Source organism: Polaribacter sp. SA4-12, assembly GCF_002163675.1.
Classification (GTDB): Bacteria; Bacteroidota; Bacteroidia; order Flavobacteriales; family Flavobacteriaceae; genus Polaribacter.
Genome location: NZ_CP019334.1, coordinates 2,027,501 through 2,085,171, shown reverse-complemented (window position 1 = coordinate 2,085,171; position 57,671 = coordinate 2,027,501). Strand labels below are relative to the sequence as shown.

The following is a 57,671-nucleotide window of genomic DNA, read 5'->3' as shown; positions in this document are numbered from 1 at the left end:
ATAAAAAACTAGCGGAACTTAAAGAGAATAATCAACAAATAATAGCCGTTACTTTTGATTATAAGATTGAAGAGCAGTTTATAAATAGATTACCGAATGTAGTTTCTTATAAAAATAATTACGACAATACTTGGTATATCACTTTTGAAAGTGAAGAAGATATGCGTTCTACAATATTTGATTTTGCACAAGAAAATGGTTTGAAAATTCTTGAATTGAATACACAAAACAAGAATTTAGAAACACTTTTTAGAGAAGTTACTAGTTAGTCCTTTTTGTAATTCCTGCGTAGACAGAAATTTATATCAATTAAACTTAAAGAAAATAACTAGTTCTTATAAGTTTTTAAATATTGATAAGCTTCTAAAACAGTAGGAAAGGTAAGTACGCTTCCTACTTCTTTTAGCTCTTCTGTAGAGTAATTAGTTGTAATTCCTATAGGCATCATGCCAGCTAATCTTGCTGCATTTGTCCCTGTTAAACTATCTTCAAAAACCCAAATATTATCAAAATCTTCTTCTTTAAAATTTAAAGCATTTGCTAAAGAAATATAAGCTTCTGGTGCAGGTTTTGGTTTTACATAATCTTGTAATCCAAAAACAATAGAAAAGTTTAAATTTAAATGATGAATACTATTTTTTAAAAACTGTTTTGTAGCGTTACTTGCAATTCCATAAGGTATTTTTTCTTCGGATAAAAAGTTCGTAATTTCATGAATTCCAGGTAATAATATAGGAACTTTAAAATGAGAATCTAAATGCTGGTCTTTTAAAAAATATAAATCTTCAGTTTGATTTTTTTTGCCAATCAAACTGCAAAAATATTCTGAAATTAACATAGGAGATTTTCCTGAAAGACTTTTAGGAAAAGGCGCAATTTCAGTATCAAACAATTCTTTAAAAGCAGAAGACCAAGCCGAATTATGGCTTTCTTTACTATCGACTACAACTCCATCAAAATCAAATAAAAATCCTTTAGGTAATAACATTAATTGTTTGTTTTTTCGTTGAATAATTCTGTTAAATATGGGTTTAAAAATTTATTAGTTGGATCTAATTTTCTCCTTAAAATTTTAAAATCTTCCCACTTTTCATATATTTTGGACAGTTCTGTGTTTTTAGCTGCAAAACGTTTAGCCCAATGAGGTTTTCCTCCGTGTTTTAAAAATATTTTCTCAATAGTTTTAAAAGCTTCATACGTATCTGCAGTAGCTGCATTTCTAGAAACGCATCCCATTGTAACAGTATCTTTTTTGTAAGCATAGCTTAACCAAGAAGTGTCTTTGTATACAAAACGAATATCCATAGGAATATGAATAAACGATTTATTATTCCATTTATTTATCTCTGTTTTCAATTCTTCAAAGACAGTTGGAAATTTATCTAAACCAATGGTCCATTCTGCCAATTCTAAGGTAGAACCTCTAGATTTAGTAACGGTTGCTTGGTATAAAGAACCTTTGTGTTCTTTTTTAGAGCTAAAAAAACCTATGTATAAAAGTTTATTTGCAATCGCTGTAAACCAAGGAAAAATATGTGTGTATTTATATAATATTTTAGAAGCTGTTCTTCTATGTTTTAAGAAAGCAGGACCTAAATCTTCTTTAATTTCTGTATTTGGGTCAATTTTATCACCTGTAATTACATACCCTTTATTAGTATGAGGAAGCCATAAAATTCTTAAGAAATCATGTTTTTTAAGTCGCTCATTAATTTTAGGTAACCAAACTTTATCGTCTTCAGGACCTTCTTTTACATGTAACGTATATATTGGTTCACATTGAAAAGTAATTTCAGATAACACACCTAAAACACCTAATGAAACTCTGACTGCATAAATTAATTCATCTTTATCAGTTATTATTTTTACAGAACCATCAGCAAGAACAATGCTACATTTGGTTATGTATTCAGATAATAGTTTTCCACTTGTACCATGTGTTCCTGTTGCTAATGCGCCACCAATTGTAACTGTGTTGATGTCTGGTAAACAAGGAATACACCAACCTTTTGCTTCTATTTCTTCGAGTAAATCACCTAAAATTAAACCAGATTGCACAGTAATTGTACAAGCTGAATCATCAACAGTTAAAATTTTATTATACGAAGTAATGTCAATTAAAGTTTCAACTCCAGATGCAATATCTGCAGATGATTGTTTACTCCCAAAAACACGTATTTTTTCTGATTTTTTAACAACTTCTTGTAATTCCTCTTCAGAGGTAACTTTGTATAGTGATTTGTATTTGTATGTAAGGTTTTCGTTCCAACTTACCCAAGTACCGTTTTCGTTTTGTTTCATTTATTTTTTAAAAGATTAAACAAAAGTAAGCATTATTCTTTTTTTAAACTGCTTATTTTGATTTATTCTACTATTATGAATTAATTCAACTTAAAATCAATATCCTGACTCTTTAACGTTGCTAATAATTCATTAGAAATGTGAACTTTGGTATTTCTACTAGGTAAACTCACCTCTATTTTTTCTTTGGCATCCCAAATAGTAAAGTGTAAATTCTGTTTACCTGGGCTATTTTTAAGAATCGTTTCTAAATTTAAAATGCTATCCTCTTTAATATCTTGTAAAGGAATTTTTATGGTTACTTTTTTACACAATTCATCCATTATATCGTGCAACAATTTAAAATCTGTAAACTTTAAACGAGGTTCACCTTTAACACCTTCTTTGTTTGTCCAACCTGGTTGAATTGTACATCGAACAAATAAGAAAGAATTCGGCGTTAAAAAGTGTTTCATTCTTAAATAATCTTCACCGAAAATTCTGAATTCATTACTGTCTCCATAATCTTCCATTGTAAACATTGCCCAACCTTTACCAGCTTTAGAAACGCGATGTTGAACATCTGTAATAATTGCTGCAAACGTTAAGTTTACGCCTTCATATTTACTAAGGTCGTCCTTAAAATGTCTTAAAGATGCATTACAGAAAATCATTTCGTTTTTAAAATCATCTAAAGGATGCGCCGAAATATAAATTCCAATTACTTCTTTTTCTTGTGATAAAAGCTCCATTGTTCCCCAAGTTTCACATTCAGGAATATCTGGTTCTGGAAATTGAACTGTAGAAGCTTCACCAAACATAGAAACTTGAGCAGAATTTTCGTTTTCTTGAAACTTACTTCCAAATTTCATGGCGCGTTCTAAAAAGGTCAATCCTTTTTCATCTGTTTCAAAATATTGAGCTCTATGTGTATCAGTAAAAGAATCAAAAGCACCAGCTTTTATTAAACTATCAAAAGATTTTTTATTAGCAGATCGTAAATTTACACGTTTTGCTAAATCGAAAATAGAAGAATAGTTTCCGTTTTCTTCTCTTTCTTCAATAATTGCTCTTACTGCTCCAGCACCAACACCTTTTACTGCAGCCATTCCAAAACGAACAGCTCCTTCTTGATTTACAGAAAACTTTAAGTAAGATTCATTTAAATCTGGACCAAAAACGGGTAATTCCATTCGTTTACATTCTTCCATAAAGAAGGAAACAGCTTTAATATCTTTCATATTATTAGAAAGTACAGAAGCCATATATTCTGCAGGATAATGTGCTTTTAAATATGCGGTTTGATATGCAATCCAAGCATAACAAGTAGAGTGAGATTTGTTAAAGGCATAACTGGCGAAGGCTTCCCAATCTTTCCATATTTTTTCTAATTTTTCTGGATCATGACCTTTTGCAGCAGCTTGTTCTACAAATTTTGGTTTCATTTTATCCAGCACCGCAATTTGCTTTTTACCCATTGCTTTACGTAAAACATCGGCTTCACCTTTAGTGAAATCTGCTAGTTTTTGTGATAAAAGCATTACTTGCTCTTGGTAAACTGTAATTCCGTATGTTTCTGCCAAATATTCTTCCATGGCAGGTAAATCGTACTCAATATCTTCTGTTCCGTGTTTTCTATTAATAAAAGACGGAATATATTCCATCGGACCAGGTCTGTACAAGGCATTCATTGCAATTAAATCGGCGAAAACAGTTGGTTTTAGAGACCTCATGTGTTTTTGCATTCCTGGAGATTCATATTGAAAAATACCTACAGTTTCTCCTTTCTGGAAAAGTTCATATGTTTTTACATCATCTAAAGGAAACGTCTCTGGATCTAAAATAACATTATGTCTTGCTTTTACAATTTTAACGGTGTCTTTAATTAAAGTCAGCGTTTTTAATCCCAAGAAATCCATTTTTAATAAACCTGCATCTTCTACAACAGAGTTATCAAATTGGGTAACGTACATGTCAGAATCTTTTGCCAAAGCAACGGGTACATAATTGGTAATATCTCCAGGTGTAATAATTACACCACAGGCATGAATACCAGTATTTCTAACAGAACCTTCTAAAATTGTTGCCTTATTTATAGTTTCGGAAACTAAATCATTTCCGTAAGACATTTGTTTTAGTTCTTCAACTAATTGTTTTTCTTCTGCACGTAAAGCATCAACTTTACCTTTACTCTTTGCATCATCACCGAAGATGTTTTTTAATTTAATTCCAGGAATTAACTTCGCAATTCTATCGGCTTCAAACAGCGGTAAATCTAAAACTCTGGCGGTATCTCTAATAGAAGATTTAGCAGCCATTGTTCCGTATGTGATAATTTGTGCAACTTGATTTGCACCATATTTATTAATTACATAATCCATTACACGACCACGACCTTCATCATCAAAATCAATATCGATATCGGGCATGGAAACACGTTCTGGATTTAAGAAACGCTCAAAAAGTAAATCGTATTTAATAGGATCAATATTTGTAATCCAAAGACAAAAGGCAACTACAGAACCTGCAGCAGAACCACGACCAGGACCAACAGCAACATCCATTTTTCTTGCTTCGCGAATAAAATCTTCTACAATTAAGAAATAACCAGGATATCCAGTTTTTTCAATAACAGATAATTCAAAGTCTAAACGCTCTTTAATTGATTCTGTAATTTCTCCATAACGTTTTTTTGCACCAACAAAAGTTAAGTGTTTTAAGAAATTATTTTCTCCACGTTTTCCTTCATTTTCTTCGTCTCTTACATCTTTAAATTCCTCAGGAATATCAAAAGCGGGTAATAAAACGTTTCTTGCAAGCGTAAAAATTTCAACCTTATCTACAATTTCTTGAATGTTGGTAATTGCTTCTGGAATGTCTAAGAAGAGTGTTTTCATTTCATCCGAAGATTTGAAATAATACTCATCGTTTGGCAAACCATATCTATAACCACGACCTTTACCAATAGGTGTAGCTTGTTTTTCTCCGTCTTTTACACATAATAAAATATCATGTGCATTTGCATCTTTTCTATCTAAATAAAAAGTGTTGTTTGTAGCTACGATTTTAACATCATGCTTTTTAGAAAACTTTAATAAAGTTTCATTAACAATTTTTTCATCTTGTTGATCATGACGCATCAACTCAATATAAAGGTCATCTTTAAATTGTTCTTTCCACCAGATTAAAGCATCTTCTGCCTGTTTTTCTCCAAGATTCAAAATTTTACTAGGCACCTCTCCGTATAAGTTACCTGTTAAAACAATAATATCTTCTTTGTATCTTTCTACAAGTTCTCTATCAATTCTAGGAACGTAGTAAAAACCATCCACAAAAGCTGCCGAAGACATTTTTGCTAAATTGTGATATCCATTTTTATTTTTTGCTAATAAAACAACTTGATAACCATTGTCTTTTTGCGATTTGTTTTTATGATCTTCACAAATATTAAACTCACAACCAATAATTGGTTTCATTGGAGTTTCTGCACTTTTATTATGATTTAAAACCGCATTCACAAAGTGAAAAGATCCCATCATATTTGCAGTATCTGTCATAGCAACTGCAGGCATATTATATTTTGCTGCAGCTTTTACAATATTACCAAGTTGCATGGTAGATTGTAAAACAGAATATTGTGTGTGATTGTGCAAGTGAGAAAATTGTACGTCTTTTAGTTCATCTAAACCAACAGCAGTAGATTTTGTAGTTGCGTTACCTTTTAATTTTTCTAAACGTTGGCGAATTCTATCGCTTTCTTGCTTAAGGTTGATGTGTTTTAAACCAATTACTTGAATCGGTTTCGGATTTGCTTCAGAGAAATTTTTGAAATAATCCGCATCAACATCTAATTGTTCTTTGGTAAATTCTCTTAAACGAATTAACTCTAAAAAACAACGAGTTGTTGCCTCAACATCGGCAGTTGCATTATGGGCATCCCCAAAACCAACGGCAAATAAATGATTGTGTAATTCTGTTAAAGTTGGTAGTTTAAATTTTCCTCCTCGACCACCAGGAATCTGACACATTAATGCCGTTTTTTCTGTACATGTATCTAAAACAGGTAGCGAAAGCATTTTATTTTCTACACCTAATCTATGGAATTCACATCCCATAATATTAAGGTCGAACTGTAAATTCTGACCAACAATAAACTTCGTTTTACCTAAAACTTCATTAAACTTAGTTAAACATTCATCTAAAGAAATACCTTGTTCTGCTGCTAATTCAGTAGAAATTCCGTGAATTCTTTCTGCATCGTAAGGAATATTAAAGTTGTCTGGTCTTATTAGAAAATCGTCGTGTTCTACAACGTTTCCCATTTCGTCATGCAATTGCCATGCAATTTGAATACACCTAGGCCAATTGTCTGTATCTGTAATTGGAGCATTCCAACTTTTAGGTAAACCTGTAGTTTCTGTATCAAAAATTAAGTACATAAATGGCTTTTTTACGGGTGTATTAGGTAGTTTAAATGAACGTGTAAAAATAGTTTTTTTTGATGGATTTTTAAGATGAAGTTATTAACGATTTCTTATTAGTTATGATTAAGCGCGTTAGGGATTGAGCGGTTTGTTTGAGCTCTTTTGCTTTTTAGCAAAAAGCGAGTAGTGAAAGCCCGCTCGAACGCCATAAAAAATATTGATAATTAGGGTTTTAGTTTAAAAAGGTTTTGTATTTTTGCGCCCACTTACTACGAGATAGTAAGATTTTTAATAATAAAGGTCGAGAACCTTAACAAATTAACAAATTATGCCAGTAAAGATTAGATTACAAAGACACGGTAAAAAAGGTAAACCATTTTATTGGGTTGTTGCCGCTGATGCACGTGCAAAAAGAGATGGTAAATACTTAGAAAAAATAGGTACTTACAATCCAAACGTTAACCCTGCAATTATCGATTTAGATATTGATAAAGCTGTAGAATGGTTACAAAATGGTGCTCAACCAACTGATACTGCAAAAAACATTTTATCTTACAAAGGTGCAATGTTAAAGAATCATTTAGTTGGAGGTATTAGAAAAGGAGCTTTAACTCAAGAACAAGCAGATGCAAAGTTTGCAGCTTGGTTAGAGGCAAAAGCTACTAAGATTTCTGATAAAGAAGCTGGATTATCTCAAGCTCAATCTGATGCAAAAGCAGCAGCTTTAGCAGCAGAAAAAGCAGTAAACGAAGCAAGAATTGAAGCAGCTAAACCAGTTGTTGAAGAGGTTGCTGAGGTAGTTGCAGATGTTGAAGAAGCAGCGGAAGCAGCTCCTGAAACAATTGATGAAGCAGCAGCAAAAGCAGCAGAATAAATTATAAATTTATACGAAGATGCGTAAAGAAGATTGTTTTTATTTAGGCAAAATCGTTACAAAATATAGTTTTAAAGGGGAAGTTGTTATCAAATTAGATACCGATGAACCTGAGTTGTACACAGAAATGGAATCAGTTTACGTCGAATTCGGCAGTAACTTGGTTCCATTTTTTATTGATAAAAGTTCACTTCATAAGGGGAATCAATTACGTGTTCAATTTGAAGACATATATTCTGACGAAGAAGCAGATACTATATTAAAATGTGGTGTTTATTTACCTAATACAATGTTGCCTAAATTAACTGGGGATAAATTTTACTATCATGAAGTAATTGGGTTTACTGTTGTTGATGCTAACTTTGGTGAGGTAGGGCAGATTGTTCATATAAATGACAAAGCTGCACAACCACTTTTTGAAATTGACAGAGATGGAACAGAAATATTTATTCCTATGGTTGACGATTTCATTAAAAAAGTAGATAGAGAAAATAAAATAATACAAGTTGAGACTCCAGATGGTCTTATTGCTTTGTATATTTAGAAAGGTGTCTGAGTGGTCGAAAGAGCTACCTTGGAAAGGTAGTGTACTGGCAACGGTACCGAGGGTTCGAATCCCTTCCTTTCTGCTAGAAAGTATTAAAAGTAAAAAGTTTAAAAGTTCTGTGTCTAGCAGAACTTTTTTTAATTAACAACATCTCGATACAAGTTTGATGAAGAATCAAATTCACTCGATGTTACAGAAGGGAAATATAATGTCTAAACCATTCAAATTTAAAGAGTTTACAATTCATCAAGATAAAACAGCAATGAAAGTTGGTACTGATGGTGTTTTATTAGGTGCTTGGTGTTCTGTTGATGGTTATCCTGACTCAATTTTAGACATTGGTTCTGGTACAGGTGTTATTTCTTTAATGATTGCGCAACGTTCTGATGCGATGACAATTGATGCGGTTGAGCTTGATGAAAATGCCTACGAACAAAGTGTAGCTAATTTTGAAGAATCAGACTGGGGAGACAGATTGTATTGTTACAATGCTACTTTTCAAGAATTTTCTGATGAATTAGAAGAGGAGGAGGAGACTTATGATTTAATAGTTTCTAATCCACCATTTTATACAGATGCCTTTGAATCTGAAGATGCGTCTAGAAATAAAGCTCGTTTTACATCGTCTCTATCTTTTGAAGATTTGATTATTGGTGTTTCTAAAATTTTATCAGAAAACGGAATTTTCTCTGTTGTAATTCCTTTTAAAGAGGAGGAGAGTTTTATCGCTTTAGCGAAAGAAAATAATTTGTTTTTGAATAGAGTTTGTAGAGTTCAAGGAAATGAAAAGTCCGAAGTAAAAAGAAGTTTAATGGAGTTTTCTTCTAATGAAGTTGAATTGAAAGAAGAACGTTTAATTATAGAAATTGAGCGTCATCAATACACAGAAGCGTATATTGATTTAACAAAAGACTTTTATTTAAAAATGTAATTATCCAGTTACATGATTAGGATTGTATCCTAAATAAGGAACTTCTCTTTCTGTGAATTTTATTCCGTATTCTTCTAATTCTTTTAAAATTGGTTCATACACTTCTTTAGTAATTGGTCTTTGTACACCTGGAGTTTTAATTTCTCCTTTTAATATTTTTAAAGCTGCAATTCCAACAGGTAAACCAACTGTTTTTGCCATTGCGGTATACGTTTGGTTTTCTCCGTAAACAACTAAACTACTTTCAATTTGTCGTTTTTTACCATTTATTTCATAGCCAAACAAGTGTTGCATCACAATCATATCTTTATCATCTTCTTGTAAAGTCCAAGAATCTTCTAATATTTTTTGAAGCATTTTTGCAGGAGTTGCATTTTTCAATTCAATTTTTTTCTTTGGATTAAAAATATCAAGTTCAATTAATTTTTCCCACATTACATCATCTTGATCTATTTTTAAATAAGAGCGTAATTTTAATTCTACAGAATCTGATGGAGAATACGCTAAAAATAAGTTTACAAAATCCCTGTAACTCATGTTTTCAGAATCTTCAATTGTATAAGAGTCATCTGTCATACCTAATTGAATAAAAATATTCCAAGCTCTAGAAAAACCTACTTTTCTTATGGTTCCTCTATACATTGTTGAAATTTCATCTAATCCATAAATACTTCTGTATTTTAGTGAATCTCTATTTGCATAAGCTTCAAATTTTCCGCTTCCATTAATGTTTAAAAATTCTGTTCTTCTAAATAATTTGTGATATGGTATGTATTTGTAAGTTCCTTCTTGAATAAACATTGCAGCGCCTCCTTGTCCTGCTAAAACTACATTTCTAGGGTTCCATGTAAATTTATAATTCCATAAGTTATTATCACTTTCTGGAGCCACTAAACCACCTGTAAAAGATTCAAATAATAACATTTTTGCATCATTTTCTCTTATTCTATCAATCACTTGCATGGCGCTCATATGATCAATTCCTGGATCTACACCAATTTCGTTCATAAAAACCAAACCTTTCTTCTTTGCAGCTTCATCTAGTTCTTTCATTTCCTTAGAAATATAAGAAGCAGTAACCATGTGTTTGTTATAAGTGATGCAATCTTTGGCAACTTCTATATGAAACCTTGCTGGTAACATAGAAATAACCATGTCAGCCTTTTTGATGAATTGATGGCGTTGTTCAGCATTAAAAACATCTAAAACTACACTTTCAGCATTTTTATGATTATTGATAAGTTTGTTTGCATTACTTGTAGAAATGTCTCCAATAATAAGATGTAATTTTTCTTCATTAGATTTCTCAAGTAAATATTTAATTAAATATGAACTTGATTTTCCTGCGCCAATAATTAGAATGTTTTTCATCAATAATAACCTATTTTTGTATTGATACGAATATACCATTTTTGTTTAAAATTTAACAAAAACCATTAAAAATGTTTAAAAATTTAATTATTGCTTGTTTTTTAGGATTGATTGCTATTGTTTTAGGAGCTTTTGGAGCTCATGCTTTAAAGGATATTTTATCATCTTCTGAGTTGTCTAGTTTTGAAACCGGAGTTAGATATCAAATGTATCATGTAATTGCGTTGCTTTTTGTCAATATTTATGATGGATTTACAGCTTCACAAAAAAATAGCATTACGTATATTTTCTTATTAGGAATTCTACTCTTTTCTGGTTCTATTTATGTGATTCATTTAACATCAATTACAGCGAAATCTATTTGGTTTGTTACACCGTTAGGAGGACTAACTTTAATTATAGGTTGGTTTACTATGATTATCATATTCTTAAAGAAATTACGTAATAGTAAATAATTTACTAATTTTAATGTAAATATTAAAGCTATATGAAATTATTGTGTAGTTTTGCTGGCAACTAATTTATATAATTAAATAATATTGATATGGTAGATACAAATACGAAATCGATTTCGTTAAATAGTCTAGGAATCAAAAATGCAACAGTTCGTTATCAATTAACTTCAGATGAGTTACATAACGAAACCGTTGAAAAAGGGCAGGGAGTTGAGTCTTCTTTAGGTGCAATTGCTGTAAATACAGGTGAGTTTACAGGGCGTTCTCCAAAAGATCGTTTTATTGTAAAAGATGATATAACCAAAGATGAGGTTTGGTGGAGTGATATTAACATTCCTTTTGAATCTGATAAGTTTGATTTATTATATTCTAAAGTTGTTGACTATTTATCAGAAAAAGAAATTTTTGTAAGAGATAGTTATGCTTGTGCTGATGAAAATTACAAACTTAATATTAGGGTTGTAAATGAATATCCTTGGAGCAATATGTTTGCTTACAATATGTTTTTACGCCCAACAGAAGAAGAACTAAAAGGTTTTTCTCCTGAATGGACTGTAATTAATGCACCAGGTTTTATGGCAGATCCTAAAGTAGATGGAACTCGCCAACATAATTTTGCTATTTTAAATTTTAGCAAAAAGATTGCATTAATAGGAGGGACAGGTTATACAGGTGAAATTAAAAAAGGAATCTTTTCTGCTTTAAATTTTATTTTACCAGTTTATAAAGATACGTTGCCAATGCATTGTTCTGCAAACGTTGGTAAAGATGGTGATACTGCTATTTTCTTCGGATTATCAGGTACAGGAAAAACAACACTTTCTACAGATCCTAACAGAAGTTTAATTGGTGATGATGAACATGGTTGGACAGCTGAAAACACTGTTTTTAATTTTGAAGGTGGTTGTTATGCGAAGGTGATTAATTTATCACAAGAACAAGAGCCAGAAATTTATGCAGCTATAAAAAAAGGAGCTATTCTAGAAAACGTTGTACTGGATGAAAATGGAGCTGTAGATTTTGCAGATACATCAATCACACAGAACACAAGAGTAAGTTATCCTATTTTTCATATTGATAATATAAAAGAACCATCAATAGGAAAAAACCCAAAAAATATTTTCTTTTTAACTGCGGATGCATTTGGAGTTTTGCCTCCAATATCCAAGTTAACACCAAATCAGGCAGCTTATCATTTTATTTCTGGTTATACAGCTAAAGTTGCTGGTACAGAAGCAGGAGTAAAAGAACCAACACCAAGTTTTTCAGCTTGTTTTGGAGCGCCTTTTATGCCTTTACATCCTACAAGATATGCAGAAATGCTAAGTAAAAAGATGAAAGATGCTGGTGTAAATGTTTGGTTGATAAATACAGGTTGGTCTGGTGGACAATATGGTGTTGGTAGAAGAATGCCTTTAAAATATACAAGAGCAATGATCTCTGCTGTTTTAAATGGAGATTTAGGTAGTTATAGATATGAAGATTATCACATTCATTCAGTATTTGGAGTAGCACAACCTAGGTCATGTCCTGGAGTTCCAACAGAATTATTAAGTCCAAGAGCAACTTGGAATAATGATGAAGAATATTATAAAACAGCATTTAAATTATCGAATGCTTTTAGACATAATTTTACGCAATTTGAAGAAGTTGCAAGTGAAGACATTCGTAGAGGTGGTCCTCAACGATATGCATTTTAGTAGTAATTTTTTATAGTTTAGATCAAAAAAAAAAGCACCCATATTGGGTGCTTTTTAATTTTATATTAAACGTTTAGTTTCTTACTTTAAAGCAACAACTTCAACATTTTCTTTAACGATTTTTACTTCTTCAATTTTAACAACTTTTCCTTCAGTTTTTTCAGTTTCTTTAATATCTACTGTTTTAGTAGTTGCATTAGTACTTGTTGCTGTTTGAGTAACTTCAATTTTCACATCTTGTTTTGCGTTATTGTAATCTGCAACTGCATCACTATTTAAAGCAATACTTGGCGCAATTACCAATGCTACAACAGACATTAATTTTAAAAGAATATTTAAAGAAGGTCCAGAAGTATCTTTAAAAGGATCTCCAACTGTATCACCTACAACAGCAGCTTTGTGAGCCTCTGATCCTTTTCTTCCTTGTTCTTCAATTGTTTTCTTAGCGTTATCCCAAGCACCACCTGCGTTAGATTGGAAAATTGCCATTAAAACACCACAAGTTGTAACACCTGCTAATACACCACCTAACATTTCAGCACCACCAATAAAACCAACAGCTACAGGTACAGCAATTGCTAATAAACCTGGTAATACCATTTCTCTAATGGATGCTTTTGTAGAAATATCAATACATTTTCCATAATCTGCTACACCATCAGCAGCATCAAAAATTGCTCTATCTTCTTTAGAAGCTTTTGTCATATCAGAATCATACTTACGCATAACCTCTAAAGCAGCTTTTAATTTTGGAATATCTCTAAATTGACGTCTAACTTCTTCAATCATTGCCATAGCAGCTCTACCGACAGCATTCATAGATAATGCAGAAAATACAAATGGTAACATACCACCAATTAATAATCCTGCCATAATTTGAGGATGAGATACATCAATAGCAACTACATTTGCTGTCTTCATAAATGCAGCAAATAAAGCTAAAGCAGTTAATGCTGCAGAAGCAATTGCAAATCCTTTACCAACAGCTGCAGTTGTATTACCAACAGCATCTAATTTATCTGTACGTTCACGAACTTCTTTTGGTAATTCAGCCATTTCAGCAATACCACCAGCATTGTCACAAATAGGACCATATGCATCAACAGCTAATTGAATACCTGTATTTGCTAACATACCTACTGCAGCAATTGCAATACCATATAAACCTGCAAAATGATGAGAAACCATAATTGCAGCAGCAATTAAAAGAGTTGGAATCATTGTAGACATCATACCAACACCTAAACCTGCAATAATAGTTGTAGCAGCTCCGGTTTCAGATTGTTTTACAATTGACATTACAGGTTTTTTACCTGTAGCTGTATAATATTCAGTTATTTTACCAACACCTAAACCAGCAACTAAACCAGCAATTGTTGCCCAAAATACACCCATGGCTCCGAAAGGTAATTCAGAATGAGATTCAGGAATTAAAGCATTTATAATAAAGTAAGATGCAACAACCATTAATCCAGCAGAACCAAATTCTCCAATGTTTAATGCTGTTTGTGGGTTTCCACCATCTTTTACTTTTACGAAGAATGTACCTAAGATAGACATTAAAATACCTACAGCTCCAAGAACTAAAGGTAAATAAACAGCTCCTAAACCATCAAATTCAGGTGTTAAGATAAAAGCACCTAATACCATAGTACCAATAATAGAACCTACATAAGATTCAAATAAATCAGCACCCATACCAGCAACATCACCTACGTTATCACCAACATTATCTGCAATAGTTGCAGGATTTAATGGATGGTCCTCAGGAATACCAGCTTCAACTTTACCAACTAAATCGGCACCAACATCTGCAGCTTTTGTATAAATACCACCACCAACACGTGCAAATAATGCAATTGAAGAAGCTCCTAATGAGAAACCAGAAAGTACATTTAGTACTAATGTTAAGTTTTCAGCACCTGGCCACATGCTTTGATATATCATAAATAAGCTACTTAAGCCTAAAATACCTAAACCTACAACACCTAAGCCCATTACAGCTCCACCTGCAAAAGCAACTTCTAATGCTCTTCCTAATGATGTTTTTGCTGCTTGTGTAGTTCTTACATTCGCTTTAGTTGCTACTTTCATTCCAATAAAGCCTGCTAAAGCAGAACAAATTGCTCCAATTACAAAAGAGACTGCAACCATACCGCTAGATCCTACTTCAGAAGAACCTTTAAAAAACAATAAGATAGCTACTGCTACCACAAAAATTGCTAAAACTTTATATTCAGCTTTTAAGAATGCCATTGCTCCATCAGCAATATTCTTTGCAATACGTGACATTTTTTCATCACCTACTTCTTGTTTTGAAACCCAACCGCTTTTTAGAAAAACGAAGATTAATGCTACCACACCAAAGAGGGGGAGAAATTTTACTATTACTTCCATACTTACTTATTTATTTAGTTACTTATTTATTTCGAAATTTGATTATTTTTTTTTGACAAGCTAAAGTAAGAAAATAAATGTCACAAAAAAAACCCATGTAAATTAAAGATACCGTATTTTAGGTTGCTTAAAATTATATTATCCATACTATGACTTATGTCAGGTTTGTTTGTGGAAGTAATTAAATTTTAATATGGTAAAAAAATAATTGATAACTATAATCAATATTAAAAGAGTAAAATAAATTTTTTAAGCAAAAAAAAACATCTTAAAATTAAGATGTTTTTATATTTGGTTTGTTAGCGTTTAATTATATTGTAAACGTTCTTTTCTTCTTGTGTTCACTATTATCATAACGATTCACACATTCGTGATAGATTTTTATAGCAGCTGCTGCGTCTCCCCAACCTCCTGTATCTACTTTTTTCTTTTCTAAGTCTTTATAAACTTGAAAAAAGTGTTCAATTTCTTTTAATCTATGAGGATTTAAATCTGCAATATCTGCTTTGTTACTCCATATTGGATCAGAAACTGGTACACAAATAATTTTTTCATCTGGCCCTTTTTCGTCTGTCATATAGAATACACCAATAGGTCTAACTTCCATAACAACCATTGGGTAGGTTGGTTGATGACCTAAAACTAAAACATCTAAAGGATCTGAATCTAATGCTAAAGTTTCTGGAATAAATCCATAATCACCTGGGTACATCATAGAAGAGAATAACATTCTATCGAATCTAATTTTATGTAATGTAAAATCATATTCGTATTTATTTCTACTTCCTTTAGGTATCTCTATTAAAACGTCAAAAGTTAACTTGCTTTTAGGTTCTTTACTCATAATTGGTTCTTTACTCATAAGTTTAATTTTCTTTCAATATTTGAATTATTTACAAAAATAGTCATAAAATAAGGTTATTTTAAATTATATGAAATAATTTACGCAATGGTTTTCATTAACATATGTGAAAAAGCTTAAAAAACAAAAGTCCTATTCAATTTTGAATAGGACTTTTGTTTACTGCTTTAAAGTGTAATTAAAGGTACATAACCTCTTTTACAGCATCAATTACATTTTGATGATTTGGTATCCATTTCTCAAATAAAACAGGAGAATATGGTGCAGGAGTATCTGCAGTTGTAATTCTTTTAATAGGAGCGTCTAAATGGTCAAATGCTTCTTCTTGAACTCTATAAGTAATTTCAGTAGAGATACTTGCAAATGGCCAAGACTCTTCTAAAATAATTAATCTATTTGTCTTTTTTACAGATGTTATAATAGCAGCATGATCCATTGGACGAACTGTTCTTAAATCAATAATTTCAACAGAAATATTTTCTTTTGCTAACTCATCAGCAGCTTTGTAAGCTTCTTTTATGATTTTCCCGAAAGAAACAATTGTTACATCCGTTCCTGCTCTTTTAATGTCTGCAACTCCAATAGGAATAATATATTCTCCTTCAGGAACTTCCATCTTATCACCATACATTTGTTCAGATTCCATAAAAATAACTGGATCATCATCTCTAATTGCAGCTTTTAATAAACCTTTTGCATCATAAGGATTAGATGGTACAATAACCTTTAAACCAGGTGTGTTTGCAAACCAGTTTTCAAATGCTTGTGAGTGTGTTGCTCCTAATTGACCAGCAGAACCAGTTGGTCCTCTAAAAACAATAGGGCAATTAAACTGTCCACCAGACATTTGTCTAATTTTTGCAGCGTTGTTTATAATTTGATCAATTCCTACTAGAGAGAAGTTAAAAGTCATGTATTCTACAATTGGTCTAAGACCATTCATTGCCGAACCAACAGCTACTCCTGCAAAACCAAGTTCAGCAATAGGAGTGTCTATAACTCGTTTAGCACCAAACTCATCTAGCATACCTTTAGATGCTTTGTAGGCACCATTATATTCTGCAACTTCTTCACCCATTAAATAAATGCTTTCATCTCTGCGCATTTCTTCACTCATAGCTTCACAAATAGCTTGTCTGAATTGAATTGTTTTCATCTAGTATAATTGTAATTAGTGTTTTCAGTTGCAAAAGTAAGGAATTATTGGCATTTTTTTTAATTACATTAGTGTAAACTGTAAGATTATTTTTAAATTATTTCGCAATCGTTTTCGTAAAATGTTAAATAAATAAAAAATACTATGCATGCATAGTATTTTTTTAAAAAAAAGATGTAATTTCGCAAAGAACAAAAAGAATAAAAATAGAAGTTTATGAAAATATTGGTTTGTATTAGTCACGTTCCTGATACCACATCTAAGATTAATTTTACTGAAAACGACTCTAAGTTTGATACAAATGGAGTTCAGTTTGTAATTAACCCTTATGATGAATTTTGCTTAACAAGAGCAATGTGGTTTAAAGAAAAACAAGGAGCTTCTGTAACAATAGTAAATGTTGGTGGACCAGAAACAGAACCTACATTGCGTAAAGCTTTAGCAATTGGAGCAGATAATGCAATTCGTGTAAATGTTAGTCCAACAGACGGATTTCAAGTAGCAAAAGAATTAGCAGTTGTTGTTAAAAATGGCGAATATGATTTAGTTTTAGCAGGAAAAGAATCTGCAGATTATAACGGTCAAATGGTTCCTGGAATGTTAGCAACTTTAACTGATTTTAATTTTATAAATGGTTGTGTTGGTATCGAAGTAGATGGAACATCTGTTTCTGCAACAAGAGAAATTGATGGTGGAAACGAAACTTTAGCTACAAGTTTACCTTTAATTATAGGAGGTCAAAAAGGAATTGTAGAAGAAAAAGATTTACGTATTCCAAATATGCGTGGTATTATGATGGCTCGTAAAAAACCATTACAAGTTGTAGAAGCTGTAGGAGGTGATGTATCAACAAATATTCAATCTTTTGAAAAACCAGCACCAAAAGGAGCTGTAAAATTAGTAGATGCAGACAATGTAGATGAGCTAATTAGCTTATTACATAACGAAGCAAAAGTGATTTAAAAATTGTGTAACTGTTTATACGTTTAATTGTTTAAGCGTTCTCAGTTTAACAATTACACAGTTTAACAATTCAACAATTACACGTTTAAAAAAAATAAAAAATATGTCTGTTTTAGTTTTTGCCGATTCATCGGAAGGAAAATTTAAGAAAACTGCTTTTGAAGTAGTTTCATATGGAAAAAAAGTTGCAGAACAATTAGGTACTAATGTTGTTGCATTAACAATAAATGCAAGTGATTCATCAGAATTATATACGTATGGAGCAGAAAAAGTTGTTTCAGTATCTAACGATTCTTTAAACACTTTTAATGCAAAACAATACGCAGCTGTAGTTACAGAAGTAGCAAAAGCAGAAAGCGCTAATGTTGTAATCTTAGATTCAACGATAGATGGTTTGTATTTAGCACCAATAGTAGCTGTAAGTTTAGAAGCAGGTTGTGTTTCTAACACAGTAGATTTACCTTCAAGTACAAGCCCTTTTACTGTAAAAAGAAAAACATTCTCTAATAAAGCATTTTCAAATACAGTAATTTCTACAGAAAATAAAGTTATTGGGTTAGCTAAAAACTCTTATGGAATTCACGAAAACGCAGTTTCAGGAACCACTGAATCTTTTAATGCTACAATTATTGACTCTGGAGTAAAATCAGAAAAAATAGAAAGAGTAACTGGTAAAGTAACAATAGACGATGCAGATATTGTTGTTTCTGCAGGTAGAGGTTTAAAAGGACCAGAAAATTGGGGAATGGTAGAAGAATTAGCAGAAGTTTTAGGAGCTGCAACTGCATGTTCTAAACCAGTTTCAGATTTAGGTTGGCGTCCACATTCAGAACACGTTGGTCAAACAGGTAAGCCAGTAGCGTCTAATTTATATATCGCAATCGGTATTTCTGGAGCAATTCAGCATTTAGCAGGTATTAACGCATCAAAAGTAAAAGTAGTTATTAACACAGATCCAGAAGCACCTTTCTTTAAAGCTGCAGATTACGGTATTGTTGGTGATGCTTTTGAAGTTGTACCAAAATTAATAGAAAAATTAAAAGCTTTTAAAGCTTCATAATTAAAAAATGTTCTCCGATGTTTTTACTTTGGAGATTCCGTTAAAATGTCATTCCCGTGAAAACGGGAAACTAAATAAAGAATTTTAAGAAATTAATTATTTTTTTGGGCGTGCCCAAATTATTTTAAATTTCGTATTATAAAATCTATCAGAAGTAAAAATTTTGGTAGATTTTTTTTATGAACTTCTATCTAGTTTTAAATAATTTCGTCAGGCTTTCCGCACTCGCTTTTTTATTTTGAAAAAAAATAAAAAGAGCTCAAACAGATGCTTCAATCCTTCACGCAAGAACATTCGTCATTTTTTAAAGAAATATCAGTTTTTAAGCTATTATTTTTATTAAATTGTGCCCTCTAAAAAGTTTGTAAAGAAGCAACCTCAACATTTCTGAATTACTTTTTAGTTTTATGTAAATAAATTTATGAGTTTAATAAAATTAAGTATAAAAGGTATTTCTTATAGTCAAACCCAAAGCGGAGCATATGCTTTAGTTTTGAGTGAAGAAGAAGGAACAAGAACTTTACCTATTATTATTGGAGCCTTTGAAGCACAATCTATAGCAATTGCTTTAGAAACTGAAATTAGACCTCCAAGACCACTTACACACGATTTATTCAAAACCTTTTCAGACCGTTTTTTAATAACTGTAAAAGAAGTTATTATTCATAAATTAGTAGATGGAGTATTCTTTTCTAGCCTAGTTTGTGAAAGAGATGGTATAGAAGAGATAATTGACGCTAGAACTTCAGATGCAATAGCAATTGCAGTTCGTTTTGAAGCACCAATTTACACTTATGAGAATATTTTAGAAAAAGCGGGAGTTTTTCTTAAGTTAGAAGAAGAGTTTGGTATTGAAGATGATTCAGAATCAGAAGAAGACGCTTTAGATTTAGAAGATTTAGTAACTAAAAAAGAATCTACGTTTTCAGACGTCTCTTTAAAAGAACTTCACAACCAATTAAATGACGCAGTAGCTGATGAAAATTATGAGTTAGCTGCAAAAATTAGAGACGAAATAAGCAAACGCTCTTAATATTATACATTTAGATTATGAAAAAAATACTTATTGCAGTTTTTTGTTTATTATCAATTTCAATTTTTTCTCAAAATACAGAAACAGTAAATGCTGTAACAGAAATTTTACCAAGTGAAGGTTTTACTTTTGGTAGTTTTTGGAGAGGAGCTTTAGGAATGTTTTCATTAATTGTTATTGCATTCTTATTTAGCGCAAACAAAAAAGCAATTGATTGGAAAAAAGTTGCTATCGGTATTTCTTTACAATTATTAATAGCAATAGGGGTTTTAAAAGTTGAATTCATTCAAACCATTTTCGAACTTGTTGGAGGAATTTTTATAGAAATATTAGGTTATACAAAAGCAGGTAGTGAGTTCTTGTTTGCAGGTATTGTAGGTGATATGAATAAATTTGGGTACATATTTGCTTTCCAAGTTTTACCAACTATTATTTTCTTTTCTGCACTAACTTCATTGTTATTCTATTTAGGTATTATTCAAAAAGTTGTAAAAATTTTAGCAATCGTTTTATCTAAATTTTTAGGTATTTCTGGTATGGAAAGTCTTTCTGTAGCAGGTAATATCTTTTTAGGACAGACAGAAGCACCTCTTTTAATAAAAGCTTATTTAGAAAAAATGAATAAGTCAGAAATGCTATTAGTAATGATTGGTGGTATGGCAACAGTTGCAGGTGCAGTTTTAGCAGCTTACATTGGCTTTTTAGGAGGTGGAGATAAAGCGTTAGAATTAGTTTTTGCAAAACACCTTTTAGCGGCTTCAGTTATGGCAGCTCCGGGTGCAATTGTAATTTCAAAAATATTATATCCACAAACAGAAAAGGTAAATTCAGATGTTACTGTTTCACAAGAAAAAATAGGATCTAATATTTTAGATGCTATTGCAAATGGAACTACAGAAGGTTTGCGTTTAGCTGTAAATGTAGGAGCAATGCTTCTTGTTTTTGTAGCTATTATTGCAATGTTAAATGGTATTTTAGGTTGGGTTGGAGATATCACAACTTTAAACGGAATAATTGCTGAAAACACAGGTTATACAGCATTATCATTAGAATTTATTTTGGGCTCTATTTTTGCTCCATTAATGTGGTTAATTGGTGTGCCAACTGCAGATATTTCTATGATGGGACAATTATTAGGAATTAAATTAGCTGCAAGTGAATTTGTAGGTTATATACAATTAGCCGAATTAAAAGATGTAGCAAGTGCAACACATTTAACTTTTAATAAATCTATAATTATGGCTACATATATGTTATGTGGTTTTGCAAATTTTGCTTCTATAGGAATACAAATTGGAGGTATTGGCTCTTTAGCTCCAGGACAACGTAAAGTATTATCAGAATTCGGAATGAAAGCTTTAATTGGAGGTACAATTGCTTCTTTAATGTCTGCAACAATTGCAGGTATGATTATAGGTTAGTGGCGAATCGTCACAGATAATCATAAAATGTTATTTTCAATCCGTTAATAACTTTTATACAATATTTAAAAAGCATCAAGTAAAACTATTGATGCTTTTTCTATTTTTACAGAAGTTTATTATTTATGCTTACACAAATAAACCATTAAACGCTTACACATCAGAATGAAACAATATCACGACTTAGTAAAACACGTTTTAGAAAACGGAAACGAAAAAGGAGATAGAACAGGAACAGGAACAAAAAGTGTTTTTGGGCATCAAATGCGTTTTGATTTGAGTGAAGGTTTCCCAATGGTAACCACAAAGAAACTGCATTTAAAATCTATTATATATGAATTACTTTGGTTTATAAAAGGTGATACAAATATTAAATATTTACAAGAAAACGGAGTTAAAATATGGAATTCTTGGGCTGATGAAAGTGGAGATTTAGGTCCTGTTTATGGTCATCAATGGCGTAATTGGAATAGTGATGAAGTAGATCAGTTAAAAGATGTAATTGAGACTATAAAAAACAATCCTAACTCAAGAAGAATGTTGGTTTCTGCTTGGAATCCTTCAGTATTACCAGATAATTCTGTTTCTTTTTCAGAAAATGTAGCAAATGGAAAAGCAGCTTTACCTCCTTGTCATGCCTTTTTTCAGTTTTATGTTGCCGATGGAAAATTATCTTGTCAACTATATCAAAGAAGTGCAGATATATTTTTAGGAGTTCCTTTTAATATTGCTTCTTATGCTTTATTTACAATGATGATAGCACAAGTTTGTGGTTATGAAGCAGGAGAGTTTATACATACTTTTGGAGATGCTCATATTTACAATAATCATAAAGAACAATTAGAGTTACAGTTATCAAGAGATATTAGACCGTTACCCAAAATGAAAATTAATCCTGAAGTAAAAGATATTTTAGATTTTACTTTCGAAGATTTTGAGTTAATAGACTACAATCCTCATCCTCATATAAAAGGACAAGTTGCAGTTTAACTAAAATAAAAAAGAGCTTTCAAATAAATTGAAAGCTCTTTTTTTACCTTTTCATAACCTTATGTTATATGTTTAATACGCTATTTTCTGCACCTGCATAATCACTCCAAGCAAAACCATCTGCTTCTAGTTCATTTACATAAGCACCATCAACTAGGTATCTAAATTCATGAGATTTTCCTGATTCTAAATCTACTGTACCTTTAAAAGAACCATTTTTCAATTTCTTTAAAGGTGTTGCTTTTTCATTCCATTCATTAAAGCTTCCTACAACTGCTACTTTATTAGCTTCTTCAGCTGGTACAGTAAAAGTTACTTTACAAACTGGTTTGCTTTTTAAAAACTGTTTTTTAATTGCCATAATTTTTTAATTCAAGATTTTTGGTAAAAGTATAGAAGTATATACTTATAATAAAAATTGTTGCGAAAGATTTTCAAAGAATTATCAGTTTACTAAAATGACTGTATAAATTATTGATAATATCAAAAAAAAGAGAGCGTAAACTGAAGTTAATATAAAAAAGCGACTGTTTCTTTTAGCTTGATTTTCAGTGTTTTCGAATCGAAAACGTATTCGTAAACATATAAATTTGGCTTAAAATGTATCTAAAACGTCAAATCTTCAGAGAATTACTTTAAATTCGTTTAAAATTTCATGACTTTATGATTACAATTATTGCCGCAATTGCAAAGAACAATGCTTTAGGAAAAGACAATGATTTAATTTGGCATTTACCTTCAGATTTAAAAAGATTTAAGAAAATTACTTCTGGTCACCATATCTTAATGGGTAGAAATACATTTGAATCTATAGGGAAACCTTTACCAAATAGAACAACAATTATTATCACCAGAAATAAAAATTACTTTAAAGATGGTTGTTTAATTGCTCATAGTTTAGAAGAAGCAATTGAATTAGTAGAAAAAGATGATGCTATGTTTATTATTGGTGGAGCACAAATATATAAGGAAGCAATAGAAAAAGATTTAGCAGATCAATTAGATATTACACAAGTTCATCAAGAGTTTGAGGCAGATGTTTTTTTTCCAAAAATTGATTTAAATATTTGGAAAGAAACAAATAGAGAAGATTTTAAAGCTGATGAAAAAAATAAATTTGATTATAGCTTTTTAAGTTTTCAAAAGAAAGCTAATTAATTCTATTGGCTCTAAAGCCACCACCTAAATTCATTTTATATTTTTGCTGAGCAAATAAAAAGTAATTAAATAGTTTGTAATTAACTTCGTATCCATAATCTATGGTAGATTGATAGTCTATAATATTCTCATAAATACTAGAATTAAATTGATTAGGATTTCTAACTCTATTATTCCAAGTAATTACCCAAGCTCTATTTCTAGCTTCTAAATAAGGTTGAGAATAAAACCCTTCTGGTTGAGCAACAGTATTTAAAAAAGCATTAAAGCCAATATCAAAAATGATAACTTCATACTCTAAACTATCGTTAGCAATAACAACAGGTTCTTCTTTTTGTGAAATGTTCTTTTTTATTGGTGATGAGCCACAGGCCCAAAAAAAGACACCAATAGAAAATAGTAAGACTAAGTGTTTAAAAAGTTTCATAATACCTAAAGATAAAGAATTTATATAAGTTTTCCTTGTTTGAAAATGATTATTTTATTCATTTTCAATTACCGTTACTCAAAAGTAGTCTTGTTATTTAATTTAAAAAAGCTAGAATGAGTGTAAGCATGCTTTTAGTGAGTAAACGGGTTTTATCAGTCAAAAATTATTTTAAAATGAGTGATTTTAATTCTTTTAATATTATTTTTCAACTTTAAAATAAAAAGATGAAACAAAGATGCTTTTGGGTAACAGATAGTGAGTTGTATAAAGATTACCACGATAATGAATGGGGAACACCTGTTTATGATGACAAAACGCTATTTGAATTTTTGATTTTAGAAACTTTTCAAGCAGGTTTAAGTTGGATTACAATATTGAATAAAAGAGAAAATTTTAGAAAAGCTTTTGATGATTTCAATTATGAAAAGATTGCAATATATCCTGAAAGTAAATATGAATCACTGCTTCAAGATGCTGGTATTATTAGAAATAAGTTAAAAATAAGAAGTGCCATTACAAATGCAAATTTGTTTATGGAAGTTCAGAGAGAATTTGGTTCTTTTTCTAAGTTTATTTGGAGTTATGTTAACGATAAACCAATTATTAATAAATTCGAAATAAGAGCAGATGTTCCTGCAACAACAACTTTGTCGGATACTATTTCTAAAGATTTAAAAAAACGAGGATTTAAGTTTGTGGGTTCAACGGTAATGTATGCATATATGCAGGCAGTTGGTATGGTGAATGATCATACTACAGATTGTTTTAAATATCCAAATTAATGAAAATATTATCAGTTCCTAAAAAAGATCTAAAACAGATTATTTCTATTTTTAATAGAGAAATTGGTCGTTTCGTCTTCTTTGTATTTGTTTTGTTTTTTGATAGTATTTATTTTTCAGAGAATGTTACGAATTCTCAGCTATTAATTAATATTTTAATGCTAGCTGGCTTCTTTAAAATGTATTTTAGATCTACTCCAAGAGTTAAAGAATTAATGATATATGCAGTGGTCTTAGGTGTTGGAGGAGAGTATTTGTTTTCTAGAGGGTTAAGCATGTATACTTATAGACTAGAAAATGTTCCTTTATATGTACCAATAGGTCATGCAGCGTTATATGGTAGAATTTTTATGTTTAGCAAAAATTCTATTGTAAGAAAGCATCATAAAGATGTGGAGCAATTGTTTTCAATTTTTATAATAATTTTTGCTACTATATACCTGCTTTTTTTTAATGATATTTTTGGTTTTGTAATGACAATAGGTGTTTTTCTGTTACTTTGGAAAAGACCAAAAGATAGATTGTTTTTTTATTCGATGTATATTTTAGTCGCTATTTTAGAAATAGGAGGAACAGCCTTTGGCTGTTGGAAATGGCCAAGCATAGGATTTGAAGTTTTTGAATTTTTACCAAGTAATAATCCGCCAAGTGGAATTAGTTTGTTCTATTTTTTATTAGATGTTAGTTGCTTTTTTATCTATACTCAGCGTCATAAAATAACTTGGAAGCGATTGAAAAATATTAGAAGTATAACCACTTAAAATTATAATATTATCAAAAGAACGTCACAAATATCATACTTAGATTTTAAAGAAATTATTAAAACCTTTACTCGTAAAATAGGGGTTGTATTATTTATTTTTGGAATCATTTATTTAGATAGTGACACCATAACTGAAAACTTTCAAAATAATTTATCCCTTTTAAATGTTTTATCTATAATAGGATTTATCGTTTTGTATTTAAAATCTGTTAAACGAGTTAGAAACTTATTAATATATGCTTTAGTAGTTGCTTTTTTGGGAGAATTTTTCTTTTCAATTATATTGAATATGTATACTTATAGATTAGACTCTATACCAATATATGTTATTTTTGGCCACCCCATAATATATGCAAGAGTTTTTGTGTTTTCGAAATCTTCAATCATAAAAAAGCATCATAAGTTAATAGAAAATATATTATACAGCTTTGTCTCATTGTTTTCATTAGCTTATTTGTGGTTTTTTAATGATGTTTTTGGTTTTGTAATGACAATTGGGGTTTTTGCATTGTTGATTAAAAAAAAGAAAGAAAGAGTGTTTTTTTTAACAATGTATATTGTTGTTGCTATTTTAGAAATTATTGGAACAAAATTTGGTTGTTGGAAATGGCCAGATGTAGCTTTTGGTATTTTCAATTTTTTACCAAGTAATAATCCTCCAAGTGGTATCAGTTTATTTTACTTTATCCTAAGTTTTGGAGCCCACAACATTTATATATTAAGGCATAAAGAATTAGGAGCTAGATTTAAAAATATTAGAAGAATACACATTTAGAATTTGTATATTTATCCTTCAATTATAAATTAAATAGAATGAAAATAAAACAAATCATTTATGCCTTTTCTTTTGCTATATTATTAGCTTCTTGTTCATCAGAAAAGAAGGATGAAAAAGTAAAAGTAGCAACTGAATTTAATCACTTTGTAGAGCAATTTGCAGATATTAAAGTACTACGTTATAAAATACCAGGTTTTGAAGAATTGACTTTAAAAGAAAAAAAACTTGTTTATTATTTAACGCAAGCAGGTTTATCTGGTAGAGATATTATGTGGGATCAAAACTATCGTCACAACTTAAGTGTTAGAAAAGCATTAGAAAATATCAACCAAAATTACAAAGGAGATAGAGATAGTTTAGATTTTAAATCTTTTAAAACGTATTTAAAAAGAGTTTGGTTTTCTAACGGAATTCATCATCATTATTCAAATGATAAAATTAAACCAGAATTTTCAAAAGAATATTTTACAAACGAGTTGTTAAAAAAATCAAACACACAATTATCTGCAGATGTTGTTGAGGTGATGTTTAATGATACTGATAATAAAAAAGTAAATAAGAAATCTGGAGTTGATAATGTATTGTCATCAGCAATTAATTTTTATGCGCCAGATATTACAGATAAAGATGTAGTTAATTTTTATAAAACAGCTTACAAAGGGCCAAAAGGAATGCCAATTGAAGCAGGTTTAAACTCTAAATTAGTTAGAGAAGATGGTAAATTGGTAGAAAAAGTTTGGAAATCTGGAGGAATGTATGGAGCTGCAATAGACAACGTTATTGGTTGGTTAGAAAAAGCACAAGGAGTTGCAGAAAATGAAAAACAAGGAAATGCTTTAGGTTTGTTAATCGAATATTATAAAACGGGTAGTTTAGATACTTGGGATAAATATTGTATTGCTTGGGCAACATCTACTGATGGAAATATAGATTGGATTAACGGTTTTATTGAAGTATATAATGATCCTAAAGGATATAGAGGTTCTTACGAAACAGTTGTTCAAATTAAAGATTTTGACATGTCTCGTAAAATGAAAGTTTTATCTGATAATGCACAATGGTTTGAAGATAATGCACCATTAGACCCAACTCATAAAAAAGAAAATGTTGTAGGAGTTTCTTATAAAACTGTAAATGTTGCAGGTGAAGCAGGAGATTCATCACCAAGTACACCAATTGGAGTGAATTTACCAAATAATAACTGGATTCGTCAACAACATGGTTCTAAATCTGTTTCTCTTGGAAACATCATTGGAGCTTATAATAATGCTGGAGGAACAGGTCGTTTAAAAGAATTTGCAAACGATGAAGAAGAAATTAGATTAGAAGAAAAATACGGTCAGATTGCAGATAAATTACACACAGCTTTACACGAAGTTGTTGGTCATGCATCTGGTAAAATAAATGATGGTATTGGGCAACCTAAAGAAACACTTCAAAATTACGCATCTACGATGGAAGAGGGGCGTGCAGATTTAGTTGGGTTGTATTATTTAATGGATTCTAAAATACAAGAATTAGGATTAACTGATAATTGGAAAGAAACAGGAATGGCTGCTTATGATGGTTATATCAGAAATGGATTAATGGCTCAATTAGTGAGAATTGAATTAGGAAAAGATATTGAAGAAGATCACATGGTAAATCGTCAATGGGTTTCTGCTTGGGCTTTTGAACAAGGAGCAAAAGAAAACGTAATTGAAAAAGTAGTAAAAGACGGAAAAACCTTTTTTAACATAAATGATTATGACAAATTAAGAGAGATTTTTGGAAGATTATTACGTGAAGCACAACGTATAAAATCTGAAGGAGATTTTGAAGCTGCTAAAAATTTAGTTGAAGGTTATGGGGTAAAAGTAGATCAAGAAATACATAAAGAGGTTATAGAAAGAAATAAACAATTTACTTCTGCGCCTTATAGTGGTTTTGTAAACCCTGTTTTAGAGCCAGCTTTAGGTGCCGATAAATCTATTATAGATGTTATCGTAAACCAACCAAAAAGTTTTGAAGAACAAATGTTGTTTTATTCTAAACATTATAATTTTTTGGGTACAAAAAATTAAAATTTGAAAAAAGAGAAAAATTATAATTTTTTAGGAACAAAAAATTAATAATTAAAAAGCATACAATTTTAAAAACCGATTCTGAAAAGAGTCGGTTTTTTGTATTTTTACAATATGGCAAAGAAAGTTAAAGATCCTGGTTTTGGTTATAATTCTAGGCAGAATGCACAAGACATTATCAATGATGATGGTAGTAGTAATGTTTTTCATATCAATAGAAAAAAGAATATGAGCGACTTATATTCTTATTTTATAGATATTTCTTGGTTTCAATTTTTCTTGTTGATTATTCTTGCTTATACAATCTTAAACTTGTTTTTTGGTTTAATTTATGTAAGTATAGGAATCGAACAAATTACAAAACCAAAAGGAAGTTTTTTTGAGGATTTTTTAAACGGATTCTTCTTTAGTGCACAGACTTTAACAACTGTTGGTTATGGAGGTATAGCGCCAAAAGGAATTACTGCGAATTTTATTGCTGCTTTTGAAGCGATGACTGGTTTGTTAAGTTTTTCATTTATTACGGGTTTATTATATGGACGTTTTTCTAAACCAAAAGCAAATATTAAATTCAGTGATAATATAATTTTAAGAGAGTTTAAAAATGAACGAGCTATTATGTTTCGTTTAATGAATAGTAGAAAAACAGTGATGATTGAACCAGAAATAAAGGTAACATTATCTATTACAAAGAAAGATACTAAAGGAGCGTTTAAACGTGATTTTTTTACGCTACGTTTAGAAAGAAATAAGGTGATGTATCTACCTACAATTTGGACAGTCGTTCATCAAATTGATGAAGATAGTCCGTTGTTTAAATACTCTAACAAAGAAATTGAAAAGCTAGATGCGTTTCTGTATATTTTAGTAAATTATCATGAAGAATCTTTTGCTCAAAAAGTATATCAAATCCATTCTTATGATTTTGATAAACTAGAATTAGATGTAAAATATGTGCCTTCTGCAAGTTTTAATGATGAAGGTTTCACTGTTTTAGATCATGATAAATTAAGTGAAGTAGAAAAAATGTAAATCAGATTATTGTCCCCAAAAAAAACGAATAGCAACAAAAATAACGATAACAAGAATTCCGTAAAAGAGCACTTTTTTTCCAGCACCTTTGTAATAACGATCATGGTTTTTAATATCCTTTCTGTAGCTATAAATCATTAAAGCAATAAAAGCAATGATAAATAAAACCATAAAAACGATTCTTCCTGTTGTAAAATGAGCACTTAAAAACATAATTCGTATTCTTTATAAGTTGTGAATCGGTAGTAAAAGAGAAACTTTTATTTTATCAGAAAGTTTCTATATATTGTCTATCTAAAATCAACAAAAGTTGATTTTGTAAAATTACAAATTAAATGAAGAACGCCATCGTTTTTGGAGCAACATCTGGAATAGGAAAATCATTAACTGAAATGTTAGTAAAAGATGGTTATAAAGTTGCTGTTACAGGAAGAAGAATTGAGTTATTAGAAGAACTTAAAAATAAACATCCGAATCAAATTTTGGTAAAACAGAATGATATTCAGAATATAGAAGATGTCGAAAAGGTTTTTAATGAAATTATTGAAGAGTTTAAAACCATAGATTTGGTTATTCAATCTTCAGGAGTTGCTTACATAAACCCTAAACTTACTTGGGGTAAAGAAGAACAGAGTATAAATACCAACGTTTTGGGTGTTACTAGGTTGTATATTTTAGCTTATAATTTGTTTAGAAAGCAACAGTTTGGACATTTAGTAGGTATTTCTTCTATAGCTTCTATTCGTGGAAATCGTTCAGCACCCGTTTATTTTGCATCCAAAGCATATCAAAAAGCATATTTAGAGAGTTTGTATATTAAAACGAAATCGATTAAATCTAAAAAGGTTTTTATCACAGATATAAGACCTGGTTTTATAGATACAGCTATGGCTTTAGGGGAAGATCTATTTTGGTTAGTTCCTCTAGATAAAGCAGTAAAACAAATTTACACAGCAATTAAAAAGAAAAAAAGAGTTGCTTATGTTTCTAAACGTTGGCGATTAGTTGCTTGGAGTTTAAAATTAGCTCCAGCTTGGTTATTAAAAAAAGCTTTGTAGAATTAGCAAGTAATTAATAAAACCAAGAATAAAACAAAATATTAATTTCTAGTACAGAAGAACATTAACGAAAAACACCAATTATAAAACTTAAACCAATTTATGAAAAACAAAATAGCAGGAGTAACGGCATTTCATACTGCATTTAAAATAAATATGAATCAAGAACCAATTGTAAATATTGGTGAAGACAGAAAAAACCTTCGTTTTGATTTAATGAAAGAAGAAAATGAAGAATATTTAGAAGCTGCACAAAATAACGATTTAGTTGAGGTTGCAGATGCTTTAGGTGATATGTTGTATATTTTATGTGGTACTATTATAGAACATGGAATGCAAAATAAGATTGAAGAAGTTTTCAATGAAATTCAGCGCAGTAACATGAGTAAATTAGGTGAAGACGGAAAACCAATTTACAGAGAAGATGGTAAAGTGTTAAAAGGGCCTAATTATTTTAAACCCAATATTGCAGAAATTTTAGAAAAATAAAATATTACAAGTATCTGTTATACCAACTTTCTTCAATAGGGATTTCCCAATTGTTTTCGAAATCAAGTTTAGTGGTAATTAAATTGTCAAAAATGATGGTTTTTGCAGTAACAGCTTTGTTTTTTAGAAGCTTTTTAAAGTCTTTTAAATCTTTGTATTGTACATATTCACCTTGTTTAAAACAAGCATTCATTTTGTCTAATAATTCAATTTCGTATTCTTGTTGTAGACCTAAAATGAAAGAAACAGAAGTATCTATATCAGCATTTGTTAGTGGTGAGTTTTCATCATCAGCAACAAGAATAATAAATCTGTTGTATAGAAACTTGTAGGAAGCTTTAAAGTTTTCGTCATCAGATTTCCAGATTTCAACAAAAGTTTTTATTTTGTTTTCTATTCCTTCAAGTTCATTTGGATAAAATTTTCTACTAGAAGGGTAAATCCAAACTTTTGCTTCTTCGGTAATTAAGGAATAATCTGTAAACATTTTATATATTTTTCGCTGCAAATATACAGAAAAGAAAAACCGCAAATCAATTTATTAATTTGCGGTTTTAAAATTTTATCTTTTAAAGAATTAAGCTTCTTTTGCTTGTAAGTTTTTAACTAGTTTAACAAAATCGTCTTGTACACTTAGTCCTTTGTCTTTGTTGTACCAAACTTGTAAATCTTGCTTAAATTTAGCATCTATAACACCATGTTCAGCCTTATAGTCTGCAACCATTTTACTAGCAACAGTTGGTCTTGGTCCCCAAGTATCAATTACATTATTGTCTTTATCTAAAGCGATTAATTTAGGAATTGCTTTACCACCGTTAGTTAAAAATAGGTTCATTAAATCTTCATTATCGTCTCTTAAAACTACTTTAAAATCAATAAGATTGCTCGTTTCTGCAATTTTATTAATAACAGGTAAATTTTGAGCAGCATCTCCACACCAACCTTCAGCAATTACCAACCAAGTTTGTGGTTCGCTAATTGTATTCATTTCTGCAATTGTTTCTTCAGAAACTTTAATGGTTTTGTCTAGACGTTTCATTCTTCTGTCATTTAACAAACTAAATCCTGTTATTGCTTCAGACTGTGTGTGTCCAGTAGATTTATCTTCAGTTAATAAATGACTAACTAAATCTCTAAATTCTTGATATGTATATGAGTTTTCTAAACTTTTTTCAATGATATTCTTCATCTCTTAATATTTTGTGTAAAGATATTTTTATTGATTAAAATTGACTGTAACTTTTGTTACAAATAACAATTGTTTTTTAATCATTAAAGTAGACGTAAAAAATCGAATATCTTACAACCATATTTTAAAGGAATTATTTTTTTAGATTTTTAAGGATATCTTCTGTCATAGTCGATAAATCAAATTTATGTTGCCAATTCCAATCTTTTCTAGCTTCAGAATCATCAATAGATTCTGGCCAACTATTTGCAATTTCTTGTCTAAAGTCTGGTTGATAAGAAATAGTAAATTCAGGGATATATTTTTTAATTTCTGATGCAATTTCTTCAGGAGTAAAACTAATGGCCGCTAAATTATAACCAGTTCTATTTTTTACATTTTTAGAATCAGTTTGCATTAATTGAATAGTTGCGTTAACAGCATCATCCATATACATCATTGGTAAACGTGTTTTTTCTGATAAAAAACATTCATAAGTACCTTTTTCTATGGCATTAAAAAAAATATCTACAGCATAATCTGTTGTTCCTCCACCTGGTTTAGATTTCCAAGAAATAACACCAGGATAACGTATACTTCTAACATCTACACCATATTTTTCATGATAATAATTACACCAAAATTCACCAGCAACTTTACTAATTCCATAAACTGTAGATGGTTGCATAACCGTGTTTTGAGGTGTGTTTTGTTTTGGGGTTTTAGGTCCGAAAACAGCAATAGAACTTGGCCAATATACTTGTTTTATATGCTTTTCTTTCGCAATATCTAAAACGGCTGACAAAGAATTCATATTTAAATCCCATGCTTTTTGTGGATATTTTTCAGCAGTAGCAGATAACATTGCTGCTAAAAGATAAATCTGAGTTACCTTGTATTTTTTTACTATTTTTAGAATAGTTTCTTTATCAGTTGCATCAACAATTTCAAAAGGTCCAGAAACCATCATGTTTTTATTGCCTTCTCTAATATCCGAAGCAATAACATTGTTGTTACCGTATAAATCACGGAGTTTTTGGGTAAGTTCAACACCTATTTGACCACTTGCTCCTAAAACCAAAATAACTTCACTCATATCCTTAAATTACGATTTTAATAAAAACAAATGTACTTAATTTTGGTATTCGTAAAAAATATTCTTTAAAATAATTATTCAATAATATTTGTTTAGAAAAGTAGTTGTTTGTTACAATTTTCTTAAATAAATAAACGCTGCCGTTAAAATGTGTATTTTTACCAGATATAACAATAGATCTATCGTGAAACATATATTATATTTATTTCTATCATTAATTTTATTTTCTTGTGGAAATAAAAAAAAAGATGCTCTTAAAGCTACACAAGAAAAACCTAAACGAAGTATTGCAAAAAAACATATCCGTTTAGAAAACGTTAGTTCAGATTTTAAAAATAAAATAGAAAATTGGCCAGAATTACAAAATGTAAACTCATTTATAAAGAAGTTCGAAAACGTATCTCCTAATGAAGCTTTAAGTAATGCTTTAGAATTAAGAGATTTGGTTGCAAGTTTAAAAGACAATGCAATACCAGAATTTTGCGACATTCCTTCTTTTCATGCAAGAATAAATGTTTTGCATAATGAAACATTGCGTTTGGCAGATTTAACCCTTATTCCAGCAATTACCTCTGAAGATATAAACTTGCAAGTCGATAAAACAATAAGAGCATTTTCTTCAGTAAATTCAAAAATAAACACCATTTATTCTAAAAAGCGTTTTGAGGATGCTATAGATATAAAAATAGATTATATAGGTATCGATTCTACAAAAATGGATAGTGTCTCAAAGAAATCTATCAATCTTAAGAAAATGAATGGATTGTTAGATAAGAATTATAGAAAGCAGAAATAATGAAAAATCGTTTCTTCATTCTAGTTTTAGTAACTTCTTTTTTTAGTTGTATCCCAAAAAAGGAAATAGCACCCGCGCAAGCAATATCAATAATAAAAACCAACGTACATACTTTGTTAGATGATTGGCATAAAGCTGCCTCTGAAGCAAATTACGAAGGTTATTTTAGTAAAATGGATAGCGTTTCTGTTTTTATAGGAACCGATGCTACAGAAAATTGGAATAAAAAACAATTTGAAAATTTTAGTAAACCATTTTTTGATAAAGGAAAAGCTTGGAGTTTTATAGCTTTAGAAAGAAATATTTACGTAAACGAAGCTAAAAACTTTGTTTGGTTCGATGAGTTGTTAACTACTTGGATGGGAACTTGTAGAGGTTCTGGAGTTTTAGAAAAAAAGAACAAAACCTGGAAAATTAAACATTATGTATTGTCTGTAGAAATTCCTAATAACGATGTTCAGGCAGTTATTGTTGCAAAGAAAAAAAGTGATTCTATCTTTTTAAGAAAGTTTAAGAATTAATTATTTTTGAAGCTATTTCCTGCTTTACATTATATCTTTTTTTGAGAAAAACAAAAAAAGGATGCCATTTCAATCAGGGCTAAACTAGTTGGTCTACTTTCTGTCATTGCGAAGTTTACTTTTTTGTAAACTGTGGCAATCTCATTTTAAAAAAGCAATTACTTCGTTTTCTTGTAATGAAGCTAATTAAGAAACAACTTCATTTACAGTTTTATAAATTAAGTTATTTTCAAAACCTTTTCGCATTAAAAAATCAATCAATTTTTTCTTTCTCTTGTAAATATTAGGTTCAGAAATCACTTCATTTCTATTTTCTGTAATTCTGTAAATAGTTTTTAGATATTCATCTTCATCAATTTCTTTTAAAGCCGTTTTAATATTGTAGGCAGAAATATCTCTAAATTTCAGTTCTCTTACAATACGCTGTTTACCTCGGTTTTTAATTCTAAATTTTCCTCGGGCATAACTTTTAGCAAAGCGTTCTTCGTTTAAAAAATTGTCTTTCATCAAGCTTAAGAGTATCATTTCTTTGGCTTCGGGAATTAAATTGTATTCCCTCATTTTTTGCTCAACTTCTTTATGACATCGATCTTGATAAACGCAATAATTCTCTAACTTTCGTTTTATTTCATCAACTGTAAAAGATTTTTTTAGCTTCATAAAAATTAGAATTAAGATTTTTCTATTATTTTAATTTTATTTTTGTATTTTAATCAAAATTTCCTCTGAATGAAAAAAACAATACTCATACTTTTAAGTATATTTTTATCAAATGTACTCTTTTCTCAAACAATTTTATCAGCTGGTGATATTGCTATTATTCAATATAATTCAGACCCAAATCCAGAAGTTATAAAGTTTGTAGCGTTTCGAAGTATGGAACCTGGAACGACAATTAATTTTACAGATAATGGTTGGAATGGTACTGCTTTTAGAACTACAGAGGGTGTTCATATTTGGACAGTAGGAAGTTCTATTTCTTGTGGAGAGGTTGTGACTGTTAGTATACCTAATAGTAACTTTAATTTAAATGCTAGTGGAGATCAAATTTTTGCTTATCAAGGAACACTAGCTTCTCCAAGTTTTATATTTGGTATAAATGTTAGTACAGGAGATTGGGTAGATTCGACTCCAGCATCTAGAAAAACAGCATTACCTAGCACTTTAATTGATGGTACAAATGCGGTTAGTTTAAGTCATATAGATAATACAAAATATACAGGTTCTTTAAGCGGATCTAAAACTACAATACTTTCTAATATTTGTACTCCAGGAAATTGGACAGGTTCTAATTCTACAGTGCAAAATTTTACGGGTACTTTTAATTCTTCTTCTACTTGGAGTTCTGGTTCTTGGTCTATTGCTGGATCAGATTATTTTGAAGCAATTATTAGTGATGATTATGATACAACAACAGATGGAGATTTTGAAACCTGTAACTGTACAGTAAATTCTGGAAATACATTAACTGTAAATTCAGGAGGAACCGTAAAAGTTATTGATGATATCACAAATAATGGTACCATCTTAGTAGAAAGTGGAGGCTCTGTAGTGCAAGTTTCTTCAGATGGTACAAATTCTGGTACAGGTTATACTGTAGAGAGAGCGTCTACTTCTCAATCATCTTATCATGTTTTTACATATTGGTCTACACCAATTACTTCGGCAACATTTGCGGCAGTTTCACCAAGTACTCATTTGTATTACTCTTTTGATGCAGGTAGTCAAGCTTGGGTAGAAGGGAATTCTGGTACAGCAATGAGTCCTGGAATAGGCTATGCTTTAGAAGGTCCAGATACAGGTTCTTATCCTGGAGTGCAAACATCTTCTTTTACAGGAGCACCATTTAATAATGGCAATATTTCTGTCGGACTTAGTTTTAGTTCAGATGGAGATGCTGATAATGATTGGAATTTAGTAGGGAATCCTTATCCTTCTGCAATTGATGCAGATACTTTTTTAGCTGATAATTCTGCTACAATTGGAGGGACCATTTATTTTTGGACACACAATACAGATGAAGATGGAACAGAAGATAATACAGAAGATGACTATGCAATGTATAATGGAACTGGTTCTGCAGCTGCAACAGGAGGTGTTGCACCTGATGGTAATATAGCTTCTGCTCAAGGTTTTTTTGTACAAGCAATTTCTAGTGGTTTTTTGGTTTTTAATAATGATATGAGAATTTCTGGAAGTAATACTACTTTTTTTAAATCAGAAAAGACAAAAGAAGAAAGTTTCAATAGAGACAGAATCTGGTTAAATTTAACAACAGATAAATCGTTTAGTCAGATTTTAGTTGGTTTTATTAATGGAGCTACAGATGCTGTAGATCGTATGTATGATGGTGTTCGTTTTTTAGGAAAAACAAGTTTAAATTTATATTCATTAATAGATGACATTCATTACGGAATTCAAGGAAAATCTAGTTTAAAAGAAGTAGAAGTAATTCCTATAGGATTTTCCTCAGATGTAGCAAATGAATTTACTCTTTCTATTGAAAAGATTGAAGGTAAATTAGATGAATCTAATATTTTTATAGAAGACTCTTTTTTAAATGTAAAACATAATTTAAAAGATGCTGACTATGTTTTTAATACTACAGAACCTGGAGAGTTTAATAATCGTTTTAACTTAATTATTGAAACAGAAGCATCTGTTTTAGAAGTTAAAGAAAGTGTTGTTTTAGAGGGTGTTACCGTAAAGAATTCGAATAACAATCTAATTATTGAGACTTTAAATAATACTATTATTCAAAAAGTGTTAGTTTATGATTTATTAGGAAAAGAGATTTTAGTTAAAGAGAATAAATTTTCTTATGTACAATTAAAATCATCATTTTTAAAATCTAATACTATTTTAATTATAAAAACATTTTTAGAAACAGGAGAAGTTCTTGTCAATAAAATATATAAAAATTAGTTTTTAATAGTACCGAATAAAAAAGGGTTGACATCATCATGATGTCAACCCTTTTTTTATGAAAATATATTCTTAGAAATTAGATTTGATTCTTCTCATCTAATCTTTTATCCATCTTAAAGACTTCTTCTGTAATCATTTTTTTAGGTGACGTTTTACTTTTTAACCACATTTTAAATTGTGTAATTAAGAAGAATAAAATCGGTACAACTATTAATGTTAAGAAGGTTGCTACGAATAAACCATAAATAACTGTCCAAGCTAAAGGTCCCCAAAAAACAACATTGTCTCCTCCAAAATAGATATTAGGATCATAATCAGTAAATAAACTAAAGAAGTTAATATTTAAACCAATTGCCAAAGGAATTAAACCTAAGATCGTTGTAATTGCAGTTAATAAAACAGGTCTTAAACGTGCTCTACCAGCTCTTACAATCATTTCGTATAGTGTTTCCTTATCTAAGTAATCTTCATGATCTAAACCTAATTCTCCTTTCTTTCTATCAATTAACAATTGTGCGTAATCTAACAGTACAACTCCGTTATTTACTACAATTCCTGCAAGAGAAATAATACCCATCATTGTCATCATAATAACAAATGAACTACCAGAAATAACAATACCACCAAATACACCAATGAAGCTTAAGAAAATTGCGATCATTATAATTCCTGGTTTAGAAACTGAGTTAAATTGGAAAATTAGAATGAAGAAAATTAATGCCAAACCAGTAAAGAATGCCCCAACTAAGAATAACATTTGTTTGTTTTGCTCTTCTAATTGACCAGTGTAATCAATTTTAATTCCTTCAGGTAAATTTTTAAAGTTTTTCATTTCTTCTCTAATCTTACCAACAACAGCACCTGCATCTGTTTCTCCTGGAGCTAAAGCAGAATAAACGGTAACAACTCTTCTTACATCTTTATGTTTAATAGCACTAAAACCAGAGTTATTTTTTTGTGTTGCTACTGTAGAAACCGGAATCTCTTTTATTTTACCAGAAGCCATATCTCTAAAAATAATATTCTGATTAAATAAGGCACTTTTATTATATCTATTTTCTTTGTTAAAACGAACATAGATATCGTAATCTTCACCATCTTCTTTATAAACACCAGCTTTGTTACCAAAAATTGAAGCTCTTAGTTGTTGTCCTACTTGTCCTGTAGAAACACCTAATTCACCTGCTTTTTTTCTGTCAACTAAAACTTCCATTCCAGGTTTGTCTCTGTTTACATCAATCTTTAATTCATCAATTCCAGAAATACTTTTTGTATTAATGTAATCGCGCATTCTTTGAGCTGTAAGAATTAATTCAGCATAATCATCACCTTCAATTTCAATATTAATTGGAGATCCAACTGGTGGACCATTTGCATCTTTTTCTACAGAAATTAAAACTCCAGGATAAATACCAACCAAAGCAGTTTGTACTTTCTGTCGCATTAATTCACTGTCTAATCCTTTTCTATATTTATATTCTCTCATAGAGGCAGTAACTTTACCTTTATGAGGCATTTCTGCTGCAGAACCTCCATCTGTTTGTGGGTTTCCTGCTCCTTCACCAACTTGAGATACTAAGCTTTCCACCATAAAGTTATGGTCTCCATCCATATATTCATCACCATATAAAACGTCGGCAACTCTTTCTTCAATTAGTTTTGTAATTGAATTTGTTTTTTCAATATCTGTTCCTTCTGGATATTCTATATAGACAATAATCTGATTTGGTTTGTTGTCTGGAAAGAACTCTACTTTTGTTCTTTGTGTTCCTAAAGACCATCCAAAAGCTATAAATGAAGCAATTAATAAAGCAAAAGTTAAAGTAACTAAAGCATAAGGCGTTTTACCTGTTAAAGCACCTCTTAAACGGTTTTCGTACCAGCTTTCTAATCTTGGTAATACTTTATTTTGAAAACTATTTGCCCAACCTCTTAAGAATAATCGATAAACCCAAAGCATAATTGCTGTAAAAATCATTAAAGAGCCAAGAGCACTATAAGCACCGCCAGTTATTAAAACAATGATTCCTAATAGCGTCATTACACCTGTAAGAATAGCTATTTTTTTGATCGGCATATCTACATCTTCTACACTCATAAATTGAGAAACCAATACTGAGTTAAAGAAAATTGCAACTAATAAAGAAGAACCTAAAACGGTAGATAATGTTATTGGTAATAATACCATAAAATCTCCCATTACTCCAGGCCAAAGACCTAAAGGGATAAATGCAGCAACAGTTGTAGCAGTAGAAATTATAATTGGAAATGCAATTTCGCTAATTCCTTTTTTTGCAGCTTCAATTCTGCTCATTCCTTCTTCATCCATTAAACGATATACGTTTTCGACGACGACAATTCCATTATCAACCAGCATTCCTAATCCCATAATTAATCCAAAAAGAATCATGGTATTCATGGTGTAGCCTAATAGGTTTAAGATCATTAATGACATAAACATAGACATCGGTATTGCAAAACCAACAAAGACTGCGTTTTTAAATCCTAAGAAAAACATTAAAACAGTTACTACTAAGAAAACACCAAAAATAATGTTGTTTACTAAATCGTCTACTTGACCAATTGTTTTAGAAGATTGATCGTTAACAATAGTAACTTTCAAATCTTTTGGAAAATGATTAAGGATAGCTTCATCTACAATTAGTTGTATTTGTTCTGATGCTGCAACCATGTTCTCGCCAGCTCTTTTTTTAACATCCAACATTACAACCGCTTTCCCTTTTTCTCTTGCGTAGGTTGTTTTTTCTTTATCTTTAAATGCAACAGTTGCTACATCTTTTAAATAAATAGGATTGTTAAATTCAGATTTAACTACAAAATCTTCTAAAGCTATCGGTTTTTCAATTTCACCAATAATTCTAACAGTTCTTCTTTGTCCACTTGTAATAAAGTTACCAGCAGACATGGTTACGTTTCCGTTACTAATTGCAGAAGTAATATCATTAAAACTGACTTTTGCAGCCATCATTTTATAAATATCTACTGCAACTTCAACTTCTTTTTCTTGTGCTCCACGAATATCTGCTTTCTTAATTTCTGATAAATCTTCTATTTCATCTTGTAAATATTCTGCAAACTCTTTTAGTTTGTAAACAGGATAATCACCAGAAATATTAATATTTAAGATAGGTACTTCTTCAGACATGCTTAAATTAAAAACATTAGGCTCTATTTTAGCACCATTAAATGTTGGCCAATCTTCACTTGCTGTTTCTGTAGATAATTCGTCTTTAATTTTTTGTTTAGCAAGTTCTACTGAGATGTTTTCATCAAACTCAACAACTACCATTGAGTAATCTTCTTGAGATGTTGAGGTAACTTCTATAACATTACTTACGGATTTTACTTTATCTTCTATAGGGTCTGTAATCAGTTTTTCTATATCTTCAGCAGTATTTCCAGGGAAAGGTGTACTAATATATATTTTCGTTTCTTTTACTTCAGGGAAATTTTCTCTGGCCATACTTAAATAAGCAGAAATACCATAGAAAAATAATACACCCATTATTACGTAAATGGTTGTTTTATTGTGAATTGCCCAAGAAGATAATTTAAACTCTTTATCGACTTGTTTTTTTTGTTTTGTCATCTCTAATATTTTTATTTATTGATAACTTTTACAGTTTGCCCATTGTTTACACTACGTGCTCCTTCTTTTATAATTTCTGTGCCAACAGGTAAGTTTTCTAAAACTTCAATAAAATTTCCTTGAGTTTTACCTGTCTTAATAATAACTCTTTCTGCAATTGCTTCATTATTTGAGTTTTTACTTTTAATTGCATACACAAATTGTTCACCATTAGCGTTTTCAGAAATAATACTTTGAGGTATTAAAATTGCTGAGTTATCTGTGTAATCATTAATTTGAAGTTTTGCAGTTAAATTAGGTTTTATATTTCCGCTTTTGTTTGTAACAGGTACTTCAACTTTAAAAGATCTGTTATTTGGGTTGATAAAACTACCAACTTGTCTTATTTTACTATTCATAGTTGTTCCAAGTACAGGGAACTCTATTTTTACTTCTTTGTTTTTATGAATACTTGCTATATATCTTTCAGGTACTTCTGCTTCTAAATACATATTGTTAAGATTCACGATTCTAAAAATTTCAGAACCTTGTCCTGGTGCAATAACAGTTCCTGCATCTTTAATAACATCATCTATAACTCCAGAAAAAGGTGCTCTAATTGATGATTTAGCATGTTGACTGTTAAGTTGTTTTAAAGCACTTTTTTGAGATTCGTAACTAGTTTTTGTTTGTAAAAACTGAATTTCTGATCCTATTTTTTGTTCCCATAAACGTTTTTGACGCTCATAAGTAGTTTTAGCTAATTGAGTTGTTCCTTCTAATTGGGTAACTTGGTTGCTTAACCCTCCATCGTCTATAGTTGCTAATAACTGACCTTTAGTAACGTATTGACCTTCTATAACATGAACTTTTTGTAAAATTCCAGCCATTTCAGGGTAAATTAAAATGTTTTGCTTTGTTTTTACACTTCCTTGAATTTCTAAATAATGTTTAAAAATTGCTTCTTTTGCAGTGAAAGTTGTTATTAAAGGCAATTTTTTAACAGTATCTTTTTTAGAAATAGCGCTGTTTATTGCTTCTAACTCTATATTTATTTTTTCTAAGTTGGTTGTGATTTCCTTTTTCTTAGCAGTTAATTCTTTTAAATTACCTGTAGCGACTAAATCTGCTATAGATGTTGTTTTCTTCTCTCCACAAGAAATTAAAACAAGTGTGATTACTAATAATGAATATATTTTTCTCATTGTTTGGTAGTTATTTGATTGGTAGGTTTAATGCGTTTTCTAATGTTGCTTTCTTAGCAATTACATCTAACATAGATTGAATGTAATTTTGTTGTTGTGAGTATAATTGGTTTTGAGCTTGTAGTAAATCGAAGCTAGAAGAAATTCCCTCAAAGAATTTAATTCGTTGTTTCTTTTCTATTCTTTCTGCTAAACCAACATTCTTCTTTGCTGTACTATAGTTTTCGATACTTAATTGATAATCACTTTTTGCTTTTTCTGCCAATAAACTTAAACGTTGTTTGGTTTCTTCTAATCTAATATCTGCATTTTCTAGGGCAATTTTTGCTTGTTTAGTTTTAGAACTTCTTCCTAAACTACTAAAAATAGGTATGTTTAAACTCACACCTAATAATGAAGAGTTAAACCATTGTTGTTCACTTTTTAGAAATGAAAATGTTTCTGAATATCCTTGTGCTCCATAATTTACAAATGCAGACAAAGTTGGTAAAGCTTTACTTTTTTCTAATTGAACAAGTAAGCGTTTAGATTCTCTGTCATTTTCGGCAATTTTAAAATCTACGTGATCAGTAAAACTAAATTTTTCTGATACAATACTTAAATTAATATTGCTTTCTGCTAATGAGTCTAAAGAATCAGTCAGAATAAGTTTAGTTTCAATAGAGCTTCCTAAAGAAAGATTTAGCATTTTGTATGCAATGTCTTTCATTCTCTTTACACTACTTAATTGACTATTTAAGTTACCTAATGTAATTTCTAATTGCTCTACATCCTCTTCTTCATTTAATCCGTTTTCGTAGATTTTTTTTACATCACTTAAGTTTTTCTTAAGAATTTTTATGTTTCCTTCTAAAATAGAAATACTGCTTTCTGAAATTAAAACATTTCCATAAGCATTTATTACAGCTTCTCTTGTTAAGAGTTCTGTTTTTTCATTTGCTTGTTTAGAAATTTTTAAATATGTCTTAGAAGCTTGTAAGCCTACTAAATAAGAGCCATCAAAAAGTAATTGCTTTAATGTAACAGTTGCACCTATATTTTGTTTAGTGCTAAATGTTACTGGCGTAAAAGTACCTGGAGTTCCTCCTGTAATTTCTGCTGGTAACAAAGAAACTTGTTGTTTTAACCAATTTTGATAATCTATTGCACCGTTTATTTGAGGTAAACCGATTGTAGTTGTTTCCCAAACTTTTTCGGTGGCAGATTTAATATCATTTTTAGATGCTTTTGTATTGTAGCTATTCTCTATAGCAAAGGTTATAGCTTCATTTAGAGATAAGTTCATTGTTTTTTCTTGCGCATTTGTTATCAAGAAAAAGCAAGTACTTATACATGCCAGAATTAATTTTTTCATGTGGTTTTTATTTCAGTTTTAATTGGTTTTCTAATTGTTGGATTCCTTTTTCGGTGCAAATTCCTCGTAAATGATATTCTAAATAGTAATTCATTAATGTATTCATGGAATAATCATTTAATGGAAATAGATCTTTATCTTTAATGCTAACCATCCCATTAAAATAAATTCTCGAAATGAATTCAAGATCTATGTCACTTCTATATAAATCGATTTCAATTCCACTCTTCAAATTTTCAATAACGCAACCCTGCATAACATGAAACTGTTTTTGCTTTAAAGATGCATAAATCTTTGGGTAATATTTTTGAAGTTGATACTGTGGAGAAGATTTTTCATCCTTTAAATTGTCCATAACAAACCTTTTTATTGAAAATATTTCATCAATAGGATTCATTTTTAGATCACAAATACCATTAATTCCGCAACTAACAGCATCAAACATATGATGAGTTACAGCAGCAACAAGTTCAGTTTTGTTCTTAAAGTATTTGTAAATCGTTTTTTTTGAAACCCCTAAAGCACTGGCAATTTCATCCATGGTAACACTCTTAAAACCTAGGTTTAAGAAGAGTTCGTTCGATTTTTCTATTATTTTTTCTCTCATAATTTGAGCGCAAATGTACAATAGGAAACTTTAGAAACCAATAAAGTTTCCAAAGTTTTATTAATTTTTTAACATTTGAATTAAAATGTAAAATTTCTTTACATTATTTTTACAAAAAATTACAGATTTGGACATTTTACATTATCAGAAAGATTTCATAGACTATTTAGAATCTAAAAAGTGGGTTAATGAACCTAAAAACTTATATGAACCAATTGATTATATCATAAAATTAGGAGGTAAACGAATGCGCCCTATTTTAACTTTAATGGCTGCAGATATTTTTTCTGGGGGATATGAAAAAGCAATGCCAGCTGCTTTAGCTGTTGAGGTTTTTCATAACTTTACATTAATTCATGATGATATTATGGATGATGCACCGTTAAGAAGAGGTAAAGAAACTGTTCATGAAAAGTGGGATATTAACACGGGTATTCTTTCTGGAGATGCAATGTTGATTTTAGCGTATCAATATTTTGAAAATTACGAACCTGTTGTATTTCAGAAATTAGCACAACTTTTTAGTAAAACTGCTTTAGAGGTTTGTGATGGACAACAATTAGATGTCGATTTTGAAACGAGAAATGATGTAACTATCGAAGAATATATTAATATGATTCGTTTAAAAACATCCGTTTTAGTAGCTGCTGCATTAAAAATGGGAGCTATAGTTGCAGAAACAAGTGAAGAACACGCAAACTTAATTTATGATTTTGGTTTAAATTTAGGTTTGGCCTTTCAGCTTCAAGATGATTATTTAGATACTTTTGGAGATCCTAAAACATTTGGAAAACAAGTTGGAGGAGATATTATCGAAAATAAAAAAACGTATTTATATTTAAAATCATTAGAAGTTGCTAATGAGTTAGATAGAGGTAAGTTGCAGTTTTTTTACAATCAAAAACTAAAAGATAATTCGATTAAAATTACAGAAGTTACTCGAATTTTTGAGGTAAATGATATTCCTGTTTTAATAAAAGAACAGATTAAAAACTATACTGATAAGGCTTTCAGTACTTTATCAGCCATGAATATCTCAGAAGAGAATCAACAAGGTTTAAAGAATTTTGGACTTTGGCTTATGAATAGAAGTGTTTAATTATTTTTTTTTAAAAAATGTATTAATTATTCAAAATAAATAGTACATTTGCAGCCAAAATAATCGGTCCCATAGCTCAGTTGGTTAGAGCATCTGACTCATAATCAGAGGGTCCTTGGTTCGAGCCCAAGTGGGACCACTTTTTTTTAATTCTTATTAATAATAAAAGACTTATCTTTGTTATTTAATAAGTACACATAGTTTCAAAATTTTAATCTGGGGGGATAAAAATGAAAGAAAAAAGATATTTAGCATTTTTTATAATGCTTGCAATTACATTCGTGGCTAGTGGGCAAATTGTACCACCACCAGCGCCACCACCACCACCACCTGGTCTACCTATTGATGGAGGTTTAGTCTTTTTAATTATTACAGGGATTTTATACGGAATAAAAAAAATCAGGAATTAGTTAATCTACTAACCTATTCTCCTTTTTACTATACTTTCAAGTTTTTCTTTTGTGTAAGGTATAATTACAACACAATTTTCCATTTTACTTAGAGTTTATATCAAAAATTAACCTATCACTGTTTAAAGTCATAGGTCATTTTTCTATTGTTATGTTTTTTGTAATTAGAATACTAAAAGTAAAATAGTATTTCCATTTTCTTTTTTAATAAAGGCTATGAGTTCGTTAATCTACTAACATACTTTCCTATAACATCAAATTCTAAGTTTACGTGATCTCCTAGTTCAATATATTTAAAGGTTGTATTTTCTATAGTGTAAGGTATAATTGCAACACTGAACTCATTTTGTTTAGAATTTATAACAGTTAAGCTAACTCCATTTACTGTTATAGATCCTTTTTCTATTGTGATATTTTTATTTGTGGCATCATAACTAAAAGTAAAAACTGCACTTCCGTCTTCTTTTTTAATGTTTGTGCATGTTGCAATTTGATCTACATGTCCTTGTACAATATGTCCGTCTAATCGATCTCCTAACTTCATTCCTCTTTCAAGGTTTACAGAATCAGAAACTTTAAGGTTTCCTGTATTAGTTTTGTCTAAAGTCTCTTTAATAGCTGTAACGGTATATTCATCGTTCTCAATATTTACAACAGTTAAGCAAACTCCATTATGAGCAACGCTTTGATCAACCTTTAGTTCATTTGTAAAATTACTTTTTACAGTTAAATGAATATTAGCTTGCTCTTTAGCAATATTTGTAATTGTACCAAGTGTTTCTATAATTCCGGTAAACATATCTGTAAAATTTAGTTACTTTTGTGATAATCAAAAATAGGAATAATAGAAGAGTTACTATGGATAAATCTGATAAAATTATAGTTGGTATTTCAATAGGAGATTTAAATGGAATAGGATTAGAGGTGATTCTAAAAACTTTTGAAGATAAAAGAATGTTAGATTTTTGTACTCCAGTTCTTTTTGGTAGTACAAAAGTAGTTTCTTATCATAAAAAAGCATTAAAAATAGAAACACTTGTTCACGGAATTACTTCTTTGAGTCAAATTAATCACAATAAGATTAATGTGTTAAATATTTGGAAAGAGGATGTTTCTATAGAATTAGGTAAAGCTACTAAAGAATCTGGTATGTATGCAGCAAAATCTTTGGAGGTCGCTGTTGCTAGTTTAAAGGATAAAAGTATAGATGTTTTATTAACGGCTCCTATTAATAAAGAAACAATTCAGTCGGAGACTTTTAATTTTCCTGGCCACACAGAATATTTAGAAGATAAACTTGATGGAAAAAGTTTAATGATTTTAATGACTGATGAATTAAGAATAGGTCTTATAACGGGGCATATTCCAATTTCTAAAGTGGCAGAATCAATTACTCCGTCTTTAATTAAAGAGAAAGTAGCAACAATGTACACTTCTTTAGTGCAAGATTTTGGAATTAATAAACCAAAAATTGCTGTTTTAGGGTTGAACCCTCATTGTGGAGATAAAGGAGTTATTGGTTTAGAAGATGATGAAATTATAAAACCTACTATTGATGAAATTAGAGAGACTGGTAAGTTGGTTTTTGGTCCTTATGCAGCAGATGGATTCTTTGGTTCGGAAACATATAGACAGTTTGATGGTGTTTTAGCAACGTATCACGATCAAGGATTAGCACCTTTTAAAGCATTGTCTTTTGGAAACGGAGTTAATTATACTGCCGGTTTAAGTGAAATTAGAACTTCACCTGATCATGGTACAGGCTTTGATATTGCTGGAAAAAACACTGCAAACCCTTCGTCTTTTAAGGAAGCATTGTTTACAGCAATTCAGATTTTTAAAACGAGAAAAGAATATAAAGAGCTTTCAAAAAATCCTCTTTTAGTAAAGTAAAAAACTTTTAAAAGAAAACAGTGTAGAATAATAAATTTTTATATCTTTGCACGCTTAATTGATATTTGGTAATGAAACACTTAAAGGAATTCAACATACAGTTTGTAGGATTAAAGGAAGGAATTCATTTATTTGAATATGAAATTAATAATACGTTCTTTGAAGCTTTTAATTATGATGAATATGAAAGTTCATCTATTAAGATCTCATTAGATTTTATAAAGAAAAGTACATTGTTAGAGTTAACTTTTACAGCCAGTGGTTATGTAGAGGTGCCATGTGATGTTACTAATGAACTTTATAAGCAAGATGTTGAAGATGTTTTACGATTAGTTGTGAATTTTGGAGATGAGTTTAATGATGACAATGAGGAGATTTTAATTTTGCCTCATGAAGCGTATGAGTTTAGTGTTGCTCAATATATTTACGAACTAATAGTATTATCAGTTCCTAATAAAAGAGTTCATCCAAAAGTTTTAGACGGAACAATGGATTCAGAAGCATTAAACAAATTTGAAGAATTAGAAATAAAAGAAGTAAAAGCTGTTGAAGAGACAGACCCAAGGTGGGATAAATTAAAGAATTTAATAACAGAAAAAAAGACATAAAATGGCACATCCTAAAAGAAAGATATCCAAAACTAGAAGAGACAAAAGGAGAACGCATTATAAAGCAGCTTCTCAACAAATAGCGACGGACCCTACAACAGGAGAATCACATTTGTACCACAGAGCTCACTGGCATGAAGGTAAATTATACTACAGAGGACAGGTAGTATTAGAATCTGCATCAGCAGGAGCAGAAGCATAAAATAAAACATAAGTTTTTGTAAAAACCCTCATTATTGAGGGTTTTTTTGCGTTTTTTAGGTAAAAATTGTCTTTTTTGATGGTTTTTACCTAAAGTAGTGAAATAAATTTCACTACTTTTGACCTTGCTAACCACATGGAAAACAACTATAACTATGACAAAAATTACTGCCGCAATTACAGCAGTTGGGAAATATGTTCCTGAATATGTTCTGACTAATAAAGAGTTAGAAACCATGGTCGAAACTAACGACGAATGGATTACTTCTAGAACTGGTATTAAAGAGAGAAGAGTTTTAAAAGGAGAAGGTTTAGGTACTTCTTACATGGCTATAAAAGCTGCGGAAGAATTATTACAAAAATCAAATATAAATCCTGAAGAAATAGATTTGGTAATTGTAGGTACTGCAACTCCAGATTTACCAATAGCATCAACGGCGGCTTATGTAGCTTCAGAAATCGGAGCAGTAAATGCTTTCGGTTATGATTTGCAAGCAGCATGTTCTAGTTTCTTATTCGGTATGTCTACTGCAGCTAGTTACATAGAATCTGGTAGATATAAAAAAGTACTATTAATTGGAGCAGATAAGATGTCTTCTATTATAGACTATAAAGATAGAGCTACATGTATTATTTTTGGTGATGGAGCCGGAGCTGCATTATTCGAACCTAATTATGAAGGTTTAGGTTTACAAGATGAGTATTTAAGAAGTGATGGAGTAGGAAGAGATTTTCTTAGAATTGAAGCAGGCGGTTCTTTAATGCCAACTACAAAAGAAACAGTAGAAACTAATAAGCACTTCGTTTATCAAGAAGGAAAAACGGTGTTTAAATATGCAGTTTCTAATATGGCAGATGTTGCAGAAAAAATGTTAACCAGAAATAATCTTACAGAAGAAGATATTCAATGGTTAGTTGCACATCAAGCTAATAAACGAATTATTGAAGCAACTGCTAAAAGAGTAGGTGTACCATCAGAAAAAGTAATGATGAATATTCAAAAATACGGTAATACGACATCAGCAACTTTACCGCTATTATTAGCCGACTATGAAAGTCAATTAAAAAAAGGAGATAATTTAATTTTTGCTGCATTTGGAGGTGGTTTCACATGGGGAGCTGCTTACGTAAAATGGGCATATAATTCATAAATAAAACAACTAAACAATTATGAGTATGGATATTAAAGAAATTCAAAATCTTATAAAATTTGTAGCTAAATCTGGCGCTAGCGAGGTGAAGTTAGAAATGGAAGATGTGAAAATTACTATTAGAACTGGTTCTGGTAAAACTGAAACAACCATTTTGCAAGCCGCTCCAATGGCAGGTATGCAACAACAAGTTGCAGTTCCTATGGCTCAAGCAGCTCCTGTTGATGCAGCAGCTCCTGCAGCCGAAAGTGAAGATTCTAAATACATTACTGTTAAGTCTCCAATTATTGGAACGTTTTACAGAAAACCTTCTCCAGACAAATCAAATTTTGTTGAAGTAGGAACTGATATCTCTGTAGGAGATACGGTTTGTGTTATTGAGGCAATGAAATTATTTAACGAAATAGAATCTGAAGTTTCAGGTAAAATCGTTAAAGTTTTAGTTGATGATTCTTCTCCGGTAGAATTTGATCAACCTTTATTTTTAGTAGATCCATCATAGTTAAATTAGAAATTTGAAGTTAAGAATTAGATTTTTCTATTTCCCTACTACTAATTTATCTAATTAGCTTATAAACTAATTCAACAAAGATGTTTAAAAAAATATTAATTGCCAATAGAGGTGAAATAGCTTTACGTGTTATTAGAACATGTAAAGAAATGGGCATTAAAACTGTTGCAGTATATTCTACTGCAGATGCAGAAAGTTTGCACGTTAGATTTGCAGATGAAGCAGTTTGTATTGGGCCTGCTCCAAGTTCAGAATCATACTTAAAAATGTCTAATATTATTGCAGCTGCAGAAATTACAAATGCAGATGCAATTCATCCAGGTTATGGATTTTTATCAGAAAACGCTAAATTTTCTAGATTATGTGAAGAGCATAATATTAAATTTATTGGTGCTACTGGAGACATGATTGACCAAATGGGAGATAAGGCAAATGCTAAATCTACTATGATTGCTGCAGGCGTACCATGTGTACCAGGTAGTGAAGGTGTTATTGTAGATTTTGAAGATTGTGAAAAAGTTGCTTTAGAAACAGGTTACCCAGTAATGCTAAAAGCTTCTGCAGGAGGTGGAGGTAAAGGTATGCGTGCTGTTTGGAAAGCCGAAGATTTAAGAGATGCTTGGGATTCTGCAAGACATGAATCTAAAGCTGCCTTTGGTAATGACGATATGTATATGGAAAAGCTTATTGAAGAGCCAAGACATATAGAAATTCAAATTGTTGGAGATTCTTTTGGTAAAGCATGTCATTTATCAGAAAGAGATTGCTCTGTTCAACGTCGTCATCAAAAATTAACTGAAGAAACTCCTTCTCCTTTCATGACCGATGATCTAAGAAAGAGAATGGGAGATGCTGCTGTAAAAGCTTCTGAATATATTAAATATGAAGGTGCTGGAACTGTCGAGTTTTTGGTAGACAAGCATAGAAATTTCTTCTTCATGGAGATGAATACACGTATTCAGGTAGAACACCCAATTACTGAAGAAGTTGTAAACTACGATTTAATTAGAGAACAGATTTTAGTTGCTGCAGGTGTGCCAATTTCAGGAAAAAATTATTTTCCACAAATGCATTCTATAGAATGTAGAATAAATGCAGAGGATCCTTATAGTGGGTTTAGACCTGCTCCAGGAAAAATCACAACTTTTCATTCTCCAGGAGGTCACGGAGTAAGAGTTGATACGCATGTATATGCAGGTTATATGATTCCTCCAAATTACGATTCTATGATTGCTAAATTAATTACTACTGCTCAAACAAGAGAAGAAGCGATTAATAAAATGAAGCGTGCTTTAGATGAGTTTGTAATTGAAGGTGTAAAAACAACAATTCCTTTCCATAGACAATTAATGGATCATCCAGATTATATTGCAGGAAACTATACAACTAAGTTTATGGAAGATTTCACAATGAAATAAAAAATTAAATTTTAGTTTTAAATTGATATAAAAATAGAGAATACAATATGTATTCTCTATTTTTTTTTATCTTTATAATTAAAGATGTAAAAATGAAAATAGATGGTATTGATAAAAAAATTATCAGAAGTTTAATTAAGGATGCAAGAATACCAATTTTAAGTATTGCAAGAGATGTTGGTATATCTGGTGCAGCAATTCATCAAAGGTTAAGGAAATTAGAAAAATCAGAACTAATTGATGGGTATCAAATGATGATAAATCCTAAATCTTTAGGTTACAATACAACAGCATTTGTTGGTGTATATCTAAATAGTTCAGCAGTTTTATTATCAGTAATAAAAAGAATTAAAGAGATTTCAGAAGTTCTAGAATGTCACTATACTACTGGGAAATTTACAGTTTTTATAAAAGTAGTATGTAAAGAGAATGAAGACTTAATGCAACTTTTAGATACTAAGATTAAAGTTATAAAAGGAGTTTCTAAATTTGAAACATTTATTTCGTTAAATCAACAGATTGATAGACAAGTGCATGTGTAGATAATATATATAACATTGTAACTTTACCATTGAACGATTCTTTAAAGCAGGTAAACTAATAAATATGCTTTTTCCCTTTTTTTATTTCATTTTTGCATTATATTAAATTTAAAAATAAATGAAATCCCTATCTATATTACTTATTGATGATGATGAAATTGAAAGAATAAAGTTTCAAAAAGTCTGTACAGATATTAATTTTCCATGTTCTGTTGTTGAAGCAATAAATGGAGAACAAGCTTTAATTTTTTTAAATAGAATAGAAAACACTTTCAATATTATTGTTTTAGATTTACATATGCCTAAAATGAATGGTCTAGAACTTTTAGAAAAGTTAAAATCAAATATTAAGTTTAAAAACACACCTATTATCATAATGTCTAATTCAGAAGACGATAGTGAATTAAAAAAATGCTATGATTATGGTATTTGTGGTTATTTTACGAAACCTGCCGAATTTACTAAATACTCTAAAAAAGTAAAATCAGTATTAAAATATTGGAAACAAAATGAACTTATTTCGTAATTAATTTAATATTTCAGTATAGATGGAGACCCCAAATTTAAATTATATAAAAGAGCTTTCAGGAGGAGATTTAGCTTTTGAACAAAATATCTTAGATGTTTTAAAAAAAGAATTCCCTGAAGAATATTCCCTTTTTAATAAAAACTTCGAAAAGCAAGATTATAACGAACTAGCAAATAATGTTCATAAAATAAAGCATAAAATTAGCATATTGGGGTTTAAAAAAGGCTTAACATTAGCTTCTAAATTTGAAAAAGATTTAAAAAAAGGGGATACAAAATTATATAAAGATTTTATAAATATCTTAAACAAAATTCATGTATATTTAGTGGTTTAATAATTCCCCTAAAATATTATGAATTGTATAGTAATAGATGATGATTTAACTGCAAGACTAATTATTAAGCAGTTATGTAGTAATACTGAGCAAGTTTCTGTAATTGAGGAATTTAGTTCGGCAATTGACGCTATTAAATATCTAAACTCTAATGTTGTTGATCTAATCTTCCTAGATATTCATATGCCAACATTTTCTGGCTTTGATTTCATACAAACGTTAAAATCTCCGCCAAAAATAATTTTAACAACTTCAGATAAAAACTTTGCTTTACAAGCTTTCGAATATGATTGTGTTGTAGATTACTTAGTAAAGCCCATAACCAAAGAAAGGTTTAATAAATCTTTAAATAAATTGACTTCCTTAGAAGAAACAAAAACTTCTAATGAAATTGATACGTCAAAAGAAGAGTCAAGTTTCATATATGTTAGTGTAGATAGAAGGTTGGTTAAAATTAATATTCCTGATATTTATTTTGTTGAAGCCAAAGGAGATTATATTAGTATAAAAACCGAAAATAAAAACTACGTTGTACATTCTACTTTAAAGAAAATTGAAGATAAATTACCTGCAATCTTATTTCTTAGAATTCATAGATCATTTATTATAAACGTCTCACAAATAATAGATATTGAAGATAATAGTGTCTTAATTCAAAAAAGTGTCATTCCTATTAGTAGATCAAATAAGAGTGAGTTAATGAAAAGATTAAATTTACTATAATTCATTTACACTTATCGAAGATATTATTCCATTCACCGATAAATAACATCCACCAATCTAAAAAATGAACTTTCAAGCTTAACTTCAAATTATATTTGCAGTATAATTATGTTTTCATAATACATAATTATGGGTTAATGAAAGTAGTCAATCGTAAGTTGGGGGATTTATAGATTGAATCAAAAAGAGCAGATATTTTATATCGGCTCTTTTTTGTGTTATAGAATATTCAGATGTTATAAAACGTATGAAGTTTAATAATTGATAATAGTGATTCATAAAAGAAAGGTTCTTTGTTTTTTGCATTTTACATTAAAATCTAAAACAATTTTTCATACATATATATGTACTTATTATAGTTGGGTGTTTCCTTTTTTTAAGGCTTAATTAATTTAAGAAGTCTTAAATATTTCAGTAATTAACATTTCTAAAGAGTTTAGTGCATAAAAAAGGTCGGGCTTTGCACTATATCTTTTTAAACTAAATTGATTTCCGCATCTTTTTTCATTGATAAAATCATTCTTAGACTAAATGTTTTGTGAATTTCAAATAAAAAGGATGCCGTTTCAATCCCTAACACGACTTATTTATGGATTAAATCCAAATTTCAAACTGATATCTTATATATAAGAGTCAATTCTTTTAAGTTTTATTCTCATTTTTCATATAAAAAGAACGATCATCTACTATTTTTTTTATATTTCTATGTGTTTACAAAGAGTGTTTATAATGATAATCTAGCTTAGATTTTCAAATATTATAAAAAGAAGAAAAAAAAGATAAAACATTTCAGGTTGTAAAAGGCTTTAAATAATGAAGTTATGTATAGTTTGAAAACTAATTTTAAAAAAGGTTTAAAAAATAGTTGCGAGATTAAAAATACGATGTATATTTGCACCCGCTAACAGGAATATTAGTTTGTTAGTTTAGTTCATTGAGGCGTTGTGTAGGTTGTGATATTAAAGGTTTAGTTATGTAAAATGATTAAATATTTTATAAAAAATAATTCATTTTTTATTGTCAGATTAGAAATAGTTTGTATGTTTGCAGCCGCTAAGAAATACAGCGAAAAAAGTTCAGAGATATTTGGTAAAGGTTTAAGAGAGGCTAATTTTTAGTTTTAAAAAATCAACTAGTTCGATTCTAGTGTTTCTACAAATTTGGGTTTAAGATTTTGTATTAAGGCAGTATTTTAAGATTCAAAAAAGTTCATTGAAAATATTGAAATTGACAGCGTAAACAAAGAGTAGAATAACCATAACAATTAATTTTGTTAAAATTCTTTTGAAACTTATTCATTAAATATTATTTAAAATATACAATGAAGAGTTTGATCCTGGCTCAGGATGAACGCTAGCGGCAGGCTTAACACATGCAAGTCGAGGGGTAACATTGTAGCTTGCTACAGATGACGACCGGCGCACGGGTGCGTAACGCGTATAGAACCTACCTTTTACTGGAGAATAGCCTTTAGAAATGAAGATTAATGCTCCATAGTATTGCGACTCGGCATCGAGATGTAATTAAAGATTTATTGGTAAAAGATGGCTATGCGTCCTATTAGTTAGATGGTAAGGTAACGGCTTACCATGACATCGATAGGTAGGGGTCCTGAGAGGGAGATCCCCCACACTGGTACTGAGACACGGACCAGACTCCTACGGGAGGCAGCAGTGAGGAATATTGGGCAATGGAGGCAACTCTGACCCAGCCATGCCGCGTGCAGGAAGACGGCCCTATGGGTTGTAAACTGCTTTTATACAGGAAGAAACACTGGTATGTATACCAGCTTGACGGTACTGTAAGAATAAGGACCGGCTAACTCCGTGCCAGCAGCCGCGGTAATACGGAGGGTCCGAGCGTTATCCGGAATCATTGGGTTTAAAGGGTCCGCAGGCGGTCAATTAAGTCAGAGGTGAAATACCATAGCTCAACTATGGAACTGCCTTTGATACTGGTTGACTTGAGTCATATGGAAGTAGATAGAATGTGTAGTGTAGCGGTGAAATGCATAGATATTACACAGAATACCGATTGCGAAGGCAGTCTACTACGTATGTACTGACGCTGAGGGACGAAAGCGTGGGGAGCGAACAGGATTAGATACCCTGGTAGTCCACGCCGTAAACGATGGATACTAGTTGTTGGGCATTAGCTCAGTGACTAAGCGAAAGTGATAAGTATCCCACCTGGGGAGTACGGTCGCAAGACTGAAACTCAAAGGAATTGACGGGGGCCCGCACAAGCGGTGGAGCATGTGGTTTAATTCGATGATACGCGAGGAACCTTACCAGGGCTTAAATGTAGTCTGACAGCTTTAGAGATAGAGTTTTCTTCGGACAGATTACAAGGTGCTGCATGGTTGTCGTCAGCTCGTGCCGTGAGGTGTCAGGTTAAGTCCTATAACGAGCGCAACCCCTGTCGTTAGTTGCCAGCAAGTAAAGTTGGGGACTCTAACGAGACTGCCTACGCAAGTAGAGAGGAAGGTGGGGATGACGTCAAATCATCACGGCCCTTACGTCCTGGGCCACACACGTGCTACAATGGTATGGACAATGAGCAGCCATCTGGCAACAGAGAGCGAATCTATAAACCATATCACAGTTCGGATCGGAGTCTGCAACTCGACTCCGTGAAGCTGGAATCGCTAGTAATCGGATATCAGCCATGATCCGGTGAATACGTTCCCGGGCCTTGTACACACCGCCCGTCAAGCCATGGAAGCTGGGAGTGCCTGAAGTCGGTCACCGCAAGGAGCCGCCTAGGGTAAAACTGGTAACTAGGGCTAAGTCGTAACAAGGTAGCCGTACCGGAAGGTGCGGCTGGAACACCTCCTTTCTAGAGAAAGATGGTGAGTTACAAAAGGAAGTTTTACTCTTTGCTGTTAATTTTAAAAAAACAAAATATTAAGCTATTTAGTCTCGTAGCTCAGCTGGTTAGAGCGCTACACTGATAATGTAGAGGTCGGCAGTTCGAGTCTGCCCGGGACTACAATTTTAATATTTTAAGGAAATTCTGGAAGTAAGAGGATTCTACATTCATAATTTAGGATTTATTCTGAATTTCATAATGGGGGATTAGCTCAGCTGGCTAGAGCGCTTGCCTTGCACGCAAGAGGTCATCGGTTCGACTCCGATATTCTCCACAACGTCAATTTCAAAGTATTGACACAAGTTCATTGACATATTGGTAAAATGATATCGTAAGAATCAAATAGATAGAGAACAATTAGAATATTTATATTCTAATTAAATAATTTTTTTATAAAAATATAAAAGAGTTCATTATAGTATGGCAACATACTGTAGCAAAAAGTACAATAAGTTAAGTAAGGGCGTATGGCGGATGCCTAGGCTCTCAGAGACGACGAAGGACGTGATAAGCTGCGAAAAGCTACGGGGAGGGGCACATACCTTATAATCCGTAGATATCCGAATGGGGCAACCCGGCATGTTGAAGACATGTCACCTAGCAATAGGGGTAAACCCGGTGAACTGAAACATCTAAGTAACCGGAGGAAGAGAAAACAATAGTGATTCCGTTAGTAGTGGCGAGCGAACGCGGATTAGCCCAAACCAAAGTTGTTACGGCAATTTTGGGGTTGTAGGGCCACGATATTCGAAGATAAGTGAATTAGAACTGTTTGGAAAGACAGACCATAGAGGGTGATAGTCCCGTAAAAGTAAGCGAATTTTAGATAGTGGTACCCTGAGTAGTGCGGGACACGAGTAATCCTGTATGAATCCACCGGGACCATCCGGTAAGGCTAAATACTCCTGAGAGACCGATAGTGAACTAGTACCGTGAGGGAAAGGTGAAAAGAACCCTAAGTAAGGGAGTGAAAGAGATCCTGAAACCGTACGCCTACAAGCGGTCGGAGCAACTTCGAGTTGTGACGGCGTGCCTTTTGCATAATGAGCCTACGAGTTACTGTTTCTAGCAAGGTTAATTGATTAAGTCAAGGAGCCGTA

The 57,671-nt window shown here is 30.8% G+C and carries 53 protein-coding genes, 4 tRNA genes and 2 rRNA genes (2 of these 59 running past the window's edge); 40 read left to right on the top strand and 19 right to left on the bottom strand.

Annotated elements, in window-relative coordinates:
* Positions 1-269 carry the end of a gliding motility-associated ABC transporter ATP-binding subunit GldA gene (gene gldA / locus BTO07_RS09115; RefSeq protein ID WP_087520931.1) on the top strand. Its footprint begins 625 nt before the window's first position, so 269 of the gene's 894 nt are visible here — the last part of the coding sequence; its start codon lies beyond the left edge, outside the window; its stop codon occupies positions 267-269.
* A 59-nt stretch (positions 270-328) separates the two neighbouring features.
* Here gldA and BTO07_RS09110 read toward each other — a convergent pair whose 3' ends face one another.
* The 3 genes from BTO07_RS09110 to dnaE form a co-directional block, all read right to left on the bottom strand.
* Entirely contained in the window at positions 329-988 is a 660-nt protein-coding gene (locus tag BTO07_RS09110; RefSeq protein WP_087520930.1) for an HAD family hydrolase, read from the bottom strand.
* The gene (locus BTO07_RS09105; RefSeq protein WP_087520929.1) at positions 988-2,301 is read right to left on the bottom strand and encodes a D-arabinono-1,4-lactone oxidase; all 1,314 of its coding nucleotides are present in this window, start codon (positions 2,299-2,301) and stop codon (positions 988-990) included. The genes BTO07_RS09110 and BTO07_RS09105 overlap by 1 nt, the downstream gene beginning before the upstream one ends.
* A gap of 80 nt (positions 2,302-2,381) precedes the next feature.
* Positions 2,382-6,719, bottom strand: coding sequence for a DNA polymerase III subunit alpha (gene dnaE / locus BTO07_RS09100; protein ID WP_087520928.1), 4,338 nt, complete (start codon positions 6,717-6,719; stop codon positions 2,382-2,384).
* Between the two features lie 313 nt (positions 6,720-7,032).
* Between dnaE and BTO07_RS09095 the strand changes: the two genes are divergently transcribed.
* The 4 genes from BTO07_RS09095 (at position 7,033) to BTO07_RS09080 (ending at position 9,056) form a co-directional block, all read left to right on the top strand.
* Positions 7,033-7,578 carry a 30S ribosomal protein S16 gene (locus tag BTO07_RS09095; RefSeq protein WP_087520927.1) on the top strand — a complete coding sequence of 182 codons (546 nt, stop codon included), beginning with the start codon at positions 7,033-7,035 and terminating at the stop codon, positions 7,576-7,578.
* Positions 7,579-7,597: 19 nt separating this feature from the next.
* Entirely contained in the window at positions 7,598-8,122 is a 525-nt protein-coding gene (gene rimM, locus BTO07_RS09090) for a ribosome maturation factor RimM (protein WP_087520926.1), read from the top strand.
* A tRNA-Ser gene (locus tag BTO07_RS09085) sits at positions 8,121-8,207 on the top strand. The genes rimM and BTO07_RS09085 overlap by 2 nt, the downstream gene beginning before the upstream one ends.
* 126 nt (positions 8,208-8,333) lie before the next feature.
* Positions 8,334-9,056 (top strand): tRNA1(Val) (adenine(37)-N6)-methyltransferase, encoded by a 723-nt coding sequence (locus BTO07_RS09080; RefSeq protein WP_087522592.1) that lies wholly within the window; start codon positions 8,334-8,336, stop codon positions 9,054-9,056.
* Here BTO07_RS09080 and BTO07_RS09075 read toward each other — a convergent pair whose 3' ends face one another.
* Positions 9,057-10,427, bottom strand: a complete 1,371-nt coding sequence (locus BTO07_RS09075) for a saccharopine dehydrogenase family protein (RefSeq protein WP_087520925.1) — start codon at positions 10,425-10,427, stop codon at positions 9,057-9,059.
* Between the two features lie 71 nt (positions 10,428-10,498).
* On the opposite strand from BTO07_RS09075, the gene BTO07_RS09070 reads away from it, so the two are divergent.
* On the top strand, positions 10,499-10,882 hold the full coding sequence (locus tag BTO07_RS09070; protein ID WP_087520924.1) for a DUF423 domain-containing protein: 384 nt from the start codon (positions 10,499-10,501) through the stop codon (positions 10,880-10,882).
* Positions 10,883-10,971: 89 nt separating this feature from the next.
* On the top strand, positions 10,972-12,582 hold the full coding sequence (gene pckA / locus BTO07_RS09065; protein WP_087520923.1) for a phosphoenolpyruvate carboxykinase (ATP): 1,611 nt from the start codon (positions 10,972-10,974) through the stop codon (positions 12,580-12,582).
* 81 nt (positions 12,583-12,663) lie between these two features.
* Here pckA and BTO07_RS09060 read toward each other — a convergent pair whose 3' ends face one another.
* From BTO07_RS09060 to BTO07_RS09050, 3 genes are all read right to left on the bottom strand, one after another.
* Complete coding sequence (locus tag BTO07_RS09060; RefSeq protein WP_087520922.1) at positions 12,664-14,979, bottom strand: sodium-translocating pyrophosphatase; 2,316 nt, start codon at positions 14,977-14,979, stop codon at positions 12,664-12,666.
* A gap of 310 nt (positions 14,980-15,289) precedes the next feature.
* Positions 15,290-15,823 carry an inorganic diphosphatase gene (locus tag BTO07_RS09055; RefSeq protein WP_087522591.1) on the bottom strand — a complete coding sequence of 178 codons (534 nt, stop codon included), beginning with the start codon at positions 15,821-15,823 and terminating at the stop codon, positions 15,290-15,292.
* Between the two features lie 196 nt (positions 15,824-16,019).
* Positions 16,020-16,997 (bottom strand): pyruvate dehydrogenase complex E1 component subunit beta, encoded by a 978-nt coding sequence (locus BTO07_RS09050; protein WP_087520921.1) that lies wholly within the window; start codon positions 16,995-16,997, stop codon positions 16,020-16,022.
* A gap of 216 nt (positions 16,998-17,213) precedes the next feature.
* On the opposite strand from BTO07_RS09050, the gene BTO07_RS09045 reads away from it, so the two are divergent.
* From BTO07_RS09045 to BTO07_RS09025, 5 genes are all read left to right on the top strand, one after another.
* Positions 17,214-17,960, top strand: a complete 747-nt coding sequence (locus BTO07_RS09045; RefSeq protein WP_087520920.1) for an electron transfer flavoprotein subunit beta/FixA family protein — start codon at positions 17,214-17,216, stop codon at positions 17,958-17,960.
* A gap of 103 nt (positions 17,961-18,063) precedes the next feature.
* Positions 18,064-19,020: an electron transfer flavoprotein subunit alpha/FixB family protein gene (locus BTO07_RS09040; protein ID WP_087520919.1), complete on the top strand. Its 957-nt coding sequence runs from the start codon at positions 18,064-18,066 to the stop codon at positions 19,018-19,020.
* Positions 19,021-19,441: 421 nt separating this feature from the next.
* Complete coding sequence (locus BTO07_RS09035) at positions 19,442-20,053, top strand: bifunctional nuclease family protein (RefSeq protein ID WP_087520918.1); 612 nt, start codon at positions 19,442-19,444, stop codon at positions 20,051-20,053.
* Between the two features lie 17 nt (positions 20,054-20,070).
* Positions 20,071-21,474: a NupC/NupG family nucleoside CNT transporter gene (locus tag BTO07_RS09030; RefSeq protein ID WP_087520917.1), complete on the top strand. Its 1,404-nt coding sequence runs from the start codon at positions 20,071-20,073 to the stop codon at positions 21,472-21,474.
* A 165-nt stretch (positions 21,475-21,639) separates the two neighbouring features.
* The gene (locus tag BTO07_RS09025) at positions 21,640-22,464 is read left to right on the top strand and encodes a thymidylate synthase (protein WP_087520916.1); all 825 of its coding nucleotides are present in this window, start codon (positions 21,640-21,642) and stop codon (positions 22,462-22,464) included.
* Between the two features lie 64 nt (positions 22,465-22,528).
* Here the strand turns inward: BTO07_RS09025 and BTO07_RS09020 are convergent, their stop codons facing one another.
* Positions 22,529-22,825 carry an isoamylase early set domain-containing protein gene (locus tag BTO07_RS09020; RefSeq protein ID WP_087520915.1) on the bottom strand — a complete coding sequence of 99 codons (297 nt, stop codon included), beginning with the start codon at positions 22,823-22,825 and terminating at the stop codon, positions 22,529-22,531.
* Between the two features lie 302 nt (positions 22,826-23,127).
* On the opposite strand from BTO07_RS09020, the gene BTO07_RS09015 reads away from it, so the two are divergent.
* Positions 23,128-23,622 carry a dihydrofolate reductase gene (locus tag BTO07_RS09015; protein WP_087520914.1) on the top strand — a complete coding sequence of 165 codons (495 nt, stop codon included), beginning with the start codon at positions 23,128-23,130 and terminating at the stop codon, positions 23,620-23,622.
* On the opposite strand, the gene BTO07_RS09010 is transcribed toward BTO07_RS09015, so the two are convergent.
* A complete protein-coding gene (locus BTO07_RS09010) occupies positions 23,615-24,049 on the bottom strand; it encodes a DUF6146 family protein (RefSeq protein WP_087520913.1) in 435 nt (144 codons plus the stop codon). The two genes, BTO07_RS09015 and BTO07_RS09010, sit on opposite strands and share 8 nt — an antisense overlap.
* Positions 24,050-24,276: 227 nt before the next feature.
* Here BTO07_RS09010 and BTO07_RS09005 point away from each other — a divergent pair, with 227 nt between their 5' ends.
* From BTO07_RS09005 to BTO07_RS08985, 5 genes are all read left to right on the top strand, one after another.
* A complete protein-coding gene (locus BTO07_RS09005; protein ID WP_087520912.1) occupies positions 24,277-24,834 on the top strand; it encodes a DNA-3-methyladenine glycosylase I in 558 nt (185 codons plus the stop codon).
* A complete protein-coding gene (locus BTO07_RS09000; RefSeq protein WP_087520911.1) occupies positions 24,834-25,595 on the top strand; it encodes a hypothetical protein in 762 nt (253 codons plus the stop codon). Before BTO07_RS09005 ends, BTO07_RS09000 begins: the two co-directional genes overlap by 1 nt.
* Before the next feature lie 291 nt (positions 25,596-25,886).
* The gene (locus BTO07_RS08995; protein WP_232456998.1) at positions 25,887-26,372 is read left to right on the top strand and encodes a hypothetical protein; all 486 of its coding nucleotides are present in this window, start codon (positions 25,887-25,889) and stop codon (positions 26,370-26,372) included.
* Positions 26,373-26,410: 38 nt separating this feature from the next.
* A complete protein-coding gene (locus tag BTO07_RS08990) occupies positions 26,411-28,438 on the top strand; it encodes a dipeptidyl-peptidase 3 family protein (RefSeq protein ID WP_087520909.1) in 2,028 nt (675 codons plus the stop codon).
* A 114-nt stretch (positions 28,439-28,552) separates the two neighbouring features.
* Positions 28,553-29,470, top strand: a complete 918-nt coding sequence (locus BTO07_RS08985; RefSeq protein ID WP_087520908.1) for an ion channel — start codon at positions 28,553-28,555, stop codon at positions 29,468-29,470.
* 6 nt (positions 29,471-29,476) lie between these two features.
* On the opposite strand, the gene BTO07_RS08980 is transcribed toward BTO07_RS08985, so the two are convergent.
* Positions 29,477-29,683, bottom strand: a complete 207-nt coding sequence (locus BTO07_RS08980) for a hypothetical protein (RefSeq protein WP_087520907.1) — start codon at positions 29,681-29,683, stop codon at positions 29,477-29,479.
* Between the two features lie 122 nt (positions 29,684-29,805).
* Here BTO07_RS08980 and BTO07_RS08975 point away from each other — a divergent pair, with 122 nt between their 5' ends.
* Both BTO07_RS08975 and BTO07_RS08970 read left to right on the top strand, forming a co-directional pair.
* Complete coding sequence (locus BTO07_RS08975; protein ID WP_087520906.1) at positions 29,806-30,528, top strand: SDR family NAD(P)-dependent oxidoreductase; 723 nt, start codon at positions 29,806-29,808, stop codon at positions 30,526-30,528.
* A gap of 102 nt (positions 30,529-30,630) precedes the next feature.
* Positions 30,631-31,017 (top strand): nucleoside triphosphate pyrophosphohydrolase family protein, encoded by a 387-nt coding sequence (locus BTO07_RS08970; RefSeq protein ID WP_087520905.1) that lies wholly within the window; start codon positions 30,631-30,633, stop codon positions 31,015-31,017.
* 4 nt (positions 31,018-31,021) lie between these two features.
* On the opposite strand, the gene BTO07_RS08965 is transcribed toward BTO07_RS08970, so the two are convergent.
* The 3 genes from BTO07_RS08965 to BTO07_RS08955 form a co-directional block, all read right to left on the bottom strand.
* Entirely contained in the window at positions 31,022-31,504 is a 483-nt protein-coding gene (locus BTO07_RS08965; RefSeq protein WP_087520904.1) for an ABC transporter ATPase, read from the bottom strand.
* A gap of 90 nt (positions 31,505-31,594) precedes the next feature.
* Positions 31,595-32,206, bottom strand: a complete 612-nt coding sequence (locus BTO07_RS08960; RefSeq protein WP_087520903.1) for a thioredoxin family protein — start codon at positions 32,204-32,206, stop codon at positions 31,595-31,597.
* A gap of 133 nt (positions 32,207-32,339) precedes the next feature.
* A complete protein-coding gene (locus tag BTO07_RS08955; protein ID WP_087520902.1) occupies positions 32,340-33,281 on the bottom strand; it encodes an NAD-dependent epimerase/dehydratase family protein in 942 nt (313 codons plus the stop codon).
* A gap of 184 nt (positions 33,282-33,465) precedes the next feature.
* Between BTO07_RS08955 and BTO07_RS08950 the strand changes: the two genes are divergently transcribed.
* Both BTO07_RS08950 and BTO07_RS08945 read left to right on the top strand, forming a co-directional pair.
* The gene (locus tag BTO07_RS08950; protein WP_087520901.1) at positions 33,466-34,077 is read left to right on the top strand and encodes a hypothetical protein; all 612 of its coding nucleotides are present in this window, start codon (positions 33,466-33,468) and stop codon (positions 34,075-34,077) included.
* Positions 34,077-34,598, top strand: a complete 522-nt coding sequence (locus tag BTO07_RS08945) for a nuclear transport factor 2 family protein (protein WP_087520900.1) — start codon at positions 34,077-34,079, stop codon at positions 34,596-34,598. Before BTO07_RS08950 ends, BTO07_RS08945 begins: the two co-directional genes overlap by 1 nt.
* Positions 34,599-34,784: 186 nt before the next feature.
* On the opposite strand, the gene BTO07_RS08940 is transcribed toward BTO07_RS08945, so the two are convergent.
* Positions 34,785-35,264, bottom strand: coding sequence for a regulatory protein RecX (locus BTO07_RS08940; RefSeq protein WP_087520899.1), 480 nt, complete (start codon positions 35,262-35,264; stop codon positions 34,785-34,787).
* Between the two features lie 63 nt (positions 35,265-35,327).
* On the opposite strand from BTO07_RS08940, the gene BTO07_RS08935 reads away from it, so the two are divergent.
* Positions 35,328-37,523 (top strand): hypothetical protein, encoded by a 2,196-nt coding sequence (locus BTO07_RS08935; protein WP_087520898.1) that lies wholly within the window; start codon positions 35,328-35,330, stop codon positions 37,521-37,523.
* A gap of 79 nt (positions 37,524-37,602) precedes the next feature.
* Here BTO07_RS08935 and BTO07_RS08930 read toward each other — a convergent pair whose 3' ends face one another.
* From BTO07_RS08930 to BTO07_RS08915, 4 genes are read right to left on the bottom strand one after another with little or no spacing between them, the layout of a single operon-like run.
* Complete coding sequence (locus tag BTO07_RS08930; protein WP_087520897.1) at positions 37,603-41,136, bottom strand: efflux RND transporter permease subunit; 3,534 nt, start codon at positions 41,134-41,136, stop codon at positions 37,603-37,605.
* 11 nt (positions 41,137-41,147) lie between these two features.
* A complete protein-coding gene (locus tag BTO07_RS08925) occupies positions 41,148-42,320 on the bottom strand; it encodes an efflux RND transporter periplasmic adaptor subunit (RefSeq protein ID WP_087520896.1) in 1,173 nt (390 codons plus the stop codon).
* Between the two features lie 10 nt (positions 42,321-42,330).
* On the bottom strand, positions 42,331-43,674 hold the full coding sequence (locus tag BTO07_RS08920) for a TolC family protein (RefSeq protein ID WP_087520895.1): 1,344 nt from the start codon (positions 43,672-43,674) through the stop codon (positions 42,331-42,333).
* A gap of 7 nt (positions 43,675-43,681) precedes the next feature.
* Positions 43,682-44,281, bottom strand: coding sequence for a TetR/AcrR family transcriptional regulator (locus BTO07_RS08915; RefSeq protein WP_087520894.1), 600 nt, complete (start codon positions 44,279-44,281; stop codon positions 43,682-43,684).
* 127 nt (positions 44,282-44,408) lie between these two features.
* Between BTO07_RS08915 and BTO07_RS08910 the strand changes: the two genes are divergently transcribed.
* From BTO07_RS08910 to BTO07_RS08900, 3 genes are all read left to right on the top strand, one after another.
* Positions 44,409-45,380 carry a polyprenyl synthetase family protein gene (locus BTO07_RS08910; RefSeq protein WP_087520893.1) on the top strand — a complete coding sequence of 324 codons (972 nt, stop codon included), beginning with the start codon at positions 44,409-44,411 and terminating at the stop codon, positions 45,378-45,380.
* 65 nt (positions 45,381-45,445) lie between these two features.
* A tRNA-Ile gene (locus BTO07_RS08905) sits at positions 45,446-45,519 on the top strand.
* A gap of 91 nt (positions 45,520-45,610) precedes the next feature.
* Positions 45,611-45,790: a PID-CTERM protein-sorting domain-containing protein gene (locus tag BTO07_RS08900; RefSeq protein WP_087520892.1), complete on the top strand. Its 180-nt coding sequence runs from the start codon at positions 45,611-45,613 to the stop codon at positions 45,788-45,790.
* A 214-nt stretch (positions 45,791-46,004) separates the two neighbouring features.
* Here BTO07_RS08900 and BTO07_RS08895 read toward each other — a convergent pair whose 3' ends face one another.
* A complete protein-coding gene (locus BTO07_RS08895) occupies positions 46,005-46,589 on the bottom strand; it encodes a riboflavin synthase (RefSeq protein WP_087520891.1) in 585 nt (194 codons plus the stop codon).
* A 59-nt stretch (positions 46,590-46,648) separates the two neighbouring features.
* Between BTO07_RS08895 and pdxA the strand changes: the two genes are divergently transcribed.
* The 14 genes from pdxA to BTO07_RS08825 all read left to right on the top strand — a co-directional run.
* The gene (pdxA, locus tag BTO07_RS08890; protein WP_087520890.1) at positions 46,649-47,683 is read left to right on the top strand and encodes a 4-hydroxythreonine-4-phosphate dehydrogenase PdxA; all 1,035 of its coding nucleotides are present in this window, start codon (positions 46,649-46,651) and stop codon (positions 47,681-47,683) included.
* 71 nt (positions 47,684-47,754) lie between these two features.
* Positions 47,755-48,291 (top strand): YceD family protein, encoded by a 537-nt coding sequence (locus BTO07_RS08885; RefSeq protein WP_087520889.1) that lies wholly within the window; start codon positions 47,755-47,757, stop codon positions 48,289-48,291.
* A 1-nt stretch (position 48,292) separates the two neighbouring features.
* Positions 48,293-48,493, top strand: a complete 201-nt coding sequence (rpmF, locus tag BTO07_RS08880) for a 50S ribosomal protein L32 (protein ID WP_087520888.1) — start codon at positions 48,293-48,295, stop codon at positions 48,491-48,493.
* 154 nt (positions 48,494-48,647) lie between these two features.
* Positions 48,648-49,643, top strand: coding sequence for a beta-ketoacyl-ACP synthase III (locus BTO07_RS08875; RefSeq protein ID WP_087520887.1), 996 nt, complete (start codon positions 48,648-48,650; stop codon positions 49,641-49,643).
* A 25-nt stretch (positions 49,644-49,668) separates the two neighbouring features.
* Positions 49,669-50,145 (top strand): acetyl-CoA carboxylase biotin carboxyl carrier protein, encoded by a 477-nt coding sequence (accB, locus tag BTO07_RS08870; protein WP_087520886.1) that lies wholly within the window; start codon positions 49,669-49,671, stop codon positions 50,143-50,145.
* An 89-nt stretch (positions 50,146-50,234) separates the two neighbouring features.
* Complete coding sequence (gene accC, locus BTO07_RS08865; RefSeq protein WP_087520885.1) at positions 50,235-51,572, top strand: acetyl-CoA carboxylase biotin carboxylase subunit; 1,338 nt, start codon at positions 50,235-50,237, stop codon at positions 51,570-51,572.
* 92 nt (positions 51,573-51,664) lie between these two features.
* Positions 51,665-52,114: an Lrp/AsnC family transcriptional regulator gene (locus BTO07_RS08860; RefSeq protein WP_087522590.1), complete on the top strand. Its 450-nt coding sequence runs from the start codon at positions 51,665-51,667 to the stop codon at positions 52,112-52,114.
* A 118-nt stretch (positions 52,115-52,232) separates the two neighbouring features.
* Entirely contained in the window at positions 52,233-52,640 is a 408-nt protein-coding gene (locus tag BTO07_RS08855; RefSeq protein WP_087520884.1) for a response regulator, read from the top strand.
* A gap of 22 nt (positions 52,641-52,662) precedes the next feature.
* Positions 52,663-52,977 (top strand): Hpt domain-containing protein, encoded by a 315-nt coding sequence (locus BTO07_RS08850; protein ID WP_087520883.1) that lies wholly within the window; start codon positions 52,663-52,665, stop codon positions 52,975-52,977.
* An 18-nt stretch (positions 52,978-52,995) separates the two neighbouring features.
* On the top strand, positions 52,996-53,700 hold the full coding sequence (locus BTO07_RS08845) for a LytR/AlgR family response regulator transcription factor (protein ID WP_087520882.1): 705 nt from the start codon (positions 52,996-52,998) through the stop codon (positions 53,698-53,700).
* A 1,318-nt stretch (positions 53,701-55,018) separates the two neighbouring features.
* Positions 55,019-56,538, top strand: a 16S ribosomal RNA gene (locus BTO07_RS08840).
* A 79-nt stretch (positions 56,539-56,617) separates the two neighbouring features.
* Positions 56,618-56,691, top strand: a tRNA-Ile gene (locus tag BTO07_RS08835).
* Positions 56,692-56,771: 80 nt separating this feature from the next.
* Positions 56,772-56,845, top strand: a tRNA-Ala gene (locus BTO07_RS08830).
* Positions 56,846-57,017: 172 nt separating this feature from the next.
* Positions 57,018-57,671: ribosomal RNA gene (locus tag BTO07_RS08825) — 23S ribosomal RNA — on the top strand; it runs 2,232 nt beyond the window's last position.
* Together the 16S and 23S rRNA genes with 2 tRNA genes alongside form the textbook arrangement of a ribosomal RNA operon.

What these genes read in the sequence shown, in the direction of transcription:
- BTO07_RS09105 (WP_087520929.1), bottom strand. Translation starts at nt 2,301, where the DNA reads ATGAAACAAAACGAAAACGGTACTTGGGTAAGTTGGAACGAAAACCTT.
- BTO07_RS08895 (WP_087520891.1), bottom strand. Translation starts at nt 46,589, where the DNA reads ATGTTTACCGGAATTATAGAAACACTTGGTACAATTACAAATATTGCT.
- BTO07_RS09040 (WP_087520919.1), top strand. Translation starts at nt 18,064, where the DNA reads ATGTCTGTTTTAGTTTTTGCCGATTCATCGGAAGGAAAATTTAAGAAA.
- pdxA (WP_087520890.1), top strand. Translation starts at nt 46,649, where the DNA reads ATGGATAAATCTGATAAAATTATAGTTGGTATTTCAATAGGAGATTTA.
- BTO07_RS09015 (WP_087520914.1), top strand. Translation starts at nt 23,128, where the DNA reads ATGATTACAATTATTGCCGCAATTGCAAAGAACAATGCTTTAGGAAAA.
- BTO07_RS08965 (WP_087520904.1), bottom strand. Translation starts at nt 31,504, where the DNA reads ATGTTTACAGATTATTCCTTAATTACCGAAGAAGCAAAAGTTTGGATT.
- BTO07_RS09055 (WP_087522591.1), bottom strand. Translation starts at nt 15,823, where the DNA reads ATGAGTAAAGAACCTAAAAGCAAGTTAACTTTTGACGTTTTAATAGAG.
- BTO07_RS08990 (WP_087520909.1), top strand. Translation starts at nt 26,411, where the DNA reads ATGAAAATAAAACAAATCATTTATGCCTTTTCTTTTGCTATATTATTA.
- accB (WP_087520886.1), top strand. Translation starts at nt 49,669, where the DNA reads ATGGATATTAAAGAAATTCAAAATCTTATAAAATTTGTAGCTAAATCT.
- dnaE (WP_087520928.1), bottom strand. Translation starts at nt 6,719, where the DNA reads ATGTACTTAATTTTTGATACAGAAACTACAGGTTTACCTAAAAGTTGG.
- BTO07_RS09005 (WP_087520912.1), top strand. Translation starts at nt 24,277, where the DNA reads ATGAAACAAAGATGCTTTTGGGTAACAGATAGTGAGTTGTATAAAGAT.
- BTO07_RS08855 (WP_087520884.1), top strand. Translation starts at nt 52,233, where the DNA reads ATGAAATCCCTATCTATATTACTTATTGATGATGATGAAATTGAAAGA.
- BTO07_RS08935 (WP_087520898.1), top strand. Translation starts at nt 35,328, where the DNA reads ATGAAAAAAACAATACTCATACTTTTAAGTATATTTTTATCAAATGTA.
- BTO07_RS09035 (WP_087520918.1), top strand. Translation starts at nt 19,442, where the DNA reads ATGAGTTTAATAAAATTAAGTATAAAAGGTATTTCTTATAGTCAAACC.
- BTO07_RS09080 (WP_087522592.1), top strand. Translation starts at nt 8,334, where the DNA reads ATGTCTAAACCATTCAAATTTAAAGAGTTTACAATTCATCAAGATAAA.
- BTO07_RS09030 (WP_087520917.1), top strand. Translation starts at nt 20,071, where the DNA reads ATGAAAAAAATACTTATTGCAGTTTTTTGTTTATTATCAATTTCAATT.
- BTO07_RS09010 (WP_087520913.1), bottom strand. Translation starts at nt 24,049, where the DNA reads ATGAAACTTTTTAAACACTTAGTCTTACTATTTTCTATTGGTGTCTTT.
- BTO07_RS08845 (WP_087520882.1), top strand. Translation starts at nt 52,996, where the DNA reads ATGAATTGTATAGTAATAGATGATGATTTAACTGCAAGACTAATTATT.
- BTO07_RS08960 (WP_087520903.1), bottom strand. Translation starts at nt 32,206, where the DNA reads ATGAAGAATATCATTGAAAAAAGTTTAGAAAACTCATATACATATCAA.
- BTO07_RS08970 (WP_087520905.1), top strand. Translation starts at nt 30,631, where the DNA reads ATGAAAAACAAAATAGCAGGAGTAACGGCATTTCATACTGCATTTAAA.
- BTO07_RS08995 (WP_232456998.1), top strand. Translation starts at nt 25,887, where the DNA reads ATGTATACTTATAGATTAGACTCTATACCAATATATGTTATTTTTGGC.
- BTO07_RS08930 (WP_087520897.1), bottom strand. Translation starts at nt 41,136, where the DNA reads ATGACAAAACAAAAAAAACAAGTCGATAAAGAGTTTAAATTATCTTCT.
- BTO07_RS09110 (WP_087520930.1), bottom strand. Translation starts at nt 988, where the DNA reads ATGTTATTACCTAAAGGATTTTTATTTGATTTTGATGGAGTTGTAGTC.
- BTO07_RS08980 (WP_087520907.1), bottom strand. Translation starts at nt 29,683, where the DNA reads ATGTTTTTAAGTGCTCATTTTACAACAGGAAGAATCGTTTTTATGGTT.
- BTO07_RS08920 (WP_087520895.1), bottom strand. Translation starts at nt 43,674, where the DNA reads ATGAAAAAATTAATTCTGGCATGTATAAGTACTTGCTTTTTCTTGATA.
- BTO07_RS08850 (WP_087520883.1), top strand. Translation starts at nt 52,663, where the DNA reads ATGGAGACCCCAAATTTAAATTATATAAAAGAGCTTTCAGGAGGAGAT.
- BTO07_RS08860 (WP_087522590.1), top strand. Translation starts at nt 51,665, where the DNA reads ATGAAAATAGATGGTATTGATAAAAAAATTATCAGAAGTTTAATTAAG.
- BTO07_RS09060 (WP_087520922.1), bottom strand. Translation starts at nt 14,979, where the DNA reads ATGGAAGTAATAGTAAAATTTCTCCCCCTCTTTGGTGTGGTAGCATTA.
- BTO07_RS08945 (WP_087520900.1), top strand. Translation starts at nt 34,077, where the DNA reads ATGAAAAATCGTTTCTTCATTCTAGTTTTAGTAACTTCTTTTTTTAGT.
- rpmF (WP_087520888.1), top strand. Translation starts at nt 48,293, where the DNA reads ATGGCACATCCTAAAAGAAAGATATCCAAAACTAGAAGAGACAAAAGG.
- BTO07_RS08900 (WP_087520892.1), top strand. Translation starts at nt 45,611, where the DNA reads ATGAAAGAAAAAAGATATTTAGCATTTTTTATAATGCTTGCAATTACA.
- BTO07_RS08915 (WP_087520894.1), bottom strand. Translation starts at nt 44,281, where the DNA reads ATGAGAGAAAAAATAATAGAAAAATCGAACGAACTCTTCTTAAACCTA.
- accC (WP_087520885.1), top strand. Translation starts at nt 50,235, where the DNA reads ATGTTTAAAAAAATATTAATTGCCAATAGAGGTGAAATAGCTTTACGT.
- BTO07_RS09095 (WP_087520927.1), top strand. Translation starts at nt 7,033, where the DNA reads ATGCCAGTAAAGATTAGATTACAAAGACACGGTAAAAAAGGTAAACCA.
- BTO07_RS09025 (WP_087520916.1), top strand. Translation starts at nt 21,640, where the DNA reads ATGAAACAATATCACGACTTAGTAAAACACGTTTTAGAAAACGGAAAC.
- BTO07_RS08885 (WP_087520889.1), top strand. Translation starts at nt 47,755, where the DNA reads ATGAAACACTTAAAGGAATTCAACATACAGTTTGTAGGATTAAAGGAA.
- BTO07_RS08875 (WP_087520887.1), top strand. Translation starts at nt 48,648, where the DNA reads ATGACAAAAATTACTGCCGCAATTACAGCAGTTGGGAAATATGTTCCT.
- BTO07_RS09045 (WP_087520920.1), top strand. Translation starts at nt 17,214, where the DNA reads ATGAAAATATTGGTTTGTATTAGTCACGTTCCTGATACCACATCTAAG.
- BTO07_RS09020 (WP_087520915.1), bottom strand. Translation starts at nt 22,825, where the DNA reads ATGGCAATTAAAAAACAGTTTTTAAAAAGCAAACCAGTTTGTAAAGTA.
- rimM (WP_087520926.1), top strand. Translation starts at nt 7,598, where the DNA reads ATGCGTAAAGAAGATTGTTTTTATTTAGGCAAAATCGTTACAAAATAT.
- BTO07_RS09070 (WP_087520924.1), top strand. Translation starts at nt 10,499, where the DNA reads ATGTTTAAAAATTTAATTATTGCTTGTTTTTTAGGATTGATTGCTATT.
- BTO07_RS08955 (WP_087520902.1), bottom strand. Translation starts at nt 33,281, where the DNA reads ATGAGTGAAGTTATTTTGGTTTTAGGAGCAAGTGGTCAAATAGGTGTT.
- BTO07_RS08925 (WP_087520896.1), bottom strand. Translation starts at nt 42,320, where the DNA reads ATGAGAAAAATATATTCATTATTAGTAATCACACTTGTTTTAATTTCT.
- BTO07_RS09000 (WP_087520911.1), top strand. Translation starts at nt 24,834, where the DNA reads ATGAAAATATTATCAGTTCCTAAAAAAGATCTAAAACAGATTATTTCT.
- BTO07_RS08985 (WP_087520908.1), top strand. Translation starts at nt 28,553, where the DNA reads ATGGCAAAGAAAGTTAAAGATCCTGGTTTTGGTTATAATTCTAGGCAG.
- BTO07_RS09075 (WP_087520925.1), bottom strand. Translation starts at nt 10,427, where the DNA reads ATGAAAAACATTCTAATTATTGGCGCAGGAAAATCAAGTTCATATTTA.
- pckA (WP_087520923.1), top strand. Translation starts at nt 10,972, where the DNA reads ATGGTAGATACAAATACGAAATCGATTTCGTTAAATAGTCTAGGAATC.
- BTO07_RS09050 (WP_087520921.1), bottom strand. Translation starts at nt 16,997, where the DNA reads ATGAAAACAATTCAATTCAGACAAGCTATTTGTGAAGCTATGAGTGAA.
- BTO07_RS08975 (WP_087520906.1), top strand. Translation starts at nt 29,806, where the DNA reads ATGAAGAACGCCATCGTTTTTGGAGCAACATCTGGAATAGGAAAATCA.